Source organism: uncultured Pontibacter sp. (assembly GCF_947502515.1).
In the GTDB taxonomy this organism is placed as follows: domain Bacteria; phylum Bacteroidota; class Bacteroidia; order Cytophagales; family Hymenobacteraceae; genus Pontibacter.
The window spans coordinates 173,015-230,685 of sequence record NZ_CANNAI010000007.1 but is presented as its reverse complement, the minus strand read 5'-3'; the positions used below and the strand labels follow the sequence as shown (position 1 = coordinate 230,685).

50 protein-coding genes and 1 other RNA gene (2 of these 51 running past the window's edge) are annotated in these 57,671 nt (G+C 50.3%); 29 read left to right on the top strand and 22 right to left on the bottom strand.

Going from position 1 to position 57,671, the window contains the following annotated elements; genetic code table 11:
• From Q1A54_RS17370 to Q1A54_RS17350, 5 genes are all read left to right on the top strand, one after another.
• Positions 1 to 727 carry the 3' portion of an O-antigen ligase family protein gene (locus tag Q1A54_RS17370; protein ID WP_196119598.1) on the top strand. Its footprint begins 512 nt before the window's first position, so only the last 727 of its 1,239 coding nucleotides appear in the window; its start codon lies beyond the left edge, outside the window; it ends in the stop codon at positions 725 to 727.
• 5 nt (positions 728 to 732) lie between these two features.
• Positions 733 to 2,115, top strand: coding sequence for an undecaprenyl-phosphate glucose phosphotransferase (locus tag Q1A54_RS17365; RefSeq protein ID WP_196119608.1), 1,383 nt, complete (start codon positions 733 to 735; stop codon positions 2,113 to 2,115).
• Positions 2,116 to 2,171: 56 nt separating this feature from the next.
• Positions 2,172 to 3,578, top strand: coding sequence for a histidine--tRNA ligase (gene hisS, locus Q1A54_RS17360; RefSeq protein ID WP_299990660.1), 1,407 nt, complete (start codon positions 2,172 to 2,174; stop codon positions 3,576 to 3,578).
• A gap of 9 nt (positions 3,579 to 3,587) precedes the next feature.
• Positions 3,588 to 5,090, top strand: a complete 1,503-nt coding sequence (hutH, locus tag Q1A54_RS17355) for a histidine ammonia-lyase (RefSeq protein ID WP_299990658.1) — start codon at positions 3,588 to 3,590, stop codon at positions 5,088 to 5,090.
• A 150-nt stretch (positions 5,091 to 5,240) separates the two neighbouring features.
• A complete protein-coding gene (locus Q1A54_RS17350) occupies positions 5,241 to 7,229 on the top strand; it encodes a gliding motility-associated C-terminal domain-containing protein (RefSeq protein ID WP_299990656.1) in 1,989 nt (662 codons plus the stop codon).
• 25 nt (positions 7,230 to 7,254) lie between these two features.
• On the opposite strand, the gene Q1A54_RS17345 is transcribed toward Q1A54_RS17350, so the two are convergent.
• Positions 7,255 to 10,908: a PQQ-binding-like beta-propeller repeat protein gene (locus tag Q1A54_RS17345; protein WP_299990654.1), complete on the bottom strand. Its 3,654-nt coding sequence runs from the start codon at positions 10,906 to 10,908 to the stop codon at positions 7,255 to 7,257.
• 382 nt (positions 10,909 to 11,290) lie between these two features.
• On the opposite strand from Q1A54_RS17345, the gene Q1A54_RS17340 reads away from it, so the two are divergent.
• Both Q1A54_RS17340 and Q1A54_RS17335 read left to right on the top strand, forming a co-directional pair.
• Positions 11,291 to 11,626: a YbaB/EbfC family nucleoid-associated protein gene (locus Q1A54_RS17340; RefSeq protein ID WP_007654970.1), complete on the top strand. Its 336-nt coding sequence runs from the start codon at positions 11,291 to 11,293 to the stop codon at positions 11,624 to 11,626.
• The gene (locus Q1A54_RS17335) at positions 11,616 to 12,638 is read left to right on the top strand and encodes a glycosyltransferase family 2 protein (protein ID WP_299990652.1); all 1,023 of its coding nucleotides are present in this window, start codon (positions 11,616 to 11,618) and stop codon (positions 12,636 to 12,638) included. The genes Q1A54_RS17340 and Q1A54_RS17335 overlap by 11 nt, the downstream gene beginning before the upstream one ends.
• Here Q1A54_RS17335 and Q1A54_RS17330 read toward each other — a convergent pair.
• Entirely contained in the window at positions 12,633 to 12,851 is a 219-nt protein-coding gene (locus Q1A54_RS17330; RefSeq protein WP_007654962.1) for a PspC domain-containing protein, read from the bottom strand. The two genes, Q1A54_RS17335 and Q1A54_RS17330, sit on opposite strands and share 6 nt — an antisense overlap.
• Before the next feature lie 129 nt (positions 12,852 to 12,980).
• On the opposite strand from Q1A54_RS17330, the gene Q1A54_RS17325 reads away from it, so the two are divergent.
• Positions 12,981 to 14,768 (top strand): tetratricopeptide repeat protein, encoded by a 1,788-nt coding sequence (locus Q1A54_RS17325; RefSeq protein ID WP_299990648.1) that lies wholly within the window; start codon positions 12,981 to 12,983, stop codon positions 14,766 to 14,768.
• Positions 14,769 to 14,841: 73 nt separating this feature from the next.
• Positions 14,842 to 15,825, top strand: coding sequence for a pyruvate dehydrogenase complex E1 component subunit beta (locus tag Q1A54_RS17320; RefSeq protein WP_196119621.1), 984 nt, complete (start codon positions 14,842 to 14,844; stop codon positions 15,823 to 15,825).
• Positions 15,826 to 16,027: 202 nt separating this feature from the next.
• Here the strand turns inward: Q1A54_RS17320 and Q1A54_RS17315 are convergent, their stop codons facing one another.
• From Q1A54_RS17315 to Q1A54_RS17305, 3 genes are all read right to left on the bottom strand, one after another.
• The gene (locus Q1A54_RS17315; protein ID WP_299990645.1) at positions 16,028 to 16,429 is read right to left on the bottom strand and encodes a hypothetical protein; all 402 of its coding nucleotides are present in this window, start codon (positions 16,427 to 16,429) and stop codon (positions 16,028 to 16,030) included.
• Between the two features lie 107 nt (positions 16,430 to 16,536).
• The gene (locus Q1A54_RS17310; protein ID WP_299990643.1) at positions 16,537 to 17,487 is read right to left on the bottom strand and encodes a YihY/virulence factor BrkB family protein; all 951 of its coding nucleotides are present in this window, start codon (positions 17,485 to 17,487) and stop codon (positions 16,537 to 16,539) included.
• A 78-nt stretch (positions 17,488 to 17,565) separates the two neighbouring features.
• Positions 17,566 to 18,285, bottom strand: coding sequence for a class I SAM-dependent methyltransferase (locus tag Q1A54_RS17305; protein WP_299990641.1), 720 nt, complete (start codon positions 18,283 to 18,285; stop codon positions 17,566 to 17,568).
• Positions 18,286 to 18,491: 206 nt separating this feature from the next.
• Between Q1A54_RS17305 and Q1A54_RS17300 the strand changes: the two genes are divergently transcribed.
• Complete coding sequence (locus Q1A54_RS17300; RefSeq protein ID WP_299990639.1) at positions 18,492 to 19,055, top strand: DinB family protein; 564 nt, start codon at positions 18,492 to 18,494, stop codon at positions 19,053 to 19,055.
• 6 nt (positions 19,056 to 19,061) lie between these two features.
• On the opposite strand, the gene Q1A54_RS17295 is transcribed toward Q1A54_RS17300, so the two are convergent.
• A complete protein-coding gene (locus tag Q1A54_RS17295) occupies positions 19,062 to 19,955 on the bottom strand; it encodes a PhzF family phenazine biosynthesis protein (protein WP_299990637.1) in 894 nt (297 codons plus the stop codon).
• A gap of 24 nt (positions 19,956 to 19,979) precedes the next feature.
• Complete coding sequence (locus tag Q1A54_RS17290) at positions 19,980 to 20,603, bottom strand: hypothetical protein (protein WP_299990635.1); 624 nt, start codon at positions 20,601 to 20,603, stop codon at positions 19,980 to 19,982.
• A gap of 442 nt (positions 20,604 to 21,045) precedes the next feature.
• Here Q1A54_RS17290 and Q1A54_RS17285 point away from each other — a divergent pair, with 442 nt between their 5' ends.
• The gene (locus Q1A54_RS17285) at positions 21,046 to 21,522 is read left to right on the top strand and encodes a nucleoside deaminase (RefSeq protein WP_299990633.1); all 477 of its coding nucleotides are present in this window, start codon (positions 21,046 to 21,048) and stop codon (positions 21,520 to 21,522) included.
• Between the two features lie 80 nt (positions 21,523 to 21,602).
• Here Q1A54_RS17285 and ffh read toward each other — a convergent pair whose 3' ends face one another.
• A complete protein-coding gene (gene ffh / locus Q1A54_RS17280; protein WP_299990631.1) occupies positions 21,603 to 22,943 on the bottom strand; it encodes a signal recognition particle protein in 1,341 nt (446 codons plus the stop codon).
• A 348-nt stretch (positions 22,944 to 23,291) separates the two neighbouring features.
• Between ffh and Q1A54_RS17275 the strand changes: the two genes are divergently transcribed.
• Positions 23,292 to 24,629 (top strand): glycosyltransferase family 4 protein, encoded by a 1,338-nt coding sequence (locus Q1A54_RS17275; RefSeq protein ID WP_299990629.1) that lies wholly within the window; start codon positions 23,292 to 23,294, stop codon positions 24,627 to 24,629.
• A 5-nt stretch (positions 24,630 to 24,634) separates the two neighbouring features.
• On the opposite strand, the gene Q1A54_RS17270 is transcribed toward Q1A54_RS17275, so the two are convergent.
• Entirely contained in the window at positions 24,635 to 25,510 is an 876-nt protein-coding gene (locus tag Q1A54_RS17270; protein WP_299990627.1) for a hypothetical protein, read from the bottom strand.
• A gap of 228 nt (positions 25,511 to 25,738) precedes the next feature.
• Positions 25,739 to 26,194, bottom strand: a complete 456-nt coding sequence (locus tag Q1A54_RS17265) for a GNAT family N-acetyltransferase (protein ID WP_299990625.1) — start codon at positions 26,192 to 26,194, stop codon at positions 25,739 to 25,741.
• A gap of 262 nt (positions 26,195 to 26,456) precedes the next feature.
• On the opposite strand from Q1A54_RS17265, the gene Q1A54_RS17260 reads away from it, so the two are divergent.
• Positions 26,457 to 28,082 carry an AMP-binding protein gene (locus Q1A54_RS17260; protein ID WP_299990623.1) on the top strand — a complete coding sequence of 542 codons (1,626 nt, stop codon included), beginning with the start codon at positions 26,457 to 26,459 and terminating at the stop codon, positions 28,080 to 28,082.
• Positions 28,083 to 28,210: 128 nt separating this feature from the next.
• Here the strand turns inward: Q1A54_RS17260 and Q1A54_RS17255 are convergent, their stop codons facing one another.
• The gene (locus tag Q1A54_RS17255) at positions 28,211 to 29,314 is read right to left on the bottom strand and encodes a glycosyltransferase family 61 protein (protein WP_299990621.1); all 1,104 of its coding nucleotides are present in this window, start codon (positions 29,312 to 29,314) and stop codon (positions 28,211 to 28,213) included.
• Positions 29,315 to 29,706: 392 nt separating this feature from the next.
• Between Q1A54_RS17255 and pseB the strand changes: the two genes are divergently transcribed.
• The 10 genes from pseB (at position 29,707) to Q1A54_RS17205 (ending at position 40,587) form a co-directional block, all read left to right on the top strand.
• Positions 29,707 to 30,726, top strand: a complete 1,020-nt coding sequence (gene pseB, locus Q1A54_RS17250) for a UDP-N-acetylglucosamine 4,6-dehydratase (inverting) (protein WP_299990619.1) — start codon at positions 29,707 to 29,709, stop codon at positions 30,724 to 30,726.
• Between the two features lie 107 nt (positions 30,727 to 30,833).
• The gene (pseC, locus tag Q1A54_RS17245) at positions 30,834 to 32,012 is read left to right on the top strand and encodes a UDP-4-amino-4,6-dideoxy-N-acetyl-beta-L-altrosamine transaminase (protein WP_299990617.1); all 1,179 of its coding nucleotides are present in this window, start codon (positions 30,834 to 30,836) and stop codon (positions 32,010 to 32,012) included.
• Positions 32,009 to 32,899 carry an aldo/keto reductase gene (locus Q1A54_RS17240; protein WP_299990615.1) on the top strand — a complete coding sequence of 297 codons (891 nt, stop codon included), beginning with the start codon at positions 32,009 to 32,011 and terminating at the stop codon, positions 32,897 to 32,899. Before pseC ends, Q1A54_RS17240 begins: the two co-directional genes overlap by 4 nt.
• 17 nt (positions 32,900 to 32,916) lie before the next feature.
• Positions 32,917 to 33,684, top strand: a complete 768-nt coding sequence (locus tag Q1A54_RS17235) for an SDR family oxidoreductase (protein ID WP_299990613.1) — start codon at positions 32,917 to 32,919, stop codon at positions 33,682 to 33,684.
• The gene (locus tag Q1A54_RS17230) at positions 33,678 to 34,484 is read left to right on the top strand and encodes a glycosyltransferase family protein (RefSeq protein WP_299990611.1); all 807 of its coding nucleotides are present in this window, start codon (positions 33,678 to 33,680) and stop codon (positions 34,482 to 34,484) included. Before Q1A54_RS17235 ends, Q1A54_RS17230 begins: the two co-directional genes overlap by 7 nt.
• 24 nt (positions 34,485 to 34,508) lie before the next feature.
• Complete coding sequence (gene pseG, locus Q1A54_RS17225; protein WP_299990609.1) at positions 34,509 to 35,993, top strand: UDP-2,4-diacetamido-2,4,6-trideoxy-beta-L-altropyranose hydrolase; 1,485 nt, start codon at positions 34,509 to 34,511, stop codon at positions 35,991 to 35,993.
• Positions 35,994 to 36,009: 16 nt separating this feature from the next.
• Positions 36,010 to 37,053 carry a pseudaminic acid synthase gene (gene pseI, locus Q1A54_RS17220; protein ID WP_299990607.1) on the top strand — a complete coding sequence of 348 codons (1,044 nt, stop codon included), beginning with the start codon at positions 36,010 to 36,012 and terminating at the stop codon, positions 37,051 to 37,053.
• A gap of 3 nt (positions 37,054 to 37,056) precedes the next feature.
• Entirely contained in the window at positions 37,057 to 38,346 is a 1,290-nt protein-coding gene (locus Q1A54_RS17215) for a hypothetical protein (protein WP_299990605.1), read from the top strand.
• A 33-nt stretch (positions 38,347 to 38,379) separates the two neighbouring features.
• Complete coding sequence (locus tag Q1A54_RS17210) at positions 38,380 to 39,864, top strand: polysaccharide biosynthesis C-terminal domain-containing protein (RefSeq protein WP_299990603.1); 1,485 nt, start codon at positions 38,380 to 38,382, stop codon at positions 39,862 to 39,864.
• 96 nt (positions 39,865 to 39,960) lie between these two features.
• On the top strand, positions 39,961 to 40,587 hold the full coding sequence (locus Q1A54_RS17205) for a hypothetical protein (RefSeq protein WP_299990601.1): 627 nt from the start codon (positions 39,961 to 39,963) through the stop codon (positions 40,585 to 40,587).
• A 20-nt stretch (positions 40,588 to 40,607) separates the two neighbouring features.
• On the opposite strand, the gene Q1A54_RS17200 is transcribed toward Q1A54_RS17205, so the two are convergent.
• The 4 genes from Q1A54_RS17200 to ffs all read right to left on the bottom strand — a co-directional run bounded on the left by Q1A54_RS17200 (position 40,608) and on the right by ffs (position 42,635).
• Positions 40,608 to 41,321 (bottom strand): ATP-binding cassette domain-containing protein, encoded by a 714-nt coding sequence (locus Q1A54_RS17200; protein ID WP_007654511.1) that lies wholly within the window; start codon positions 41,319 to 41,321, stop codon positions 40,608 to 40,610.
• Between the two features lie 7 nt (positions 41,322 to 41,328).
• Entirely contained in the window at positions 41,329 to 41,532 is a 204-nt protein-coding gene (locus Q1A54_RS17195; protein WP_007654512.1) for a hypothetical protein, read from the bottom strand.
• Positions 41,533 to 41,671: 139 nt separating this feature from the next.
• Positions 41,672 to 42,328, bottom strand: a complete 657-nt coding sequence (gene fsa / locus Q1A54_RS17190) for a fructose-6-phosphate aldolase (protein ID WP_007654513.1) — start codon at positions 42,326 to 42,328, stop codon at positions 41,672 to 41,674.
• Between the two features lie 209 nt (positions 42,329 to 42,537).
• An RNA gene (gene ffs, locus Q1A54_RS17185) (signal recognition particle sRNA small type) lies at positions 42,538 to 42,635 on the bottom strand.
• A gap of 1,159 nt (positions 42,636 to 43,794) precedes the next feature.
• Here ffs and guaA point away from each other — a divergent pair.
• The 5 genes from guaA to Q1A54_RS17160 all read left to right on the top strand — a co-directional run bounded on the left by guaA (position 43,795) and on the right by Q1A54_RS17160 (position 49,986).
• On the top strand, positions 43,795 to 45,324 hold the full coding sequence (gene guaA, locus Q1A54_RS17180; protein WP_299990599.1) for a glutamine-hydrolyzing GMP synthase: 1,530 nt from the start codon (positions 43,795 to 43,797) through the stop codon (positions 45,322 to 45,324).
• 163 nt (positions 45,325 to 45,487) lie between these two features.
• The gene (locus Q1A54_RS17175; RefSeq protein WP_299990597.1) at positions 45,488 to 47,191 is read left to right on the top strand and encodes an ABC transporter substrate-binding protein; all 1,704 of its coding nucleotides are present in this window, start codon (positions 45,488 to 45,490) and stop codon (positions 47,189 to 47,191) included.
• A 74-nt stretch (positions 47,192 to 47,265) separates the two neighbouring features.
• Positions 47,266 to 48,564, top strand: a complete 1,299-nt coding sequence (gene hemL / locus Q1A54_RS17170; RefSeq protein WP_299990595.1) for a glutamate-1-semialdehyde 2,1-aminomutase — start codon at positions 47,266 to 47,268, stop codon at positions 48,562 to 48,564.
• Positions 48,565 to 48,789: 225 nt separating this feature from the next.
• Positions 48,790 to 49,326, top strand: a complete 537-nt coding sequence (gene dcd, locus Q1A54_RS17165) for a dCTP deaminase (RefSeq protein ID WP_007654526.1) — start codon at positions 48,790 to 48,792, stop codon at positions 49,324 to 49,326.
• Between the two features lie 213 nt (positions 49,327 to 49,539).
• The gene (locus tag Q1A54_RS17160; protein WP_299990593.1) at positions 49,540 to 49,986 is read left to right on the top strand and encodes a hypothetical protein; all 447 of its coding nucleotides are present in this window, start codon (positions 49,540 to 49,542) and stop codon (positions 49,984 to 49,986) included.
• A 73-nt stretch (positions 49,987 to 50,059) separates the two neighbouring features.
• On the opposite strand, the gene gldC is transcribed toward Q1A54_RS17160, so the two are convergent.
• Positions 50,060 to 50,401 (bottom strand): gliding motility protein GldC, encoded by a 342-nt coding sequence (gldC, locus tag Q1A54_RS17155; protein ID WP_299990591.1) that lies wholly within the window; start codon positions 50,399 to 50,401, stop codon positions 50,060 to 50,062.
• Between the two features lie 77 nt (positions 50,402 to 50,478).
• On the opposite strand from gldC, the gene Q1A54_RS17150 reads away from it, so the two are divergent.
• On the top strand, positions 50,479 to 51,513 hold the full coding sequence (locus Q1A54_RS17150; RefSeq protein WP_299990589.1) for an endonuclease/exonuclease/phosphatase family protein: 1,035 nt from the start codon (positions 50,479 to 50,481) through the stop codon (positions 51,511 to 51,513).
• Positions 51,514 to 51,599: 86 nt separating this feature from the next.
• Here the strand turns inward: Q1A54_RS17150 and dnaN are convergent, their stop codons facing one another.
• The 6 genes from dnaN to Q1A54_RS17120 all read right to left on the bottom strand — a co-directional run.
• Positions 51,600 to 52,724 (bottom strand): DNA polymerase III subunit beta, encoded by a 1,125-nt coding sequence (dnaN, locus tag Q1A54_RS17145; protein WP_007654541.1) that lies wholly within the window; start codon positions 52,722 to 52,724, stop codon positions 51,600 to 51,602.
• A gap of 107 nt (positions 52,725 to 52,831) precedes the next feature.
• Complete coding sequence (gene gldG, locus Q1A54_RS17140; protein WP_299990586.1) at positions 52,832 to 54,532, bottom strand: gliding motility-associated ABC transporter substrate-binding protein GldG; 1,701 nt, start codon at positions 54,530 to 54,532, stop codon at positions 52,832 to 52,834.
• Complete coding sequence (gene gldF / locus Q1A54_RS17135) at positions 54,526 to 55,254, bottom strand: gliding motility-associated ABC transporter permease subunit GldF (RefSeq protein ID WP_299990584.1); 729 nt, start codon at positions 55,252 to 55,254, stop codon at positions 54,526 to 54,528. Before gldF ends, gldG begins: the two co-directional genes overlap by 7 nt.
• Positions 55,255 to 55,488: 234 nt before the next feature.
• A complete protein-coding gene (gene gldA / locus Q1A54_RS17130; protein ID WP_299990582.1) occupies positions 55,489 to 56,400 on the bottom strand; it encodes a gliding motility-associated ABC transporter ATP-binding subunit GldA in 912 nt (303 codons plus the stop codon).
• Between the two features lie 124 nt (positions 56,401 to 56,524).
• Complete coding sequence (locus Q1A54_RS17125; protein WP_196119709.1) at positions 56,525 to 57,229, bottom strand: SDR family oxidoreductase; 705 nt, start codon at positions 57,227 to 57,229, stop codon at positions 56,525 to 56,527.
• Positions 57,230 to 57,285: 56 nt separating this feature from the next.
• A protein-coding gene (locus Q1A54_RS17120; RefSeq protein WP_299990580.1) for a hypothetical protein crosses the window boundary here: on the bottom strand, positions 57,286 to 57,671 show its 3' portion. 328 nt of this gene lie beyond the right edge of the window; the window shows 386 of its 714 coding nt (coding positions 329-714); the start codon falls outside the window, past its right edge — the gene reads right to left on this strand; its stop codon occupies positions 57,286 to 57,288.

The window sequence follows — 57,671 nt, the reverse complement described above, 5'->3', positions numbered from 1 at the left end:
TCATGCCCCCTATTTTGGCCTATATGTTGGTACCGCTTTTGTTGTAACCCTTCATACCGTGTATCAAAGTGAATTAGCACGACTGCGGTGGCCTCTTAAAGTATTAATGATAATTGGAATCATATATTTTCTGATTTTTCTGGCAGTACTTTCATCACGGACAGCATTATTTGCTACAATAGGTGTATCTTCTATAGTACTTACTGTTCACCTCATTCTCAAAAAAAAGATTTACCTAACTGTTGCTCTCGTTGTAATAGCTACACTCTTTTCTTTAACAGCATACAATACAATTCCTTATTTATTTGCCAAAATGAGTAGTTCTGCTGGCCATAGTGAAAGGCAGATTTTATGGACTACAGCACTCTCAGTGATAAAGGAAAACCCTGTATGGGGAGTGACAACAGGCGAAAGAACTAAAATACTGCAGAACAAATACGAAGAAATTAATTTTGAATCAGGTATAGAAAATAACCTGAATGCCCATAATCAGTATCTGGATATCGCAGTTTCATTGGGTATACCTGGCTTGGTCGTTCTTATTTTGTGCTATTCGGCTATCATACAATATGCTTCTTCACATCACAATGGGCTGCTACTGATGTTCATCTTAATCTTTTCGCTTTGCTCAGTTACAGAATCACTTCTTCATAGGCAATTCGGTGTAGTATTATTTTCGTTCTTCTGCGCTATATTTGTCTTTGCTGAAAAACCAAAGCCAAATTAATTTAAATGCCCGGCCTGTACTCCCGATATATCAAACCTATACATGCATTAGGCGATGCAGTAGCTATCTCTATTTCAGCTGCAGGTGCTTACTGGCTGGCGGAGGGGACTTTAGCTGGTTTTTTCACACAACCTTATGCTAATTTTCTGGCTTATGGTCTGATAGCCTGGTTTGTGTGTACGAGTTTACTCGGTATTTATAAGTTTTACCGGGTTACCCGTCTCCTCAAGATAGTGGTGAACGTACTGAAAGTGACGCTGCTCTATTTGATTCTGATAGAGGCAATCCTCAATATACTGGATACTTCAGAATTCTCCCGAAGCTTCTTACTACACCATTATTTAATGCTGGCCAGTCTGGTGATCCTTTGGCGTATTATCGTCATCACATCATTGAGAGTGTACAGAAAGAAGGGGTACAATTACCGAAAAGTAATCATTATCGGGTACACGGCACCAGGGAAAGAACTGCGTCGCTTCTTCAAAAACCACCCGGAGCATGGCTACCGTTTTATGGGCTTCTTTGATGACAAGCAAGTGCAGGAATCCGATGTGGTCGGTAAAATTGATGAAATCGAGGAGTTTGTGACGCAAAACGATGTCGATGAGATCTACTGTAGTCCCTTTGAGCTGCAGAAGCATCAAATCGTGCGACTGCTTAATTTTGTAGATAACAACCTGATCCGCCTGAAATTTCTGCCTGAGCCAGGCGGACTGCCCTACCAGAAGCTACAGGTAGATTTCTATGACATGCTGCCCGTGCTTATTTTCCGCTCGATTCCGCTTGACGATTCGATCAATAAGTTTCTGAAGCGTAGTTTCGATATCGTGTTCTCATCACTTGTCATTTTGTTCATCCTTTCGTGGCTGCTTCCTATTCTGGCTATCCTTATCAGGCTCGACTCTAAAGGTCCTATCTTTTTTAAGCAGGAGCGCTCCGGGTTGGACAACCAAAAGTTTAAGTGCTGGAAGCTCCGTACCATGTACGTGAACAACGAGGCCAACTCCAAACAGGCCCAGCGCGGGGATTCCCGCATCACACCGATCGGGGCCTTCCTTCGCAAAACCAGTTTGGATGAATTGCCGCAGTTCTTCAATGTACTGATGGGACAGATGTCGATTGTAGGTCCAAGACCGCACATGCTTAGCCATACCATGTACTACTCCACGCTGGTGGATAAGTTCATGGTGCGTCATTTCATCAAACCAGGTATTACGGGCTTGTCACAGGTGCGTGGCTTCCGAGGCGACACGAGTGAGATACACCAGATGCGCGGCCGTGTGAAACTTGATATTTTTTATCTCGAAAACTGGTCATTCATCCTCGATCTCAAAATTGTCTTCTACACGGTGTACAACATGCTGCGGGGCGAGGATAACGCATTTTAAAAATCAGCCCACGCATTTGCTCCTGTTTTAGTAACTTCGCCTGCAAAGTTGAAAACATGAGCAAGGAAAAACCATCTATACCGAAAGGAACACGTGACTTTGGCCCCGCTGTGGTGGTCAAGCGCAATTATATATTTGGCGTGATCAAACGCACCTTCGAGAAATTCGGCTACCTGCCGCTCGAAACCCCCGCCATGGAGCAGCTGTCTGTGCTGACTGGCAAGTACGGCGATGAAGGCGACCAGCTGATCTTCAAAATCCTCAATTCAGGTGATTTCCTATCCAAAACAACAGCCAATGATATTGAGCAGGGTTCGAAGCACCTGACCCGCAAGATTTCCGAGAAAGCACTTCGCTACGACCTGACGGTACCATTCGCCCGCTTCGTAGTAATGAACCGCAACGAGATTAGCTTCCCTTTTAAGCGCTACCAGATTCAACCGGTGTGGCGTGCCGATCGTCCGCAGCGTGGCCGCTATCGCGAGTTTTACCAGTGCGATGCTGATGTGGTGGGTACCAACTCCCTGCTTTGTGAAGCCGAGATCGTGCAGATGATCGACGAGGTGCTGGTTAGCTTGGGTATGACAGACTTCACGATCAAGATCAACCACCGGGGTATACTGGCAGGTATAGCAGAGGCCATCGGAGAGAAAGGTCGTGAGGGCGACATTTGCGTGGCCATTGACAAACTTGACAAGATCGGGGCGGAAGGCGTGCGCAAAGAGTTGCTGGAGCGAGGTATAGCCGAGGGTGCCGTGGATAGACTGGAGCCGCTTTACAACCTGAAAGGGTCTAACCAGGAAATATTAGACCAACTTCAAACACTGCTAGGTAATACAGAAGAAGGGCAGCGAGGCCTGAAAGACCTTCGGGAGGTATGGGAGTACCTGGAGAACCTGGGAAGTGATGCTCTTGTAACACAGAACCCATCCGGTCAGCCACGCCTGCAGCTGGATGTGACACTGGCCCGTGGCCTCTCCTACTACACCGGCTGCATCTTTGAAGTGAAGGTGAACAACGCCAATATGGGCAGCATCAGCGGCGGTGGCCGTTACGACAACCTGACAGGCATGTTTGGTATGCCAGGCGTTTCGGGTGTCGGCTTCTCATTTGGTGTAGACCGTATTTATGATGTGCTGGAAGAGCTGCAGCTGTTCCCGGCAAGCAGTGAGGTGGGTACTAAGGTGCTCCTCGTGCAGTTTGACAAGGAATCAGAGCGCTACGCCCTGCCCCTGCTGCAGAAACTGCGCAACGCAGGTATAGCTTCGGAGCTGTATCCAGAAAGTGCCAAGTTGAAAAAGCAGATGAGCTATGCTGACCAGAAGAAAATACCGTTTGTGCTGCTGGTAGGTTCCGAGGAAATGACATCCGGCAAGCTGAAGCTGCGTGACATGCAGTCCGGCGAGCAGGACGAGCTATACATCGACGACATCATCGCCCAGTTAAAATCTGAATCACTATAAACAAACAGCATGAGTGAAGTTCACCATATCTCCAGTCAGCACCTGAGCCTGGAGCGCATCGAGGAAATCATCAGCCGCAGGTATAGTCTGGCCCTATCGCAAGAGGCGGAAGAGCGTATTTTGCACTGCTACGACTACCTGCACCGCAAGATCGCCAGCTCCGACAAGAGCATTTACGGCATCAATACCGGCTTCGGGTCGCTTTATAAAAAGCAGATCTCGCACGACAACCTGGAGCAGCTGCAGCGCAACCTGATGATGTCGCATGCCTGCGGGATGGGCGACGAGGTGCCGGCTGAGGTAGTAAAACTGATGCTCCTGCTCAAGATTCAGTCGCTGGCCTATGGCAACAGCGGAGTGCAGTTGCAGACCGTGAAGCGCCTGATCGACTTTTATAACCGCGACATCTATCCAATCGTGTACCAGCAGGGTTCACTTGGGGCCAGTGGTGACCTGGCTCCGCTGGCGCACCTCTGCCTGCCGCTGATCGGATTGGGAGAGGTATACTACCAGGGCTACCGCTTGGAGAGCCGCCACGTGCTGGAGATGTTCAGCTGGGAACCGATTGCCCTACAGGCCAAAGAAGGACTTGCTTTGCTCAACGGTACCCAGTTTATGAGTGCCTATGGGGTGCATTGTTTGCTGCAGGGTCGCCGGTTGTCGCGCACGGCTGATGTGGTAGGAGCTCTGTCCCTGGATGCTTTCGACGGACGCATTGAGCCGTTTAACCACCTGATTCACCAGGCGCGTCCGCATAGGGGCCAGATTGAGACGGCTGCGAATTTCCGCCAGCTGCTACAGGGCAGTGATCTGATCAGCCAGTTCAAGCAACATGTGCAGGACCCCTACTCCTTCCGCTGCATTCCGCAGGTACACGGCGCATCGAAAGACGCCATACGCTATGCTGAGGGGGTGATCCTGACTGAGATCAATTCCGTAACCGACAATCCGAACATCTTCCCGGACGAAGACGAAATTATTTCGGGCGGTAACTTCCATGGGCAGCCGCTTGCCCTAGCACTGGATTTTCTGGCGATTGCATTGGCTGAGCTGGGCAGTATATCCGAGCGGCGTACGTACCAGCTGATCTCAGGCAGCCGCGGTTTACCTGATTTCCTGGTAGCGGAGCCCGGACTGAACTCTGGCTTTATGATCACGCAGTATACGGCGGCATCCATTGTAAGCCAAACCAAACAGCTTTGCACGCCTGCTTCCATTGACACGATCCCATCCTCCAACGGACAGGAAGACCATGTGAGCATGGGCTCTAATGCGGCCACGAAACTGTATAAAGTGGTGCAAAATGTGGAGCGGGTACTGGCTATTGAGCTGATGAATGCTGCGCAAGCGCTGGAATTCAGACGTCCGCTACGCAGCTCACCACTGCTGGAGCAGCTGTTTGCTGAATATCGTGAGCAGATCCCTTTTGTGAGTACCGACCGGGTGATGCATCCGGATATGGAACGAAGCGTAGACTTTATCAGGGCTTGCAGCTTACCTATTGTACAGTAGTAAGTGACGATACACAAAAAGAGAGATCCGCAACAGTTTTTGGTACTGTTGCGGATCTCTCTTTTTAATTGCCTGCGTTGATTTACACTTCCCAGTTAACAAAGACTTTTACTATACCTGAATTTTAGGTACAGGCTTTTCTCCTATCCCTTGCTTGACTATATTCGTAGCACACCCTATACCTATCGCTTGAGACTGCTGCTGTTCATATCGTTTCTTTTCGCTGCTATACCTGTTTTGGGACAGGAAGGCTGTTTTAGGGCTATACAAAATGAGCAGGAAGTGAAAGTGATCTGCGCAGGTATACCGGTATATTTTCAGGATTGCAGTTCCGACCAAAACCCATTGTATACCACATTCTATGATCCGGGACCAGAGGCATTTGATCCACAAAACTTCGATCAGAATGAACTGGTGAACCGCGGGGCCGACGGGCGGTTTCAATATACTTTCACGGAGCCCGGCAAATACATCATCACGCAGATCATCAATCGCGGAGGTGGCAACAGCACCACAATTGAGCCCCAGGAATTTGAAGTAGTCGCGACTCCTGCTCCCAGTTTCACGGTGCAGCCCTGCGCCAGCAGATCGGTTCAGGTCTCCATTGCGGACATCGGATACAACTCGTACGACATTGATTATGGGGACAACACCGTAGTACGAGGCGTGGCAGCCGGCGAACAACCGTTCTACACTTATCAGGGTACAGCTGCTTCTTTTACCATCGCGGTGCGTGGCAAGTACACGGGCAGCTCCTGTGAGAAAAGCGGTACCAACACTGTCACGCTACTGCCGACTCCTCCCACACCTCTGATCGCAAAGCTGGAAGTGCAGCGGGAGGCGGGAGATGGTGAGATCCTGTTCACGTTGGAGAATCTGCAACCGGGCTACCGCTATGTGCTGGAGCGACGCAGCACAGCAGCTGGCAATTTTGAACCAATCTTTACAAGTGCGCCAGCTACTCAAAACAGGTGGGTTGACTTCAGGATAGGCAATGTGGACACCCGGCAGCCCCTACAGTTCCGGATCCGACCTGCCGATAACTGCGGCAATCAGTTGCCTATCTTTTCAGCTCCCGTTAGCAGCCTGGTACTGGGTGTGCAGACGGGCAATGAACTGGCTAACCTCAGCTGGACAGGTATAGGAGACAATGTGCAGCGCTACCAGGTATACCGCGAGGGCAATCTGGTTGCAGAGCTGAACAGCAATACGCCCACTTATACCGACCTCAACCTGAGTTGCGGACAAAACTACTGCTACCAGGTAATCAGCACACTGAACAACGGACAAAGCCGCTCGATTTCAGCTTCCCGCTGCGTGCAGGCCACCTCAACAGCCACGCCGCCGGCCGGTTACCTGTACAGCACCTACGACTTTAACAATCAGGTACAAGTGGCACTCACGATTCCAGAAGGCCAGACAGCCCAGCAGATCCGTTTCCAGCGCAGCATCGACGGGGCTCCCTTTGCTGATCTGGCAACCGGCGCACAGACAGCGTACACAGACCCGCTGCAACCGCTGAGTCCGGCTTGCTACCGCGCCAGCTATACCAACCCCTGTGAGCGCAGCTCGGCTCTCAGCAATACCACCTGCCCGGTATACCTGATCGCGCTACCCCAGGAGAACGCCCCGGTTGTCTCGTTGGGCTGGACGGGCTATGTTGGTTTTCCGGATGGCGTGAGCCAGTATACGCTAGAGCTTCTGAATGCTGAAGGTCGGGTGGTCAGTAGTATGCCGGTTACGGGCAATACCTACACCGACCGCAACCTGAGTGAGGAACTGCAGGAACTGCGCTACCGTATCCGGGTGACTTCCGGTAACGGCACTGCCTCCTCTTATTCTAACACCGTGGTCATCCAGCAGCCTTTGCAGGTGCATATTCCCAATGCCTTTACGCCAAACGGTGATGGGCTCAATGATGTGCTCGAAGTGAAGGGGCGCTTCATCAGGTCCTTCAACATCAAGGTATACAACGGCATGGGGCAGGTCGTGTTTGCCTCTGACGACCGCAACAACAGCTGGGACGGCACCTACCAGGGCAAACCACAGCCAGCAGGAGCCTATGCCTACGAAATCAACATTGTGAGTAATAACGGGGAAGCAAAACGCCGCACCGGCACTGTCACGCTTCTGCGCTAGTCCAGGACCGGTACGGCGTAACTCACTATCTATCAACTACTATTTTCACAGTCTGCACCCCATCAGCACTGGTAATCCGAGCCAGATACATGCCTTTTTTCAAAGAGGAAACATCCAACTGCACTTCGGTGATTTCGCCTGCTTTCGCATGGCCTTGTCTTATCTGCTGCATCAGTGCCCCTTTCATATCAAACAGCTGCAGCTCGTAAGCACTTTCCACAGCCGGGGTAAAACGTATCGTCGTGCGTGCATCAGCTGGATTTGGATAGGCCAGCAGTTCGGCTGATGCCAGTCTCTGCATACCTTCCCCATTAGCAGCAAACAGGTCGCGGTTGTCTTTCCTTCCATTGATCACGATGTTGCCCCAACCGATGCGGGGACCGGTTTCAGATGACAGGTCGTAAATATCACCTCTGGACTCAAAGTTGTCGAACACAACTGCATTGCCACGGTTAAGGTCCCAGATGCGGATACGGAGCTGGTCGTTGGGGTCGTTCTTGCCTTTGCCACCCGCGTCGCGCACCGACACGATATACCCGAATCGACCTACGCCCTGCAGTTGTGCCGTCCCTTTCCAGATGGCCTGGTTGCCGGTGATCACCAGCCAGTCGAGTGCTCCGCTTTGGGAGAACTTCTGCTTGTTCACGGTCAGCTGCACTGTGCCTTGCGGTCTGGTGGCGTGCTTGTTCTGATACCGGACAGAGAACGAAAATTCAGCTTCGAGCTTTTGGCTACTACCACCCAACCCGAAATCGGCCAATGCGATACTGCCAGAGCCCTGCACATGGCCGGCTTCCGGATCATAAATGACATGCCACTGGTTATAGTCGCTGTTGGTCGCTTCGAGGCAGCTTTCGGAAAAGTCGAGCCCCACCTGGTAGATACCCGCCTGAGTATAGGTATGCTTGCCTGTTATGCGCGGAGTGCCAAAAGCGGTATAGGACATACTCGGCTCAGAGCCGTCTCCCCAGGTCCAGCGCAGACCGGTGTCTTCTGTGAGGATGTAGGGCGAAAAGTCAGCGGTAGTGCGTGCCTCCCAGCCTGCCCGAATAGCATAAGGCGCCAGGTATAGCTGCACATTTACAGGTATAGCACATGTTGGCTCTTCCGTGGTTTGACTGTATTTTACGATTAGGAGGTCAAAATTCATATCAGGCGAGTAGACTGTATTCACCAGAAATACATTTCTGTCTTTGTCCAGAGCCAAAAGTTGTTGCGTATGATTAGCCTGCCCTTCCTTGAACACATCCCATACCCTGGCCCCATCAGAGGTCTGGTATTTCACGATTTGCACACCATCAGTAGCCCTGTACGCTACATAGATACCTCCTGCCTCGTCGAGTTCAACAGCTGAAATGGCCCCCTGGAAGGGAGAGGTCCATATAACACCGGGCTCCTCTGTGCTCAACTTGATTAGCCTGTTGTTAAAACTTGTTACGTAGGCTCCGCCAGCATTGTCAAGTATCAGGTTTGACAAGCTGCCTGAATTTGTTACCTCATCAATGGTAGGCTGCCGCCATACAAATGCCCCACTAGCTGCCTCAAACTTAAGCAGGTAGGCCACTTGCTCACCAGTGTCCAGAATGTCGAGGGCAGCCAGGTATACGCCTGACGTGGTATCAACGGCTATACCCGTCACCTGGTGTTCAGTCTGTCGGTTGCTGCTGTTGTAAATTTCGTTCCACAGCACACTACCGTCGCCGCCCGCATACTTTGCCAGAGCCAGGTTGTTTACTACAGCGGGGGCACGTTCGGTGCCAGTCACATACACATCACCTACTTCGTCCAGGGTGAAGGCAACCAACTCATTCAGGTCACTGCCTGGGTCTTGACGCCCGTAACGCTTCGTCCAGAGCTCCTGACCTGTTTCAGTGTCAACTTTGATCAGAAAATCCTCTTGAGGAAGATCAAACTGAGGACCAACCGTGCCCATGATGTAGAGATTTCCCTGCTGGTCGAGTTGTATTTCCCTGCCCAGGTTGGCATCCGTAGGACCATGCTCTTGTTTCCAGGTAGTCTCGCCCGTAGCGCCGCTCAGTTTAAGCTGCCTGATTTGCGGACGCCCATCGCTTCCGTACACGCTTAGCATCATATACACAGCGCCATCTGCGTCTACTGCCAGATGTTTGGTCTGCCTGATATCACTGTTATAGAACTGCCTCTTCCAAAGCAACTCCCCGTCAGGCGAGTACTTGAGCAAAAAAGCATGCTGGTACGGACGTGAAGCATCCGGGTTCCCGCTGGTGGCCGTAACATACACATTACCATCAGCATCCGTCACCAAGTTGGCTGGCTGGTCTATACCTGGTAAAGTGTGGATGAAGGTAGTATTGAAAACAAGCGCACCTGTAGCTGTCTGGAGGCTCGCCGCAAAAAGGTGAGAATCAACACCACCGGAGGTTCCGGTCAGGTGCAAAGTGCCTGCTTCGGATACTTTCACCCCATTCAGTACATAGGAGCTGTCTTCCTGAGAAGTATATTCCCATACCTGCTCCCCATTGGTAGCGCTATACCTGCCAACCGCATAAGCAGCATCTGAGAGTATGACGCTCAGGTAAGCATGTCCCGCCTCGTCAGTATCAAAGGCGGCAAAAGTGCCCTGGTGCAGACTTGACCAGCGTAAACTGCCATCAGCAGCGCTATACCTTGCCAGTTGAGTGCCTCCCTGCACGGTGCTGACCAGGTAGAGCCCTCCTGCCTCATCAGCCACCATCTGCTCGGGTACACCTGCACTCTGTAGCGGCTCGTGCCACACCTGATTGCCATTGGCGGCGTCATACCTGATCAGGAAGCTTCCTTCGGGTTGATCAGGATCCGTTGTATACTGTAGCCCCCAGGTATAAATACCCCCAGTTTCGTCCAGGGTAAGTTGCATGGCACGGTTCTGCAGATTGGTATCGTGCTGCACTTGCCAAAGCAGAGAGCCATCAACCCCGCTGTACTTTGTCGTCAGCATTTGGCTGGCGTTATCTAAAATACCCGTGCTGCCTGCCAGGTAGATGTCTCCCTGACTGTCCAGGGCTATACCTGCCACATGCTGGTACACATTAGGGGGCACGGTTCCAGATACAGTTTGTACCCACATCTTTTCCCCATTAGCGGCATCATACTTAAACAATTGCGTAAAGTCACCAGGCATACTAAAATGGCCAGAGCCAACCATGACCACCCCTCCCCGATTATCTGCCAATAGCTCTATGCCTGTCATCGTACTGGAAGGCGACTCCGTATTTCTCCAAACCACCTGACCATCCGCTATAGCAAATTTCACCACGTAGACCATTGTTCTGGAGCCCATGTCAACCGTGGAGGCGGCTACGTAGAAGCCCGTTTCGTCCAGTGCGACATCGTTCACTTCATGAGGATATTGGAACAGAGGGAAATGGTGCTGCCAGAGCACTTCGCCCGTGGGACTAAACTTAGTCACCACAAAGGCATCATAATTGGTAGGAGAACCCAGGGTGTTGCTTCTGCTGTTGCCCACCACATAGGTGTTGCCAACTGCATCAACGGCGCTAATAGCACCTGACTGAAACGTGGGAAAATCGCTGCCATAGCGCTGCTCCCAGGCTTCTGTAACCTGCTGTGCCAAAACAGGCTGCATTAGAAGTGAAAGGAACAAAGAAACGACTAACAGGAATCCATAGCCCCGATTAGGAAAGCGTATAAAATCTGACATAGAAATGAAGTAAATTTATTGTACCATATATAGTTATAATCACACAGAGGCAGTATTACCCTGGTATAAGAAAGCACAAAAAGGGTGTAATTTGTGGAACAGGAGCAGGTAGACTACAACTGACAAAATAGTCAATCAAGCAAACAATTTATTATATGTATAATTATAATACGAAAGTTATGACTCTCTGGATAAATAAATTTCAAAGCATTAGTGCAAATAAATTGACTGATACAATTGGATCATTTTTTCAAAGAGGTATTGCCCACGCATCTCGCCGGCACCATTTCTCCCTTAATTCAAGATATGCTTGTATATTTGTATACCCCTGAGCATTGGGGCACGTTTATACCTGTACAGTACACCATAAAGAAGATAGACTATGTTTGATATGATGGGCATGATGGGCAAGATGAAAGAAGTCCAGGCCAAAATGAAAGAAGCGCAGGACAACCTGCAGCACATTACCGTTACCGCCGAGTCGGGCGCGGGCCTCGTGAAAGCGACCGTGAATGGCCAGCGCAAGCTCCTCAAGATTGAGATTGACGATTCCATCCTGAACACGAACGACCGTGACATGGTGAACGACCTGGTGGTAGCTGCCGTGAACAACGCTATGCTGACTGCGGGCGAACGCGCAGCTGAAGAAATGAAAAAGAGCACAGAAGGCCTTTTACCTAACATCCCCGGTTTAGATCTAGGAAACTTTGGACTCTAATCCCTGCCTCACGGCGATTGTAATACTTAACTGGAATGGACTCCGCTATCTGCAGGAGTTTTTGCCCTCGGTAGTGGCCAACAGCTCTGGCTGCGAGGTTGTCGTGGCCGACAATGCCTCTACCGATGGCTCTATTTCTTTCTTACAGGAGCACTTCCCGCAGGTGCGCATCATCCACAACGACGACAACTACGGTTTTTGCGAGGGGTATAACATCGCCCTGCGCCAGATCGATGCCAAGTACTATGTGCTGCTGAACTCTGACGTGGATGTGCCGCCGGGCTGGACAGAACCGATCATCCAATTAATGGAAGCCGACGAGAATATCGCCGTCTGCCAGCCCAAGATCGTTTCGCAGCAACACCCTGATTTTTTTGAGTACGCAGGTGCTGGCGGCGGTATGCTGGATACCCTGGGCTATCCTTTTTGCCGTGGGCGCCTGTTTGAAACGTTGGAAGAAGACCGCGGGCAGTACAATGATGTAGCGGAGGTATTCTGGGCAACAGGCGCCTGTATGTTCGTGCGAGCCAATGTATACCACGGTCTGGGGGGATTAGAGCCTGCTTTTTTTGCGCACATGGAGGAGATAGATTTCTGCTGGCGTGCCAAGAACGTGGGTTATAAGGTCATGTATAACGGCAACAGCCAGGTATACCACGTGGGAGGCGGTACGCTGCACAAGTCTAATCCGCGCAAAACTTACCTGAACTTTCGCAATGGCATGGCCTTGCTGTACAAGAACCTGCCGGCCGGGGAGCTGTTTTCAATAGTTGTTATCCGCATCCTGCTGGACTGGGTAGCTGCCCTTCGCATGCTGCTGGCAGGCCAGTCAGCCGACGCCAAAGCAGTGCTCCAGGCACACGCCGACCTGTTGCGCAAAAGCAGTTATTGGCGCCAGCGCAGAAAAGAACAGCAGCTGAAAGGTACTTTTCCGGCTATGACAGGCGTTTACAGAGGAAGTATTGTGTGGCAGTACTTTGTGCGCCAGCGACGCACGGTGCGGGACTTATAGATCCCAAACAGTGCTGCGTTCGCGGCGCAGGTGCTTGCTTACGTTCATCCAGAAGGCCATAATGAAATAGAGAATGATTGGCGAGCCCAGTGTGAAAAACGAAATGTAGATAAAGGACAGGCGAATGCTGCTAGAGGCTATGCCAAGCTTCTCACCCAACATGGCGCAGACACCAAAAGCCTGAGATTCGATAAAATATTGTAGCCTTTTCACTTTCGTTTGATTTAATTTTAAAAGTAGGAATTATACAGGTCACTGTCAAAAAAAATCGACAAACCCCATAAATACAACGCTATAACGCAGGTCGCTACCTATATCTTACGTTGTATACCTGATTCGGATATGAAACACAACAAAAAAAACGCTGCTTTGTTCCTGCCCCTGGCTGTTGTTATGCTCACGGCCAACACAGGCTGCACCCTGCAGCGCATGGTAAAACAAGCCCAAAAGCAGGAAATTGAAGTCACCCCGAATCCACTCGTCGCCAACGGCGAAGAAGTGGTGTTTGAGCTAAAGGCTACCCTTCCTGAGAAGATGCTGAAGAACAACCAGGACTACCGCTACAAGATCGATGTGGTATACGAAGCCGCCGGCCAGCAGCGGGAACACCTGGGTGCACTTAACTTTGATATCGGCAACTATCTCTACGAAAACCGTCGCCCTACCATCACGCAGGAGTTTGCCTTCCCCTACGCTCCACACAAAAACAAAGGCCGATTACTGGTGCAAGGCACAGCTATCGACAAGCGCAAGCGTGACCGGGTGGCCTATACCCAGGAAGAGCAAGTAGCAACTGGCCTCAACACCACGGCCCTGCTGATGGTGCGAAGCAATGACTATACCTACGTGCCGGATAATTACAAGACCATGGCCGAAGGTCCTGCCAGCATCATGTTTTACTTCGACGAAAACCAATTCGCCACCAAAAACTACTTGGGTGAAAACCTCCCCCTACTAGACCAGTACGCGATGGACACGGTGAAGCAGCAGACCATCAAGGTGATCGGAAGCCAGGCGCCAAACGAAAAAGGCACTGACCTGGCGCAGAAACGCGCCAAAGCACTTGCCGATTACTACCGCAGTAAGGTAAGTCTGCTCGACTACTCGGGCAAGAAGGTTGAGATCAGCACAGAAATAGAGCCGACCGACTGGGCAACCTTGTTGGAGCGGGTAAACAAGTCGGCTTTGCCGAAAGCCCAGAAGCAGGAGATAACTACAATACTGCAAGGCACTGGCTCCGACAAGCAGAAAGCAGATGCCCTGCAGCAGAGTGCAGCCTTCGACTACATACGCAAGTATGTCTACCCGACCATGCGCTTTGCCCGTGTGGAGGTGGACTACAACCGCGCCCGCAAATCTGACTACGAGCTATACCTGCTGGCCCGCCGCATCGCCGACGAGTCTGCCAGCGCTGATGTACTCACGGGCGACGAGTTGCAGTATGCCGCTACCCTGACTCCCCTGCTGGCTGAGCGCCGCAAGCTGTACGAAGCAGCCGTGAAGACCACCGATAAATGGCCTGCCTATTACAACCTGGGCGTGGTGTATACCGAGATGGCCCGCAAAGAGTACCGTACAAAGGCCAGAGAAGCGCTACTTGATAAGGCCATCCACAACCTGAACTTTGCCGGATTCCGCAATCCAACGGCCGAAGTAAACTACGCGCTGGCCAGCGCCTATCACCTGCGCGGCGAACGTGAGAAGGCCCTGCAGATCTACGATTACGCCATCCGGCTCGGGGGTGAACAGGAACTCCTGCACCGTATCTTTACCGACAAAGCCGCCCTCGAAATGGAAATGGGCCTTTACGACGAGGCCATCCGCAGCCTGACCTATTCCGGTGATGACTACCAGACCAACATGAACCTGGGGCTGAGTTACCTGCTGAAAGAAAACTACGAGGGAGCGCGAGACTATTATGAAAAAGCCCTGGAACTAAAGCAGGATGATCCGCTGGCGCATTACTCACTGGCCATCGTGGGTGCTCGCCAGCAGAACGAGGGCATGGTGCGCATCCATTTACGCCGGGCTATACAGAAGGACCGCAGCTACATGGAACGCGCATTCGACGATCCAGAATTTGCTGCCTATCACGGAAAACAGGCATTCCGGGAAGCGATGATACGATAAGTTACGCGCTATACATTGCAAATTGACAGACTTATCTTAATTTTACCAACTGAACCGAGATTTTAACATTAATATGCGAAGTATACAGTTTAGAGAAGCCCTTCGTGAAGCCATGTCAGAGGAAATGCGCCGTGACAAGAGCGTGTTCCTGATGGGTGAGGAAGTAGCCGAATACAATGGTGCTTACAAAGTGAGCCAGGGCATGTTGGACGAATTTGGTCCTGAGCGTGTGATTGACACTCCTATCGCCGAACTTGGCTTTGCCGGTATTGGCGTAGGTGCCTCTATGAACGGCCTGCGCCCTATCGTAGAGTTCATGACATTCAACTTCTCACTGGTAGCCATTGACCAGGTGATCAACTCTGCCGCCAAAATGATGTCTATGTCAGGTGGTCAGTACTCCTGCCCGATGGTGTTCCGCGGCCCGACTGGTAGCGCAGGTATGTTGTCTTCCCAGCACTCCCAGAACTTTGAAAACTGGTACGCTAACACCCCTGGCTTGAAAGTAGTGGTTCCTTCTAACCCTTACGATGCGAAGGGATTGTTGAAGTCTTCTATCCGCGACAACGATCCGGTGATCTTCATGGAATCAGAGCAGATGTACGGCGACAAAGGCGAGGTGCCTGAAGAAGAATACCTGATCCCGATCGGTGTAGCTGACATCAAGCGTGAAGGCTCTGATGTGACCATCGTGTCGTTTGGCAAGATGATGAAAGTAGTTCTGGCTGCTGCCGAGGAACTTGCAAAGGACGGCATCAATGCGGAAGTAATTGACCTGCGCACGGTGCGTCCAATCGATTACAAAACGCTGATCGAGTCTGTTAAGAAAACCAACCGTATGGTGGTGGTAGAAGAAGCATGGCCACTGGCCTCTATTTCTGCTGAGCTGGCTTACCATATCCAGAGCAACGCATTCGATTACATGGATGCGCCAGTGAAGCGTGTGACATGCCGCGACGTGCCACTTCCTTATGCCCCTACTCTGATCGAAGCCTCCCTTCCAAACGTGGAGCGTACGATTGAAGCAGTAAAGCAAGTAATGTATAAGAAAGCTTAACTAGCTTCCTGACATAAATTATAAAACGCCCCCTGGCTTCTGAGTCAGGGGGCGTTTTTATTTGACAGAAACTTTATTCCTAGGAGTAGTTGCTTTCAATGTGAAATCACAAGCATGGGAAGCAAAGTAAGCCCTCTAAAAGTCTTCAGGAATTTGGTTAAAAGTGATTGTCTGCTTCGAATGAGCAGATTGGCCCTCTTTTTTAATCTAGTATTCTCACAGCAATCGGGTTTAGGTGTTCGCCTTCATTCTCGACTTGTACCTCGACTCTACTGCCTTCTTTCAGTTGGTCGAATGTGACTGTTTCACCGTTTCTGGTCAGTCTAGTAGTTTCTCTGAAATAAAGCTCGAGTGTTTGATTATCGTCAGTTTCCACATAGATCTCCGTTCTTTCAGGTTCTACTTTTTTCACACTGCCTTGGTATGTGCCAGATGCTACGGAACTGGATTCGCCATGCTGTGATTCCATTTCATTTGAGCCATCATTGGGTGATTCCATGGTGGTTGTGGTGTTATCTGTGGTATCGGAACCACCATCCTGACAACCGTATAGAAACAGGGAGAGTAGCGCAAAGGCTGCGAATACTGATTTGAAGTTTTTCATAGGTTAGATTTTTGAATTTGTGCTATAGTTTCTCTTATTCCGTTTACAACTGCCTGTTTTATACGCTTCAGTCAAAAATTGTTTGTCTCCTGCCAGCTGTGTTCGCTTTAGTTTAACCCCGACTTCCGTTTTACCTCCACTTTGCCGGTTTCTTCATCTTCCTCCACTTCCTGCTTTTCTACTTTTACGGCGGTGTCAGAGGGTTTTATCCCCTGGTCATGTTCTTCGGAATATACCTGCGTGAATTCCGCGCCCAAAAGAAAGATGATCGAGGTATAGTATACCCAAACCAGAATCAGCACGAGTGAGCCGGCAGCCCCGTAGGTATCGGCCAGCGGGTCATGTTGAAAGTAAATGTTGAGGACGTACTTGCCCAGTGTAAACAGTATGGCTGTGACCGCAGCGCCTACCCATACATTCGGCCAGCGGATTTTGGCGTCGGGCAGTACTTTGAAGATAGCCGCAAAAATAACGGTGGCAATGGCAATGGATACCAGTATGTTACCAATCGTGACCAGGTATACCGCTATACCTGACAGCTCCTGCCGCAGGTAATCGTAGACCAGGCCCAGCACCACATCAATCGAGAGCGAGACGAGCAGCAGAAACCCGAAACTGACTACCAGCGCCAGCGACAGGATGCGCCCGAGTACCAGTTTCATAAGGCCTTTCTCTGTCTTTGCTTTCACCTTCCACATGGCATTGAGTGAGTCCTGCAGCGCTACAAACACAGTAGTCGCACTAAAGGCCATGACCAGCACGCCCACAATGGTCCCAATAGTACTTGACTCCGACTGGCTGGCATTTTCGATAATGCTCTGGATCTGGGATGCGCTGTTGCGCCCCATAATACCGCCGACCTGGTTCACGACCTCCCCACGCACTGCATCCTGCCCAAAAGCGGCGCCCGCAATCCGGATGGTGATGATCAGGACGGCTGGCAACGAGAAGATGGTATAAAAGCCGATGATCGCGGCGTAATCCAGCGGATTGTCGTCAAAGAACTTCTTAAAAGTCTGCTTGGTGAGTTCCCAGGTTGTTTTAAGCTTTTTCTGCATACCTGCTTTCTGTTTCCCTTAAGTAATCCCATACGGCAAAGCGTACTCCAGGATTTGGGAAAGGCAGGTAGAGCATGGTTAGGAAGGCTGAAGCACGAGTCGGGCCAGGTAGTTGCCATGCTCGCCCTCATAAAGCTGCCCGAAGGTATAGCCATGGTCAGTAGCGTAGTCTTCCAGGATAGCAGGATCGATGAAAAGCCACCTGAACTCTCCGGTCTGATGCTCCTTGTAGCGCATATTATAAAGCACCTCCCCATAGTAGCCCGCATTCAGATCAAGCAGCACAGAGCCATCCTCTTCTTCAAACATGTAGAGTATGTCAGACGACTCGAGCAGAATCTGCCCACCCGGATTAAGAAGCGTTTTGGCATGCTCCAGGAAGCGCTCCAGCCCCTCCAGATCACCGGCTATACCTATTCCGTTCATCAGCAGCAGCAGCGTGTCGTAGCGCTCGCCACTCAGTTTAAAAATATCCTGCTGCACTACCCGCTGTACACCTTGGGCCTGCATGGCCTGCACCGCTCCGGCTGACAAATCGAGCGCTGTTACATCAACCCCACGTTCCTGTAGTGCCAGGCTGTGGCAACCGGCCCCAGCGCCTACATCCAGTACACGTCCGTGGCAAGCCTCCAGCGCCAGCAGTTCGAGCTCCGGCATCCCATCGGGTGTGCGAAACAGGTAAGCTGCTTTTATCTCGTCATCTTCGGTCAGGTTGCTTTCCACCACAATGCTTGCTTCAAGGTTTCCGGCCATAAAGTCCTGTATAGCAGCCCCCACCGGGTCATTTTTCATCTCCATGCTGTCTGATTATTTTTTGCAAAGAAAAGAAATCTCTTTCTTTCTTTTCCTAAAGTTGAACTTATCCAATTATATATTTTACTCCATATTGAACCACCTGCCTAATTATCAGCCATTTAGAGATAAAAAAATAGCATACACCGTTGCATTAATCAGAAATTTATGTAGATTGGCAATCAATAATCGACCTAGACCTGCGTTTACCTATGAACACGACACTATTTAGCCACATTCAATTGATGAATCCCGTGCTTGAAAGCCGATACTTAAAACTGGAAGAGTCGCGCAACCGACTGATCGGTGAGCTCGAGGGCCTGGATGAAGAGCTCTTAAACCGGCCCGCCGCCACTGGTAAGTGGTCCATCAACCAGATTGTAGCTCACCTGATACAGGTAGAGCAACTGACCAATAGCTACATTCAGCGCAAAGTGCAAGAAGAAGAACTGGAGTCTGCCTCACTGGCGCATACACTCCGCTCACTCTTGCTTCGTGTTGCACTTCATTCGGGCATGAAATTCAAGGCACCTGCCGCCGTCGCGAAAGTACCAGCACACGCAAGCCTGAACTCACTGCGCATCCAGTGGGATGCTGCCCGCTATCAGCTCGAAGACACCCTGACGGAGCTTCCGCGTCCATTGTTGGATAAATGTGTTTTCCGTCACCCGTATGCAGGTATGCTCACGATCACCCAAACACTGGCTTTTCTGCAGGACCACTTCGATCACCATGCCCGCCAAATCTCCCGCCTGCGGCAGCAGTGGCTAAAGTAACCAGACCTAAAAGTCTCCTAACTCCATCTGCCTGATCACAAGTCCGTGCCCACCGGCACGCAAGCCTGTGATATGTCCCTCTCCGTCAAGCTGCAGCATCACCTCGATCTGGCTGGGTGACGGATGGCGCATGTGATAACCTTGGTGTATCAGAAAATTTGGTTTTTGTATCTGCAGATAATCGTGCAGGTAGCAGGCAAGCGGTCCTGCTGCCATACCGGTGGCAGACTCTTCAGGTATACCATAGCTTGGGGCAAACATACGGGTATTTGCGTCAGCAAGCGATGTAGCCGTAGTGAATGTGTAGAAGCCTACCAAACCCGCCTTGTCCGAGACTGAGCGAACAAGCTCCTGATCCGGTTGCAGATGATGCAGGGTGCCCTCGTCAGGTATAGGCACCAGCAAAAAAGGAACTCCTGTGCTTGCAATGACGGGTACTGACGGAAAAGCGAAACCCTCCGGAAGCCCAAGCGCTGCGGCAATCAGTTGGGGATTGATAGCCGCAGTTTCAATGGGCGTATACTGCGGCGGCAGTTGCGCCTGGTATACCTTGCCTCCTTCAAAACTGATCTGACGTGGGCCTTCTATAGATTCTTTCACTGCGCTGCCGTTGAGCAGCAGCCCTTTCTTCCATAGCAAACTGAAGGCAGCTACAGTCGCATGACCGCAATGCGGAATCTGCTTTATGGGCGTATAAAACTCGATTTTCACATCCCCTACATTGGAGGCTGATACAAAAGCTGTTTCTGAAAGCCCCAGCATGGCGGCTATCTTCTGGCGTCTTTCATGTGAAAGCTTGTCAGCAAAAAGTACGACACCAGCCGTGTTGCCTCCATTCGGCTGTTCTGTAAAAGCTTTGACAAGGTATAGCTCTGGTGTTAAGTTCTCTAGGTTGGCCATAGGGTGTTTGGAGTTATTAGCGTGTTACTCGTTGGCTGTTTCGCTTTCTTTCAAAGCGACAAATTCCATTTGAAGGGCTTTGATGCGCACTTCTGTTTCATCGGGCAATTCGTCGAAAGCCTCTTTGCGCTGGTTCAGTTCGTCCAGCACGGAGGCCGCCATGTTCCAGTCCTGCTGGTCCCAGGTTTTGTGTCGGGCCCGCACATTGCTCATAAAGTTTTTATAGGCTTCTTCTACATTATCGGCACTCAGGGAGGTGCCGTTGGCATACTGTCCCAGCAGGTCGCGCTCCCACTTTGTTAGCTGGGCCTGATCAACTGCCAGCTTGTCGCGCTCCCTTTCACGGGCTTTGAAGTCGGCTTTGATCTGCTGATAGTCGGCCTTTAACTTCTCCGAGAAGCTTTCCTGCTTACGATCAAGCTCTTCCGTGCGGCGCTTAAAGTCTTCTTTTGTTCTTTTCCAGTCTTCTTCCGTTCGCTCTTCCAGTTTATTTGTCTGGGTATTCACCCAGGACCGAAACTCGTTCACGTCTCCTTCTATCTCCTGTTCGCGTGTGGCGGTGCAGGCACCGAACATGGCAACAAAAAGTACAAAAGCACCCCACTTCAGCAGAGGGGTCTTAAATGAAGAAAACTGTAAAAAAGGCAAGCAAATATTTTTCATCATCCATTTGTTAATCATTTGATATCAGGTAGTTCCAATTGTCAGTATTTATCTCGAAAATATACTTACGTATTTAGACTGTTCAAAACTAATACCAAATATGGTTCGTATTTAGCAGTAGAAGATATTTATAATACAATTAAAAAACAATATACTAACATAAACAGATACTTAACAATTAAAATACCGGCTGCTTACTTATAAGTGAAGCAGCAACAGCTAGAATAGCTTGCACTACGAGTATGCGTTAAAAGGCACAAGTGTAGTGTAAGCTATTGCTTTTATATATACTTATCTGATAGAAATTCGGATAAGCTTCTCACAAACAATTCTGGCCACTTCCCCTCAGAAAATCAGGTATTAAAATACGCAGCTTTTTAACCAGACGCTAGTCTGATTACGTATGTTGCAGCGTGAAGCTAATCATATGACACAAGAACAGAAAAACTTTATGCGGGAAGCGATCAGGCTTTCTTTGGAGAAAATGGAAGCGGGTTTTGGCGGTCCTTTCGGGGCTGTCGTCGTGCGTGATGGGGAGATCATTGCCCGTGGGTACAACAATGTGCTGGCCACCAATGACCCGACTGCCCATGCCGAGGTAGATGCCATACGCAAAGCCTGCCAGGCACTTGGCAACTTTCAGTTAACTGATTGTGAGCTGTACACCAGTTGTGAGCCCTGTCCTATGTGCCTGGGCGCCATTTACTGGGCCCGCCCTCGTAAGGTATACTATGCAAACTCCAAAGCCGATGCGGCTGCAGTGGGCTTTGATGATCAGTTCATTTACGACGAAATAGACAAAGATGCGCCAGACCGTTCTATCCCGATGGAGCAGATGCTCCGGGAAGAAGCACAGGAGGCATTCAGACGCTGGGCCGTCAAAGAAAATAAGCAGGTATACTGAAAATGCACACAGATTGCTCCAAAAATAAAAAGGGCTGAGCTATTGAAAGCTCAGCCCTTTTACTGTATCTCCAGAATTGCTTAGCGACGTCCGCCCATCATCTTGGCAAGGTTAGCCATACCGCCTTTGGTACCGGCCATCTTGTTCATGGAGCGCATCATCTTACGCATGTCGTTGAACTGCTTCATCAGGTTGTTCACCTGTGTGATATCCGTTCCGGAGCCTTTCGCGATACGGGCACGGCGGCTGCCGCTGATCATGTCCGGGTTCTCACGCTCCTGCGGCGTCATTGATTTGATGATCGCTTCGATCGGCTTGAAAGCACCTTCGTCGATCTCTACATCTTTCAAGGCTTTGCCAACACCCGGGATCATGCCCACGAGGTCCTTGATATCACCCATCTTCTTGATTTGCTCGAGCTGGGTCAGGAAGTCATCGAAGTTGAACTGGTTCTTGCGGATCTTCTTGTTGATGCGCTTCGCTTCGTCCTCGTCGAAGGCCTGCTGCGCACGCTCTACGAGGGAGATTACGTCACCCATGCCGAGGATACGCTGGGCCATACGATCCGGGTAGAACAGGTCAAGCGCCTCCATCTTTTCACCCGTTGAGATGAACTTGATCGGCTTCTCTACTACCGCACGAATCGAAAGGGCAGCACCACCACGTGAGTCACCGTCGAGCTTGGTGAGCACTACGCCGTCGAAGTTGATACGCTCATTGAAGGTCTTGGCAGTGCTCACCGCATCCTGACCCGTCATGGAGTCTACCACGAACAGGGTTTCAGTTGGCTTCACGGCCGCCTTGATCTCAGCTATTTCTTTCATCATCGCCTCGTCCACGGCCAAACGACCGGCGGTGTCAATGATGACTACTTTCTTGTTTGTCTTCTTGGCGTGGGCAACGGCGTTGAGAGCAATCTGAACCGGATTCTTGTTTTCCAGTTCGGTATAGGCCTCTACTCCTACCTGCTCGGCCAATACCTGCAGCTGGTTGATCGCAGCCGGACGGTATACGTCACAGGCAGCCACCATCACACTACGGCCCTGCTTTTTGAGGTAGTTGGCCAGCTTGCCAGTAAAGGTAGTTTTACCAGAACCCTGCAGACCCGCGATCAGGATGATGGCTGGCTCGCCTTTCAGGTTGATGTCCTGCTTCTGGCCACCCATCAGTTCCGTCAGCTCCTCGTACACGATCTTCACCATCAACTGGCCCGGAGACACAGCGATGAGCACGTCGCGGCCCATAGCCTCGTCCTTGATCTTGTCGGTTACTGTTTTGGCTACTTTATAGTTCACGTCGGCGTCCACCAGGGCACGGCGTACCTCTTTGATGGTGGCAGCTACGTTGATTTCTGTGATGCTTCCCTGGCCTTTGAGGGTTTTAAAGGCGCGGTCTAGTTTGTTACTTAAATTATCAAACATCTCTCTAATTCTGGATTTACCTACAAAACTAAGGAATATCAGGAATAGTTGCTATAGTAATGATGAATGGGTAATGATTAATGGTGAATGAATAATGATTAATGAGTAATGACGAATAGATAGATAAAAGGAAAGATGGGTGCCGAATGGGATGACGAGCTGAGGACCGTTGTTTTTTTGCTTAGGCTGTAATCTGTAAGCGAACCTATTTCGTTGATTAGCCGAATACAGCCATATTGAATTACGTTGCATTAATGTTTACACATGGCCACAACTCATTATTCATTCGTCATTAATCATTAAGCATCATTCGTTATCTTTGGGAAAGAAGTTATTCTACTGATCGCTTTGGAAAAAACAGACCAGATCAATTTACTATACATCTCCTACTACTGGCCCCCTTCAGGCGGGCCGGGCGTGCAGCGTGGACTTAAGTTTTGCAAATACCTGCCACAGGCGGGTGTGCGGCCAAGTGTGTTAACCGTGGATGAGCGGCAGGCCTCTTACCCGGTGCTGGATCACACGTTTGCAAGAGAAGTGCCCGAAGGTACAGCCGTATATCGCACTGCTACCTCAGAGCCTTTTGAGTATTACAAAAAACTCTCGGGCAAGAAAGAAATACCTTATAGTGGCTTTGCCAACGAAGAAGCTAAAACTGGCTTCCTTGATAAGGTTTTCAAATTTGTGCGCGGCAACCTGTTTATACCGGATGCTCGTGTGGGTTGGAACAAGCATGCCCTCAAAAAGGCCGGAGAGCTGCTGCAGAACGACCAGTTTCAGGCGATCCTGACAACCAGCCCTCCTCACTCCACCCAGTTGATCGGATTGAAGCTGAAAGAAAAATATGGCCTGCCCTGGGTAGCGGACTTACGCGACCCCTGGACAAACATTCACTACTACGACCAGCTTTACCACACCCCGATCGCCAAGCGCATCGATAAGAAATACGAGTTGCAGGTGCTCGAGAAGGCCGATGCTGTGGTCGTGACCAGTGAGGACACGAAACGGCTTTTTCTGAATAAGCCGGTAAATATAAATCCGGACAAGATCCATGTAATCCCGAACGGGTACGACGAGGATGACTTTATATACCCTTCTACGCCGCCGCAGGACGAGTTTCTGATCACCTATACCGGCACGATCACAGAGAACTATAACATTGATGTGTTTCTAAAGGCGATTGCGCACCTGAGGTCCGTTAACACCGATATTAACTATAAACTGCGTTTTGTGGGTAAAGCGTCGGAGGGTGTGAAGCAGCGTATCCGGAAGGCCGGACTGGAAGGTATAACGGAGTTTGTGCCGCATGTGCCCCACAACGAAGCCATTAAGTACCTGATGGAAAGCACAATGTTGCTGATGGCTATAGCTGATGTGCCTGCTGTGTATTCCAATGTGCCGGGCAAGTTGTTTGAGTACCTGGCGTCGAACAAACCGATCGTTTGCCTCGGTCCTGTGCACTCCGACACCGACCGCATCATTGACGAATGCGGTGCCGGCCGCCTGTTCCATTATACGGCCTACGAGCTGATGCTTGACCACATGATGCTGATGAGCAAAGCCTGGTCCATCAACCCTAACCTTGACCTGCCCTACATCAACCATTCTCAGTTTTCGAGAAGGGCCCTGACGGAGAAGCTGGCCAAGGTGGTGAAACGGTTGGTAGTAAAGGCTGCTAAGGTTTAGTCAACTTACCAGTCTACCGTAACGGGTTTGAATTCATCTACTACATAAGAAATTAATACTTCTCTGTTATCAATAACCTTGATGACGTGGCGGGTCGTTCTTAAATTAAGAAAAACGGAGTCAGCAGCTGTGGGCATACCTAAAGCTGATTGTGAGAGGCTTGCAATCCTTTCTTTCGTTACAGTGAAAGATGTTTCGCCAGGTTTTACTAAATAGCCGATTTGTCGAGTCCGATTAATAGAGGGTGATGAAAGGACTTTACCTATGCCTTCTTTAGGGACAATTAACAGACCGACTATAATGCTGTCTTTTACAGAATTTCTTTCAAAATGAAATTTAATTTCGTCATCAAATGAAATACGCGAAGGCACTGCATGCCATTTAGCAGCTTTCGGAACATCAGTCATCTCCACCCTGTACCCCTTACTCTTATCACTATTTAAGTACTCCCATTTCAAATTTCTCACCTCATGCTGGTTCCCATATAAGTTCCAGGATGTAGAGGGTTTCGAAGAGTCACAGATACTATTAATATAGGTCTCGGTACACATGGGCTGCCCGTTTATTTTGCTGTTTCGAAGCTGGACATGGGGCCCATTGGTATCCTTCCCGAGATACGAGGCCATGAAGTACCCTTTATCGATCGTAAATTGAGAAGGTGGGCCAGATGTAAAGAAATGATTTTCCACGTATCTGAAAATCCCATCAACTTCATCATAGTTAGTAGATTTAACAGGCTTATCAGTGGTGTTGGCATCTATTACAACATAATCTACTTCTTCCTGAATAGGTATAGCTATATCGTCTTTGTCGGAATTGCAGCTAAAGAACATGAACGTAAAGCCAGCCAGGATCAGGGAGGATCTGTAAAGTTGCTTCATGATTTAAGTTTTTTAAAGATGGGACGTTAAATACAAGGTATTCATTATATTCTATACCAGCAATTACTATTCCATTAATCATTGGCAAAGTATAATTATTGAATAAACTTGTTCGTCACATCACGACTTACTAATCCAGGAAAAGCCTACCGCTATGTAGAAATAATTTATATGCTGCTCTCAAATGGATGTGCTAAATAGTGACACGATAATCCATCATATAGATATTTAACCTACAGGACAGGTATAGATCTTAATGGCTTCCCCCATTACATTATACCCATCGGCCAGGTATAGCCAGCCTTTGCGTTCATAGAAGTTCTCCAGGTCTGTGCTCAGGTATAGCGCCGGGTGACCAAGACGCTTGGCTTCGCTTAGGCCATGCTGTAGTAGTTGGCTGGCCATACCTTGGCCACGGTGCTCTTCATTTACATAGAGACAAGCCAGCCAAGGCATCAGGTCCTGACGGCTGATGATGTCGTTGGTGAGTAAGGCGTAGGAGCCGACGATATTCCCTTCGTGCCACAACACGTAAAACATCGGCAGCCGGGACTTGTCCTGAACAGCATGCAGGATGCAGTCTTCATAGAACTTAAAGTTAGACGAACTGCCCCAGCATGTCCAGAAATAATGGACAGCAGGTTGCATCAGGTCCGGACGGTCTGCGAGCGATAAGATTTCCATAGAACGATCTGTTTTATTTTAAAAATAGCTGGTGGCTTTTGCTCCCCCCTCCATAACCTACCACACCTGCCATCAATATACTATACCTGCTGCTGACAGTTCTGGAAAAAACGATTTTAGGTATGGCCACCTATGCTCATCCAGCTATATCAAATTAGCAACATTTCACGTGCTTTTCTCAGAGACGATCTTTAACTTAAATGTTCAAACATGAATAACGCAACCAGCTGTAAATACACAGCAATATTTGAGGAACGACTCCATGAACAGTACCCCTTCCTATAGCCATGGCGTAAGCACTACGCCCCTTCGCGGCGAAACCATTGGACAAAGCCTACGCAACACTGTTGAAAGATTTGGCGACCGCGAAGCGCTTGTGATGGTGACGCAGCATTACCGCGCTACTTACAGGCAGCTGTGGGAACAGGTGGAGCAGGTGGCTAAAAGTCTGATGGCTTATGGTATACAGAAAGGGGACCGGGTGGGCATTTGGTCACCAAATCGGGTGGAATGGGTGCTGGTGCAGTTTGCCACGGCCCGTGTAGGTGCGGTGCTTGTTAACATCAACCCGGCCTACAAAACCAATGACCTGAAGTATGCCCTGAAGCAAAGCCAGATTAGTCTGCTGATTGCTTCGCACTACTTCCGGCAAACAGACTATGTCGAGATGCTTAACCACATCCGTCCCGACTGCGATTACCCGACCCGTACCGTGATCATGGAGCGCGACTGGGAACGCTTTATCGCAGCAGGCCAGGCAGTGACTGAGCAGGAACTGGCTGAGCGGGAAGCGACCTTGCAGTTCGACGACCCGATCAACATACAGTATACCTCGGGCACCACGGGCTTGCCCAAAGGGGCTACCCTCTCCCATCACAATATACTAAACAATGGCTTCTTTATCGGGGAGACGCTGAAGTATACCGAGTATGATCGGGTGTGCATACCAGTGCCTTTTTACCATTGCTTCGGGATGGTGATCGGCAACCTGGCCTGTATCACACATGGGGCATGTATGGTCATTCCGGCCGAAACTTTTGACCCGGAACAGGTGATGCAGACCGTGCAGGCCGAAAAATGCACCTCACTGTATGGCGTGCCCACCATGTTCATTGCTGAGCTGGAGCACCCGAACTTCGCTCAATACGACTTCTCGACGCTGCGCACCGGCGTGATGGCCGGCTCCAATTGTCCCATTGAAACGATGAAACAGGTGCAGTCGCGGATGAACATGCGGGAAGTGACGGTATGCTACGGCATGACCGAAACCTCACCTGTCTCAACACAGAGTCAGCTGGACGATCCGCTGGAGAAACGTGTATCGACTGTTGGCAAGGTGCATCCGCACCTGGAAGTGAAGATTGTTGATCCGGATACAGGTCTGATCGTGCCGCGTGGCCAGAAAGGTGAGCTCTGCACCCGTGGCTATTCGGTGATGCTGGGCTACTGGGATATGCCGGAGGTAACAGAGCGGGTGCTACAAAACGGCTGGATGCATACCGGTGATCTGGCCGTAATGGACGAGGAAGGCTACGTGCAGGTGGTCGGCCGCATCAAAGACCTGATCATACGGGGTGGCGAAAACATTGCGCCACGTGAAATAGAAGAGTTTCTGCTCACCCACGAAGCTATATCGGACGTGCACGTGATCGGCGTACCCGACCATAAATACGGTGAAGAAGTCATGGCCTGGGTGAAGCTCCGAAAGGGTTTCTACGCTACTTCCGAGGACATAGCGGCCTACTGTAAAGGGCAGATCGCGACCTTTAAGATACCGAAGTACTGGAAGTTTGTAGAGGAATTTCCGATGACGGTAACAGGCAAGATCCGGAAAGTGGAAATGCGCGAAATCTCCGCCCAGGAACTGGGGTTGGTGGAAGAAGCTTAAATGCTAAAGCCAGTAGGTTATTGGTCACTTAATTTTTCACTCTGCTGCTGATCCTTGCTCCTTTTACCTATACTTTGGGTTGACTTAATTTATACCTGAATTACCTCACCAGATTGTAATTTACCCAACTATATCTGAACTTCCATACCTTCCAACCACTCCTCCACCTCCTGTACCAGCACTGTGTAGTTCTCCTTTGTATCCCCTGTTGTGCCCACCAAAGCGCTATACCTGAAGTCGAGGGCTTTGCAGAGCAGGAAGTAATGCGTCTTGATCTGGTTGGATGGGTGAAACTCCAGCACCTGGCATTGCTCCGAGAAAAGCAGATTGGTCAGGCCGGCGCCGTGCGGGGCAATGACGATCTCTGCTTCATAAAAGAGTTGCACCTGCTGCTGGTAGGTCATTTCCTCTGCCCGCACCACCTCGAAACCATACTTGTCGAGCAGCGGCAGGAGCTCCTGCTCGTTCAGCACGCGGCGGGTTTTGGCTTTCGCGCGACTGATGTAGATGCGCCTTTTACGGCTGTTCTGTTGCACGCCATACCCTTGCCATACCTTGTGGCGCAACCAGTCGGCCACCTCAAGGGGCAGGTAACCGCTTTGCGCATTGGCTACGAAAGAGGCTAATACAAATTCATCAACCTGCCATTTTTCATGCTTCCCAATGTAGACTACTTGGGCATGGGGATAGTTTCTCAGGACAAAGGCCAGCGTTTCGAACTGGTAAGGGGCCATGTCGCGGCGCATGATCACCTTGATCGGTTCCTTTGTAGACTCAAGCACCAGGTATAGGCGTGGCAGGCAGTCGAAGAACCAGTGGTAGTTATTATTGTCAGCCCAGGGCAGGTGCAGTACCGAGGTATAACGACCGCTCTGCTTTTTAGGCAACAGCAGCGATACTTCTTTAAAAGCGTCTGACTTGGCCAGCCGACTCACCTCTCCCACCGACTCCACCACGACTTTTCCGTCCAGCACCACAGCCCCGGAGTTACCCAACACTTCTACATCCTGCAACCGAATCAGGTACTGCTCTTTCTGCCGGTAGCCCAGGCTATAGTCGATGGCGTAGTTGAAGCTGCGGGCTGAATCTTCCAGGAATGCTCTCTCCGCTTCATTAAAATCGAGGACATAGCTGGGAGTAAGAACCTGTTTGCTTGGATGGTGCAACACCGAGGTATAGCGCGAATAATAGCCCAGCGTATGCAGCAACCCGAAAAAAGCTTTTTTCAACATGAAACAGTAGAGTTTGGGAATTCAGGAGTTTGAGAGTACAAGAAGACAGAAAGATTAAGAGTTTAGAAGTTAAAAGTTGAAATGTAGCGATGATACCTAGTCATAAGGTGGTGAACAACTATAAAACTAACATAACCTTGTAGGATCAGGACGTGACATGTCCAATCGTGGGCCGACAGTAATTTATTGATAGTCGTGCACGAAAAGCGATTAACCACTCCACCTTTCAACCATATAACCATCCAACAATAAGCAATTAACAATTTCCCAGTTCAACAACCAACAATTAAGAATCAACTATCAACAATTTAAGCAATCAACAATTAAATATTTAACTTGCAGCTTGGCGTGGGTTACAGTTTCTGAGCCCCGGTATAAAGTAAAAAATAAGCATGGCATTAGACCTAAATAATAAAGCTATACTCGTAACGGGCGGCACGGGCTCGTTTGGAAAGAAGTTCGTGGAGATGGTATACGCCCGTTTTCCGGATGTGAAGCGTGTGGTGATCTATTCCCGTGACGAGCTGAAGCAGTTCGAAATGTCGCAGGTTTTCCCGCACAGCAAGTACAATTCCGTTCGTTATTTTATCGGCGACGTGCGTGACGGCGATCGTTTCAAAAGAGCCTGCGAGGGTATTGATATTATTGTGCACGCCGCTGCCATGAAGCAGGTGCCTGCCGCTGAGTACAACCCGATGGAGTGCATCAAGACGAATGTACTGGGTGCCGAAAACATCATCAATGCCGCCCTCGACACCGGGGTGAAGCACGTAGTGGCACTCTCGACGGACAAAGCCGCTGCTCCGATCAACCTGTATGGCGCTACCAAACTTTGCTCTGACAAGCTTTTTGTAGCCGCCAACAACATGAAGGGCAAGCGCGACATCAAGTTCTCAGTGGTACGTTATGGCAACGTGATCGGCTCCCGCGGCTCTGTGGTACCTTTCTTCTTGAAAAAGCGTGAAGAAGGCGTACTGCCTATTACCCACCCGGATATGACCCGTTTCAACATTTCGCTGGAAGAAGGCGTGGAACTGGTTTTCCATGCGCTGGAGCATCATTGGGGAGGCGAGATCTTCGTGCCGAAGATTCCTTCTTATGTGATCACCGATCTGGCTGAGGCCATTGGTCCGAACTGCAAACAAGAGGTGGTAGGTATACGACCAGGCGAAAAGCTACACGAAGAGATGATCACAGAGACCGACTCTCTGAACACGGTGGAGCTGGATAAGTACTATGTAATTGTGCCTTCAACGCCGCTCTGGACGGTGGAGGATTTTATGAAAGCGCACAATGGCAAAATGGTGGAACTGGGCTTTAAGTACAACTCCGGCACCAACACCGACTGGCTTAGCGTAGAGCAGCTCCGCGAGCAAATCCGCCAGCATGTGGACCCTAGCTTTAGTGTATAATTAATAATGAGTAATGAATAATGATTTGCTCTTTGATGTAGCAGCCCACATTAATCATTACTCACTATTCATTCGTCATTACTCACTATTCATTATTAATTAAAAACATGAAGCCTATCCCTTACGGCCGCCAGCACATCACCGAGGCAGATATTGCCGCGGTTGTAGAGACACTGCAGTCAGACTTCCTGACGCAGGGGCCGAAAGTGGCGGAGTTTGAGCAGGCCTTCGCCAGTTATGTGGGGGCCAAGTACGCTGTAGCCGTAAGCAACGGCACGGCCGCGCTGCACCTCTGCGCGATGGCGCTGAACGTGAACGAGAACTCTCGTGTGATCACCACGCCCATCACCTTTGTGGCCTCGGCCAACTGCGTGCGTTACTGCGGTGGCACCGTCGAGTTTGCCGACATTGACCCGGCAACGGCCCTGATTGACATTGCGCAGGTACGCCAGATGGTGGAAGGCAAGCCCCAAGGCTACTACAGCGGCATCATTCCGGTGGACTTTGCCGGCAACCCGGTGAACCTGGAGGAGCTGCGCCAGCTGGCAGACAAGCACGGGCTGTGGATTATCGAGGATGCGGCCCACTCCCCGGGGGGCTTCTTTGTCGACAGCAAAGGCGAGCGGCAGTTCTGCGGCAACGGTAAATTTGCCGAGCTGGCCATCTTCTCCTTCCACCCCGTTAAGCACATCGCCACAAGCGAGGGCGGCATGGTGACCACCAACGACGAGAATCTGTACAAGAAACTGCTGCTTTACCGCACCCACGGCATCACCCGCGATGCGGACCTTTTGGAGGAAAACCACGGCGGCTGGTATATGGAGATGCAGGCGCTGGGCTACAACTATAGAATCCCCGACATGCTCTGCGCCCTGGGCATCTCTCAGCTGGCCAGAGCAGACGAGGGCATGGTCCGCAGAAGAGAGATTGCACAGGTATACGACGAGGCTTTCGCCGATGCGGCAGGTATAACGGTGCTCGGTACCAACCCGGCGGCGCTGACCAAGGCGGGTGAGACGGGCCACGCCTACCACCTGTACGTCATCCAGGTGGCTGACCGCAAGAGTCTCTATGACTACCTGCGGGAGCACAACATATTTGCGCAGGTGCACTACATCCCGGCCCACACCATGCCCTACTACCGCAGTCTGGGCTACAATAAAGGTGACTTCCCGAAGGCCGAGCGTTACTACGAAGCCTGCCTCAGTCTGCCGATGTACCCAAGCCTGACGGTCGAGGAGCAGCAATTCGTGATCGAGAAAGTAAAAGAATTTTGCAAGGATTGAGTTTGGATACCCCATCACCGGCACAGCGGCTGATCCTGGGTACGGCGCAGTTTGGTCTCCCCTACGGCATCAGCAACCAGCGCGGACAGGTGCCCGAAGCTGAGGTAGCCTTCATATTAGCCGAAGCGGCGAAAGCAGGTATAGACACACTGGATACGGCGGCGGCCTATGGCAACAGCGAGCAGTGTCTGGGCAGTGTCCTGCACAACTTGCCGGCACCTTACCGTATCATCAGCAAGTATCCGCCAAACCAGCCAGATAAAACCATCAGGCAGGCATTCCAGGAATCAATTGAGCGTCTGCGAGCAGACAAGCTTTACGGCTACCTGCTGCATAGCTATGCGAGTTACAGCGTTAAACCAAGTGTGCTGGACGAGCTGCAGGAGCTGAAATCATCTGGTCAGGTGGAGAAGGTGGGGCTCTCACTCTATCATCCGGCTGAGGCGGAGGAACTGCTGCGGCGGGAGGCGCCAATTGATCTCGTGCAGTTCCCCTATAGCATTTTCGACAGGCGATTTGAGGAGCTACTGCCAGAGCTGAGAAACCGGGGCATTGAAACGCATGTCCGCTCGGTATACCTACAAGGGCTCTACTTTATGCAGCCGGCCCAATTGGCGCCATACCTGCAGGAGACTGCCCCCAAACTAAAGCGGCTGCAGCAACTGGCCAACGCTTACCAGCTCCCGATCGGGGCGGTTTGTCTGGCTTTTGCGCTGGCAAATCCCTATATTTCCAGAGTGGTGATCGGTGTGGAGAGCCTAAAAACCCTGCAGGAGAACATCAGCTTCTGCAACACGACCTTACCTGAGGCACTGCACAATGAACTATTAGAATTGAAAGAAGAAAACGAAAATATACTCTTACCCTACATGTGGCCCGCACGATGAGCAGAAGTCTGACTAATATGTTTTCTTTAACGGGCAAAGTGGCCCTCGTGACGGGTGGCTACGGCCATTTGGGCACCGCCATCAGCCTGGCATTGGCCGAGGCTGGCGCTTCCGTTTATGTGTTGGGCCGAAGCGAGGCAAAATTCAAAGAGGCTTTCAGCGAACATACTGACCTTCACCTATCTTTTGTCTGCTGCGACATCTCCGATACCAAAACTGTTGCTGCCGCCTTTGAGCAGGTGCAGCAGGCAGAGGGCCGGATCGACGTACTGGTAAACAATGCCTTTTACTCCAAAGGCCAACAGCCCGAGCAGCTTACCGATGAGGAATGGGCCTACGGCATCGACGGCAACCTCAACAGCGTTTACCGCTGCATCCGGGAAGTGATTCCCTACCTGAAGCAGAACGGAGGCCGGATCATCAATGTGTCTTCCATGTACGGCATGGTCTCCCCCGATTTCAGCATCTACGACGAGAGTCCGGCTTTCCTGAATCCGCCGCATTACGGAGCTGCCAAGGCGGGCGTGCTACAACTCACGCGCTACTTTGCCTGCTACCTGGGTAAGTCTAACATTACGGTTAATGCAGTAACGCCGGGGCCTTTCCCGAGTGAGCAGGTGCAGCAGAACGAAAAGTTTGTGGAGCAGCTGAAAAAGAAGAACCCACTGGGCCGCATCGGTAAGCCCGACGACCTGAAAGGTGCTTTCGTATACCTGGCCTCAGACGCATCGGCCTATATGACAGGACAGAACATGGTGCTGGACGGAGGCTGGACGGCATGGTAAAGGTAGGCGCCATCATACAGGTGCGCCTGGGTTCGGAGCGACTTCCCGGCAAAGCATTGCTGCCGCTCCCCTTCGGCAGCAATACCAGCCTGCTGGAACATGTGGTGAACAATGCCCAGTCTGCAAGTTCTTTACAGCAAACGATTGTGGCTACCACCACCCGAAACGCTGATGACGCCATTGAAGCGTTTTGCCAGACAAAAGCCATACCCTACCTGCGTGGCTCAGCCGACGATGTGTTGGATCGCTTCCTACAGGCCGCACATACCTATGAACTGGATGTGATTGTGCGCCTGACGGGGGACAATCCTTTTGTGCTGCCAGTCACGATCGCCCAGGCAGTGAAAAAGCTGCTACAGACAGAATCAGACTATATCACCACCACCGGTCTGCCCCTAGGCACTAACGTGGAGGTGTTTACCCGTCAGGCCTTGGAAACGGCAGCCACCGAAGCATCCGAAGCCGCTGACCGTGAGCATGTAACGCCCTACATCAGGAGAAAGGCCAATCTCAATAGACAGACTTTGCCTTATACCTCCCCCATCGAAGCACTGCGCCTTACCGTAGACTACCCTACAGATTACGCATTGGCCTCCATGATCATGGACCGGCTATGGAAGCAGGGTCAGCCGGTGACGCACGAGCAGATCTGGGAGTTGCTGCAGAAACACCCTTGGCTGCAGGAGGTCAACGCCGCTAATTCGCAGCGGCAGGTCTTTGAGTCAGAGGAAGAGGAAATAGCTGCTGCCAAAAAAATGCTGCAGGCCGGAGGTTTTACAAAAGCATTGCGTAAGCTGTGAGAGCGCTCCTAAAACTTAAATAACATGATTCAGAAAACACGCATCATTTTCAGAGCAGACGGAAACAGCCGCATCGGGTTGGGCCACGTCACGCGCTCGCTGGCACTGGTGCATATGCTGCGCCGGGAGTTTGAGTGTGTTTTCGCCATTCAATCGCCTGACCAAGCCTTGCAGGAGCGCATCCGCGAAGTCTGCGATGGCATCATCGTGCTTCCTCCTGCCGATCCGGCTGCGGACCGCTTTATACACGAACTGGATGCTTATATCTCAGAAGAAGAGATCGTGGTGCTGGACGGCTATACCTTTGGTACAGCTTACCAGCAGAATATAAAATCACGCGGCGCAGCAGTGGTCTGCATCGACGATATCCATACCTATACCTTTGTGGCTGATGCGGTGATCAACCAGGCAGGTGGCGTTTCACCCGATAATTACCAAGCAGCACCCTATACCCGACTACTGCTCGGTCCGCACTATGCGCTGCTCCGTCCAGCCTTCCTGAGAGCCGCCAAAGCTACCCGTTCTATACCTGAAGGCGAGTTGCGTGTGCTGGTTTGCATGGGAGGTGCCGACCCGGACAATCAAACCTTACAAGCGCTGGAAGCACTTAAAGCTATACCTGCCGTCAAGCAAGTCGAAGTAGTGGTAGGCAGCGCCTATACCCGCTTACACGAGCTGAAACAATACCTAAAAGAACAGCCTCAAACCAAACTGCACCGCGATCTTTCCGCTGAGAGTCTTCGCCGCCTGATGTCCAAATGCCAGGCCGCCATTACCTCTGCCAGTGGCATCTCTTATGAATACGCCGCCGTGGGTGGAGTATTATTTGTGAAGCAAACCGCCGATAATCAGGCAGGTATGCACCAGTTCCTGACCTCAGCAGGTATAGCCCTGGACTACAGCAATCTTTCTAGTTTACTGAAGCAAGGTATAAGCGAAGAGCAATTTGCAGCCCAACTCACAATTCAACGACAGTTTTTCGATGGGAAGAGTCCGGAGCGGTTGCAGCAGCTTTTTAAAAGCCTCAGCCTGGCGACAAGCTTAAAACTCAGGAAAGTTAAAGCAGAGGATTTGCAGCTGCTCTTCAACTGGGCCAACGACCCGGAGGTGCGCCGGCACTCCTTCAACCAGGAGCCCATTCCGCTGGAGGATCATACCCGCTGGTTTAAGGGCAAACTTGACAACCCCAATGCCATGCTCTATCTTGCCGAAGCAGACGGAACCCCAGCCGCCCACATCCGCTTCGACATCAAAGGCAGCACAGCTACGATCAGCTACCTGATTGCGGCTGACTACCGGGGCAAAGGCCTGGGACACACTGTGCTGCTGAAAGGCACACAGCATCTGCTTCAGGAACGACCTGAGTTACAGTTGGTGGAGGGATTGGTGCAGCAGGATCACAAAGCCTCTGTGCGATCTTTTGAGAAAGCCGGTTTCACTTACGGTGAAGCTGACCCGGCTCACCCGAAAGCATTCCGTTTTGTTTGGCAGCCAAAGGCTAGCGCATAGTTTAGAAACAGAAATCATGATCAACGATATTAGTATTGCCGGCCGTCTGATCGGTCCTCCCCATAAGCCCTTTATCATTGCGGAGATGTCGGGTAACCACAACCAGTCGTTGGAGCGGGCACTGGCCATCGTGGACGCCGCCGCCGATGCGGGTGCGGATGCCATCAAACTGCAGACCTACACCGCCGACACCATGACCCTGCCGGGTGCCCTGACCATCGAAGACGAGGGTTCTCTGTGGAAAGGCCGTGAGCTGTACGACCTCTACAAAGAAGCCTACACCCCATGGGAGTGGCACCAGCCTATTTTCGAGCGGGCACGGGAGCGCGGCATTATCGCCTTCTCCTCTCCTTTCGACGAATCCGCAGTGGACTTTCTGGAGAGCCTGGACGCTCCCGCTTACAAGATTGCTTCATTTGAAAACACGGACCACCCGCTACTGCGCAAAGTAGCGGCCACCGGTAAGCCTGTGATCATGAGCACCGGCGCTGCCACCGTGCAGGAAGTGGCCGAAGCCGTGCAGGTACTGCGCGAGGAGGGCTGTCTGGAGCTGATCCTGCTCAAGTGCACCTCCACCTACCCGGCCACACCGGAGAACACGAACCTGCGCACCATCCCGCACCTGAGTGCACTCTACGACGTGCAGGTCGGCCTCTCGGACCATACCATGGGCGTGGGCGCGTCAGTAGCTGCTGTAGCCTTGGGTGCAACAGTTATCGAGAAGCACTTTACCCTCAGCCGCGCCGACGGTGGTGTGGATTCCGCCTTCTCGCTGGAGCCAGCCGAGCTGCATTTGCTGGTGGTAGAGTCAGAAAGAGCCTGGCTGGCGCTGGGGCAGGTGCAGTACGGCGTGCAACGGGCTGAGGAGAAAAGTCGCCTGTTTAAGCGCTCCATCTACGCTGCTCATGATATAAAAGCAGGTGAGGCATTTACCAAAGAAAACATCCGGGTGATCCGCCCGGGTCTGGGGCTTCCGCCGAAACACTATGAAAACCTACTGGGCAAAAGCGCTGCACAGGGCATCAAAGCAGGCACGCCGCTTAGCTGGGACATGGTATAACACATGAAAGACTGGTATAACCTGTACAGCAACATTCTATACCTGCACTTTTCCGAAGGTTTTTACAAGCTCCCCGAAAGTGCCAAGAACGCAGCATCGCCTGGCAATCCGGCGATGCGACTGCTGCGCATGGCCGGCTATACCCTGGTGCGGTTGATTGGCAATCTGTTTCGGACTGTGGAGCAGCCGGAACAACTGCAGGGCAAGGTATGGCTGTATGTGGTGAGTCAGAATAATTATGACAGCCTGAACTTCTTAGAGGCAGCTATACCTGAGGCGGTAATGGTAGCAGGCCAGAGGAAAGCGATTGGCAGGTATAACCAAAAGGTGGCGCGGCTCTCACTGCGCAAAAAATTACTCTCCTACTATAAGTTTCCATACCTGTTTTTTCAGTTTCTGCAGCATCGCAAGCACAACACCCTCCGCTTCGTAGATCTGCTCTACGATGCCATTGGTTTTTATGAAGTATACCTGCAGAAACTGAAACAGTACCGCCCGCAAGCCATCGTCTTTGCCAACGACCACAACGCCGATGCCCGTGCCATGCTGCTGGCGGCTAAGAAATTAGGTATACCTACCGTTTACGTGCAGCATTCCAGCGTTAGCAACTTATTTCCGCCGCTGTCATTTGATTTAAATTTACTCGAAGGCCAGGATTCGCTGGACAAGTACAGGCAGTGCGGACCGGTGCAGGGCCGAGTTGAGTTTATAGGCATGCCCAAAGCCGATAGGTTTGTGCCGCTCCGTAACGAGAGTCGTCAAGTGCAAACACTAGGTATAGCTTGCAACCTGATGGACCGGGTGGAGGAAGTGGAGCAGCTGATTCGCCAGATTAGCCGTGATTTCCCGCAGCTCAGGATTCTGCTGCGCCCTCACCCACGCGACAAACGCAGCTATACCTTTGTCACCGGCATCAGCCCGAACGTCAGCCTGACTAACGCCCGACAACAGTCCGTGTTTGAATACCTGCAAGGTATAGACATGCTGATCAGCGGCAACTCCGGCATCCACTTGGAAGCGGTGCTGCTCAATGTATGGTCGGTTTACTATAACTTCAACCCGACAGAGGAGCTGCATGATTATTATGGCTTTGTGAAACACAGTCTGGTGGAAGAAGCCACTTCCTACGATTCACTCAAGCCAATGCTCGCACAAGGGATAGCACACAAACCGCAGGTTTACCAGCGAGCCAGCTATTACCACGCGACTGTTGGAACAGCGTATGACGGCAGGAGCGGCGAACTGGCAGCTGACTTTATAAAAGCAATGTTGGCTACCACCAATCAATTATAAGAATCGGCTACCTTTGTGGCCTGAAAAAGAAACATGAGTAAACATCTCCAGCGAGAGGGTATTTGGAACACCGTGATCTCATATGCCGGCATCGCCATCGGCTATGTGAACACTATCCTGCTTTTCCCTAACTTTTTGGAGGAGGAGGAAGTGGGCCTAACGCGCCTGCTGATCCAGATTTCGGTGATGTTTGCGCAGTTCTCCGCCCTCGGCTTCGTGAACATGAGCGTGCGCTATTTCCCCTATTTCAGGGATAAGAGCAAAGAGCACCACGGCTTCCTGTTTCTGATGCTGGCTATACCTGTGCTGGGCTTTGGCGCCATTACTGGATTATTCCTGCTGTTCAAGCCAGTTGTGATCGACTATTATATCGAGAATTCTCCTCTCCTGCTCGATTACTATTACTTTGTAATTCCGCTGGCCTTTTTCACGCTGCTTTTCAATCTGCTAACAGCCTACCTGCGCTCCCTGTTCAAGACCATCATTTCGTCATTCGCCCAGGATTTCCTGCTGCGCATCCTCACGACGGCGCTGATTGGGCTCTATGCCTTTGACTGGATCGAATTCAGGCAATTCGTGCTGCTTTACATTGTCATCAATGCGGTGATCACACTCTCACTGGTGGTGTATGCGCTCTGGTTAAAGCAACTTTTTCTGAAGCCGCGCCTGGCTGCGCTCAGTATCGTACCCTTGCGTGAAATGCTTTATTTCGGCTTTTTTACCTTCCTGGGCAACATCTCGGTGACCATCATCACCACTGTCGATCAGATCATGATCAGCTCTTACAGCCTTGGCGACAACGGTATTTACACCACAGCCTTTTTTATCACCAGCGCAATCATGGTACCGGCACGATCCATTTTCAAGATCGCTTTTCCGCAGGTAGCCGAGTACTGGAAAGACAAGGACATGGCAGGTATGGAGCGGCTTTACAAGCAAATCACATTGATCAACCTGATTGTGGGTTTACTGTTATTCATAGGCATCTGGGCCAACATTGACAACCTCTTCTCTTTTATGCCGGAAACCTACCGGGCTGGTAAGTATGTAGTATTGTTCCTGTCCATGGCACGCATCATCGACCTGGCCACAGGTATAAACGGTATCATTCTGGCTACTTCTGAGAAGTACCGCTGGGACCTGCTTTTCAACGTGGTGCTGGCAGGACTTACGATTTGGACTAACTATGTGTTCATTCCGCTGTACGGGATAAACGGTGCGGCCCTTGCTTCCATGATTTCGTATGTCACTATCAACCTGCTGCGCCTTTTCTTTGTGCAGTACCTCTATAAAATGCAGCCCTTTGCATGGAATTCGCTGGGTGTGACAGCCATTGCCGCGGTGGCGCTGGGGGCTTCCTACCTACTCCCTTTCCTGGAGAATAAATATTTAGACATCTTGGGAAGATCACTTCTGATCACCACTATATACATGGGCCTGATGCTGGGCTTGCGGGTATACCCGGATATGAACCAATGGCTGGCTAACTCACTGAATAGGTTTAGAAACAATAAGTAAGCATACACTTGCCTGTTTCCGGCAGAAAGCGTGCTCCTGTAACTAACAGGTAGGCAGGTCGTTGTAAATATTAATAGTACTAAATAAGCAACAGACATGCAACGAACCATCTTATCTTTATTGTTAACGATCTTTCTATCTGGTGTCTCATGCGCAGATAAAGAGCAAAACCAATCTGATACAGGCAAGGAAAGCGCTTACCAGGAATACAGAGAGTTTGTATTAGCTACTGAGCAGCAAGCTAATTCGAATGACCAGTCAAGCCTGCAGGAATGGGATGGAGAGGTCAGAGAGCTTAAAGAATCATACCTCACCCATGAAAGTAGAATAATGCAATATTCCGATGCGTACGAACCAGAACGTAGGGAGGAAATTGAGGAACTGCGAAGAAGGTATGATGCAGCAATACAAAAATTACAGGAGCGGCACGAAGATGTAAGCAGACGTTACCAGCTCCGGCAGGAGATGCTGGGTATTGATGTGGAGTCGGATGATCTGAGTGAGATCACAACAGCTAATCTGGCAGCAACTTATCAGCATTTTGTCAACACCCTGGATCAAAATAAAGCGCAATACTCAGGACGCGACTGGGAAATGATAGAAGGTTGGTGGAACGCCCTTCAGAACAGAACGAAAGAACTGGCACAAAGTCTAAGCCCTGCTGACAGATCCGCCATTGCAGAGTCAGAGAAGCGCTATCTACAGATCAGACAATCAGTTTAGCCTGAGCTAACGCTTATACCTTAATAACCCGTCGTCAGGTTGAATGACTCTACCTTGGAGTCGAGCACTTTACCGTTTTCACACTTCAATACACGGTGTGGATATCTATTGATGATCTCGTAGTTGTGTGTGGCCATCAGGATGGCTGTACCACTATTATTGATCTCGTTGAAGAGCTGCATGATACCATCCGCCACGATTGGGTCAAGGTTACCGGTTGGTTCGTCAGCCAGCAAAATAACGGGCTCGTTGAGAAGAGCACGGGCTACCACAATGCGCTGCTGCTCACCCCCAGATAGTTGGTGCGGCAGTTTGTTCGCGGCCGCATCTAGCCCGACACGCATCAACACTTCTGTAATGCGCTGCTTGCGCTTCGACTTGTCTTTCCAGCCTGTAGCTTTCAGCACAAAAGCCAGGTTTTCAGCTACCGTACGATCAAAGAGTAACTGAAAGTCCTGAAACACGATACCAATCTTGCGGCGCAAAAAAGGTACTTGCTTACGCGGGAGCTTCGTGAGTTTAAAATCAGCGATAGTGCCAACTCCGGTTTGAAGCGGCAAATCACCGTAAAGGGTTTTGAGCAAAGAGCTTTTTCCGCTACCAGTGCGCCCCACCAGGTATACAAACTCCCCTTTGTCAATGTCGAAGTTGACACTGCTCAATACGGTGTTTACGTCCTGATAAATGGCCACGTCGCGTAGCGATACCACGGGTGTAGATGAAGAAAAGCTCATAAGAAAATTAAATGTCTAGTTGCTGCAGTTTACCGAACTCAAGGGACTCAATCAGCGCAGCCAAAGCCTCCTCTTTTCCTTCCAGGCCATAGCGGTCCAGGTTCTTGAGCGGCCGGTCTGCCCTAAAATAAGCGATCAGCACGAAATTATCGTCGCGCAGCTGAATATAATCCGGAATTTTGGCCTTGCCCTTTACTTTGATGATATACATCTTTTTTTAATGAATAATGAGTAGTGACTAATGAAGAATTGCCAGGTATAGAATGGATAATGATCAATGAAGTAAAATGTTTAAGATTTGCACCTTAGTCACTCTACCCCATTAATCATTACTCATTATTCATTAGTTATTACTTATTTCCTTTGGCGTGGTCAGCCAGGAATTTCTGCAGACCGATGTCAGTCAGTGGGTGGTTCAGAAGGCCTGTGATCACTGAAAGCGGACAAGTTACCACATCGGCACCCAACTCAGCGCACTGCACCAGGTGCATTACGTGACGTACCGAAGCAGCCAGTACCTGTGTCTGGTAACCGTAGTTGCCATAAATGTGCACGATCTGCTCGATCAGCTGCAAACCATCCGTTGATACGTCGTCCAGACGGCCTACGAAAGGAGACACATACGTAGCACCTGCCTTGGCAGCCAGAATCGCCTGACCAGCAGAGAATACCAGTGTACAGTTCGTTTTGATGCCACGCTCGCTGAAGTGACGGATTGCCTTCACGCCTTCACGTGTCATTGGCACTTTCACTACAATGTTCGGGTGCAGTTCGGCCAGCAGTTCGCCTTCGCGTACCATGCCGTCGAAGTCCGTTGCGATCACTTCGGCGCTGATGTCACCATCCACGATTTCGCAAATCTGCTTGTAGTGCGCCATCACATTGTCGTGTCCGAAGATACCTTCTTTGGCCATCAGCGATGGGTTGGTGGTAACACCGTCGAGCACACCGAGGTCGTGCGCTTCCTGAATTTCCTGCAGGTTTGCAGTATCAACAAAGAATTTCATAATGCTGGGGATGTAGATTTTCCTACAAATCTAACGCAATATGCCCTAAGTCAAAAGACATTGTATAAAAGATGCGGGACAATTGAGGTATAAGCCCTCAAAGGCAGGTTAACCTATTGTATGGCAGGGTATAGGGAGCAGCAGCAGAAGCAACTGAGCTTAAAACAAGAAGACCGGCAACGGGCCGGTCAGAAAAGTATGGGCAAAAAAAAGTGGCAAACCAACATCGCGCCGCTTCAACCATCTACCCTTGCTGCCTTCCGGCCCTGGGGGAGTTCGACGGGAGCTGGCCGTGCCGATTTGCCGTTACAAAAGTACGAAGATTATCCTGAAGTGCAAATTTATTCAGCAGAATAATGCAGTAATAGCGGCAATAAGGAGGTAGCACATTAAGCCTCAGTGTGATTACAAGAAAAATTATTTCGAGAAGCTTCAGAGCAAAGTTGATAGACTTTTTTTGTCTGAGTCTTAATGTAGGATCCCTTCCTACTACTGTACTAAACATGCTAAAAGGGTCTTAAAGCTTTAAAGCTAGATTCTGCCAATTAAAACTGTCCCCTTGAGGAAAAACGAGAACGAGAGTTCGAAGATTGTGACCGTAGGTAAAAGGGGTGTTTTATAGGCCAAAGACCATTCAGAGCAGAAATGAAATAGTAAAACAGCCGTCTTTTACACCCCTATGGTCCCCTCAAGGGGACAGTTTCGCTTCCTGTATTCAGCCTCAATAGCCAGAAAACAATTCTTTCACAGGTTTAAAACAGCGGTGTCCCCCACCCCAAAATACGTGGGGCAGTATGCACGATTAACCTGCCCCTCCCGTGAAGTAGGGCCTTTAAGTTCTAGCAAATTCTCCCCTTGAGGACAAGTGAGACGCGAGTCGAAACTTTCGAGCGAAGCTCACGGAGGGGCATTGAGGCTGCGGATGAATCGTGAATAATTACGCTACTGGCAATTTAGCACCGACTTTACACCCCTATAATCCCCTCAAGGGGATAATTACGGACAGAGCTGCCCTATCTCCCAAGAGGGGAATCTCTGCTACTGCCTTTTCACAGGTATAAGCATCGTAGTTTATGTTACACGCCACTGGCAGGTATAGCAAGACAAACTCGCACGCTCACAATGAAACAAGCAGCAGTGCCAAGTGCACTTAAATGACTACCCACTGTTTGAGCGTTCAGCGAGTTTGGGGAGTCTTGATTTTTTTGCTTACTTTTTTCATCAAGGAAAAAAGTAGGTGCCCGCCGCACAGGCGAAGCAATGAAACAACTCAGGTAGCTATACCTACAACAGCAGCAGCTAAATCCTATACTCAGGTCAGAGACCCCACCATAGTAAACACGAGCGAGGACGCTCGCGCCATAACAGCCCCCGCTGGAGAAGCAAAAAAACCTACTGACTAGTACTCCTCAAAACATATATCCCCTATTTTTGGCAAAAAAGCCTAATACACCTTACCTTTGCGCATGCCAGAAAAAATACTGATTCTCGACTTCGGCTCCCAGTACACCCAATTGATTGCAAGACGGGTGCGCGAGCTAAATGTGTATTGTGAGATTTACCCTTACAATAATGTTCCGGAACTCACGGAAGATGTCAAAGGCGTTATTCTATCGGGCAGCCCCTGCTCGGTGCGCGACCACGAACACCCTACCATCGATCTAAGCCAGTATATGGGCAAGCTACCCTTACTGGGCGTGTGCTACGGCGCACAACTGATCGCTTACGAGCACCAGGGCGAAGTAACCCCATCCACCATTCGCGAATACGGTCGTGCCAGACTTACAGAGCTGCACACCGCTAACCGTCTGATGAAAGAACTCACCCCGGGTTCGGTGGTATGGATGTCACATGGTGATACGATCAAAGAAATTCCAGACAATTTTGAAGTAATAGCCAGTACGGAAACGGTGCGTGTAGCTGCTTACAAGCTGCGTGACCAGGAGACCTACGGCATTCAGTTTCACCCGGAAGTAACCCACTCTGACGAAGGCAAGACTTTGCTCCGCAACTTCGTGGTGCATATCTGCGATTGCCAGCAGGACTGGACATCGGAGCAGTTTGTGGACGCCACAGTAGCTGAGTTGAAAGAGCAGCTGGGCAATGACAAGGTTGTACTTGGCCTGTCTGGCGGTGTTGATTCCAGTGTGGCTGCCATGCTGATCCACCAGGCAATCGGCAAAAATCTGTATTGTATCTTCGTAGACAACGGCCTGCTGCGCAAAGACGAGTTCGAGACTGTGCTTGATTCATATAAGCACATGGGCCTGAATGTGAAAGGCGTTGACGCCAAAGACCGCTTCTATGCAGCACTGGCTGGCATCTCTGACCCCGAAGGCAAGCGCAAGGCGATCGGCCGTGTGTTTATCGAGGTGTTCGACGACGAAGCGCATCAGATTGAAGACGTAAAATGGCTGGCACAAGGCACTATTTACCCGGACGTGATTGAATCGCTAAGCGTAAAAGGTCCTTCAGCTACGATCAAGTCGCACCACAACGTGGGCGGTCTGCCTGACTTCATGAACCTGAAAGTGGTTGAGCCACTCAAAACACTTTTCAAAGACGAGGTGCGTTTGGTAGGTAAGACACTTAAGATAGATGATGCTATCCTGGGTCGCCATCCTTTCCCTGGTCCTGGTTTGGCAATCCGTATTTTGGGTGACATCACACCGGAGAAGGTACATGTGCTGCAGCAGGTAGATCATATCTTCATCAGCAACCTGAAAAAATCAGGACTGTATGACGAGGTATGGCAGGCAGGCGCTATCCTGACACCTTTGCAATCAGTTGGTGTAATGGGCGACGAGCGTACTTACGAAAATGTGGTGGCCCTTCGTGCTGTGACATCCATTGACGGCATGACAGCAGACTGGAGCCGTTTGCCGTATGAGTTCCTGGCCGATGTATCAAATGAGATCATCAACAAGGTAAAAGGTGTAAACCGCGTCGTATACGATATCAGCTCGAAGCCACCAGCAACCATCGAGTGGGAATAGTATTAGTGAGTGAATTTTGAATGAGTGATTGCGTGAATAGTAATGAATCGAGTTGTTCTCTAAACAGTAAATGAGTTATTCAAATACTGTTCTTATCAGTTCGTTTATTCGCTAAATCACTCATTCACTCATTTAAAACCTCGCTCAATCAAAAATAAACAAGATGAAGAGAAGCTTATTGAAGCATGCAGCGGGTGTGCTGCTAATGGCTGCGCTTGCGCTACCGGCACAGGCCCAGCAGGATTATAGCACGACCTATAGCAATGGCAAGGTACTGATAGAGCAAGAGCGCTACGATAAGGTCATGGCCGAGCTGCTACCGATCACGCAGGCTGGTCCCAAAAATCAATATGCTCCCGAAGCTTCTTACCTGTATGCCGTAGCGGCACTCAAGGCAAACAAACTGCCGGAAGCCCGACGTATGCTACAGCAGCTACAGGGCCAGCATTCCAATTGGCCTAATCAACCTGAAGCAAGTTACCTACTGGCCAATGTGCTGTTTGAGCAGGGTGAGCACGAGCAGGCGCTGGCAGAGTTGAATAGCTTGCGTTCCGCTAAACTGCAAGCTGATGCCGAAAACCTGAAGCGTCACTACCTGATGCGCATTACCGACCGCGAAACTTTCGAGCAACTACTGCAGCGCTATCCGGATGATAAAGCTGTCGCACAGACCTATGCTGACAAGTTACTGGCTGGTTGGTATCGTCCTGAGGACAGAACTACGCTGGAAAGCATTGTTTCGAAGCACCGCCTGGACCGCAACCGCTACCTGAGTGCCAATGCCATGCGCAAGCAGGCTTATAATGTAGCAGCTCTGATGCCTTTTCAGCTGGACCAGGACCTGGGACAGGCAGCACGTAAGAATCAATTTGCCACCGACCTCTTTGCGGGCATGAAGATGGCGCAGGACTCCCTAAAGCGCCAGGGCATCAACATCAACCTGTATGCTTACGATGCAGGCACCGACACAACTGCTGTAAAGCGAATCCTGGAAACTTCGGAGCTCAAAAGCATGGATCTGGTTATCGGCCCAGTTTACAGGTCATCAGCCAAGATTGCGGCTCGTTTTGCTTCACAGAATAATGTGAATGTAGTCAACCCGCTTACCCAGGACCTGGAAGTAGCTGCCGATAATGCCAACATTTTTTTGTTTGAGTCTTCTGTAGCGACGCAGGCACGACAGGCTGCTACCTATGCTTACCATACTTTTGAGCCTAAAACGGCTGTCATCCTGTATGAAGACAACAAAGATGATGTCGCGTTTAGCCAGCATTACCGCGAGCAATTCCTGAAATTAGGAGGCAAAGTAGCAGCTTATAAAAAAATAAACTCTGCACAGAGCTCTGCCACCGCCACTGTTTTCAAAGACCTGAAACTGGAGAATGTTGGTCACCTGGCTGTTTTCTCAGATCAGATGACGGCTGCAGCAAACACAGTTAGCACCTTGCAGTCCAGAGCAGCCACGCTGCCTCTCGTAACATTTGAAAAGTGGCTGGGTATTGGGCAGCTGACTCTGCGCCAGTTAGATGATCTGGAGATCTATTTTGTAAATCCGAAATACATCGACCAGATGAGTTCCGCAGCTCGTCACTTCCGTAAGAGGTATGCGGCCAGGTATAACATGCCACCCTCACAGTATGCTTATGCCGGTTTTGAAATGATGTATTATTTCGGAACACTGCTCCAAAATTACGGCCCTCGTTTTAACCTGGCGCTTGGCTCAGAGGGACTCCGCCCGGGTGTTTTTTACAAAGGTATAGGCTATACCGATCGTGCAGCTCTTAATGAAGTGCGCCGCGACAACCAGTATATCCCAATTACCAAATTGGAAAACCTGCAACTAACTGTCGTAAATCCGATCTTTTAATGCTTTAGGCATTACCTATTAGGGTATAGCACCTTGCCCATATCATTGCTTTTAAATTCAAAGAAACCAGAATTATGAAAATAGCACCAATCAGCGAAGAACTTTTCCAGCGTGCACAGCACTCCATACCAGGTGGGGTAAACTCTCCTGTACGAGCCTTTAGAGCTGTGGGCGGAAATCCACGTTTTATGGTATCGGCCAAAGGTCCTTATATGTTCGACGAGGACGGCAACCGCTACATCGAGCTCATCAACTCCTGGGGGCCTATGATTTTGGGGCATGCTGCTGAAATTGTGCAGGAAGCTGTGCAGCAGGCTATACCTAATTCGCTTTCTTTTGGAGCGCCAACCCGCAAAGAAATTGAAATCGCGGAGCTGATCGTGGACATGGTACCTTCAATCGAGAAAGTACGCATGGTAAACTCCGGCACCGAAGCTACCATGTCGGCAGTGCGTGTGGCCAGAGGCTATACCGGCCGCAACAAAATGATCAAATTCGAAGGCTGCTACCATGGCCACGGCGACTCTTTCTTGATCGCTGCTGGTAGTGGCGCCATCACCCTTGGCGTACCAGATAGCCCAGGTGTCACGAAGGGAGTGGCGGCTGATACGCTTACGGCTCCTTTCAATGACCTGGAGGCTGTGAAGACACTGGTAGAGGCTAACAAAGATCAGGTAGCAGCTATCATATTAGAGCCAGTAGCTGGTAACATGGGCTTAGTGCTACCTCAGGCAGGTTTCCTGCAAGGCCTGCGTGACCTCTGCACCAAAGAAGGCATCGTGTTGATATTTGATGAAGTAATGACTGGTTTCCGTCTGTCACCAGGTGGAGCGCAGCAGTTGTTTGGCGTTACGCCAGATATGACTACGTTGGGCAAGATCATCGGTGGCGGCATGCCAGTGGGTGCATACGGTGGTAAGAAAGAGATCATGAACTTTGTAGCGCCAGCCGGCCCGGTGTACCAAGCGGGTACGCTCTCCGGTAACCCAATTGCGATGTCGGCAGGTATGGCCATGCTACAGTACCTGCAGAGCCACCCGGAGGTATATACGACATTGGAGCGCACTACCTCCAACATGGTAAGTGGCATGAAGCAGAACATGCAGGAACTGGGAATGAACTTCACCATCAACCATGTAGGCTCTATGTTCAGCATCTTCTTCACAGAGCAGCCTGTTACCGATTTTGAAAGTGCTAAGTCATCCGATACAGCCATGTTTGGTCGCTATTTCAATAGCATGCTGCAGCGCGGCGTATACCTGGCTCCATCCCAATATGAGTCGTTGTTCGTATCCACTGCCATCACTGATGAGTTGGTACAAGAGTACCTGCAGGCAAACCGGGAAGCGCTTCAGGAAGCGGTACAACAGTAACCTATACCTTAGAATAAAGAAAGAAACGGCAGCCCATACCAGGGCTGCCGTTATTATTGAAGGTATAGCCAGACCACTTTATGCAGGCAGGCATGGCTCCTAACGTCAGCACTTCTATCCCCCTCCCGTTAGCCTTTAAATTAATCAGCCATTTAACTATTCAGCTAATACACAATCAACAATTCGCCCATTTTGCTTACTTTTACGGTCATAACATTGCACCCCATGATTCTTACAGATAAGCAGATTTTAGAAGAGGTTGAGAAAGGCACTATTTTAATTGAGCCGTTCAGACGCTCCAGCCTTGGTACCAACTCTTACGACGTACACCTGGGCCGCTACCTGGCCACTTACCGCGACGAAGTACTCGACGCCCGTCAGCACAACCAGATTGATGTCTTTGAAATCCCGGAGGAGGGATTTGTCCTGCAGCCTAATACGCTATACCTGGGCGTAACTCTGGAGTATACCGAAACACATGCACACGTTCCTTTTCTGGAAGGCAAGTCAAGCGTAGGTCGCCTTGGCATCGACATCCATGCGACGGCAGGTAAAGGCGATGTAGGCTTCTGCAATACATGGACTCTGGAAATTTCGGTGACGCAGCAGGTGCGTGTGTATCACGGCATGCCGATCGGTCAATTGATTTACTTTGAAGTAAAAGGCGGCATTGAAAACTATTATAATAGTAAAGACAATGCCAAGTATAACAACCGCACTACCAAGCCTGTCGAATCGATGATGTGGCGCAACGAATGGTAATTTGCCTCTAAAAAAATATTAAAAAAAGGTCAAATATTAGCTTATTTGACCTTTTTTGGCATAATTCCTGCACTATATTACACGTATTCGACACTGAAAGGCAAGCAGGAAAATTTTTAAATGCCGGAATCATTTCACGGTAGCCTGCGTTTTAAAACTACAATGCCTCAGGAGAGAATGAAAAGCATTGAAAACACCAAAAACACTAAGATTATGAAAAAGCTACTGGTAATAACATTGATGGTATTCGGAACCGTATACGGCGCATTTGCTACAGGTAATAATGTAACAGTGATTGCTGAGAAGCGTGCCAACCACCTCACTGACCAGATGATTCGTGAGCTTCGTTTGAATAACTACCAGGCCAATAAGATTAGAGAGATTAACCTGGACGTAGCTGCCCAGATCACTGAGATCGAGCAGAAGCACGAAGGTAACGAGCAACTGATCACAGAGAAGTGCAAAGCAGTACTGGCCTCCCGTGACCTGGAGTTTGAAGACATCCTGAGCACTGTGCAGTATAACGATTACTTCGGTGACCGTAAAGTATACTCTAAAGTAGACCGTGAGTTTATGGCAAACCTGAACGAGCAAGGTTCTCAGAACCTGGCTACGAATGAAAAGGCTACTGAAAACACGACTGCCTCAAACGTAAACTAATTCGACATATTAAATAAAAGCATAAAAGCCACCTTTAAGGGTGGCTTTCATTGTTTATAGGACAAGGGCTAGTCTAGTTACTTTCCTTCTTACGTTCCTCATCTACGTGCTTCATCAAGTCCTCGCAAAGAGCACGCATTTTGTCGGCCATTACTTTGTCGCTGGTAGCCGTAGCGATGCTCTGGGCCATAGCACCAATGGTATCGATGTAGAAATACTTCATTTCATCAATAGGCATGTCCTTTGTCCACAAATCAATTTTCATGGTGCCAGCTTCATCACGGTCCCACAGGGAAATGTTGATAGCCTTCGCAAAATGGATTTTCTCACCTGCGTCGGTGGCTCTCCAGCTGATGGCTTCTGGTACACGCTGCTCGTCCAGCGCGATGCTAAAGTATATTTCTGACTTCTTCATTTTCGTTTCTGTTAAACTTTGTGCTATATATATCTCGTACTATGCTTGAATACTCAAACCAAGTACAAAGTTACGCGATGCGCTACGGAATAAAAACCTTCTTCTTTCTTTTTAGCCTGACCATCCTTTCAGGGTGTGCCAGCTTAACCTCCTCTACCAAAAAAACGAAACTCTATACTGTCGCTTTTTATAACACGGAGAAACTCTACGATACTAAGAATGACCCCAAAACTGATGATGACGGCTTCACGCCTGACGGCATCATGCAATGGGATGAGGACAGGTATAAGACCAAAATTCGCAATATTGCGAAAGTCATTGAGTCCATTGGGGGCAAAAACGGTGCTGACCTGCTAGGTGTCAGCGAAGTAGAAAACCGTCAGGTGTTAGAGGACCTGGTTGGCTCCTCTCCTCTTCGCAAACGCCGCTACAATATCATTCATTACGACTCCCCCGACCCAGAGGGACTGGATGTGGCCCTGCTCTACAATCCCAGAGTTTTCAAGCCAACGGCGCATACAAACCTACCTATTCAGTTTTCCGAAAAGGGCTTCAGCTCGCGGGGCATACTGCAGGTAAAAGGTACGCTGGCAGGAGAGCCTGTAACGGTTTATGTAACACACTGGCCGGAAGACCGTGGCAGTTCGACACTCGGCACCGCCCGCAGAAGAGACGCAGCAGCAGAGCTCAGACGGCAGTTGGATGCACAACAGAAAACGGACAGGGATGCCAAAATAATCGTGCTGGGTGATTTTACGGATGAACCGAAGTCTGCTAACATGGAAAAGGTGCTTAGAGCGACAGGACGCCCTGATCCGTCCTACAACGAAGAGCTGTTCAACACCTTTTATTTGTGGTACGTGCAGGGCCGCGGCAGTTTCCACACCCGCAACGACAACAAAATGCGTGATCAGATCCTGGTTTCCAAGTCGCTTCTGAATACCAGAGGTGGTCTGCACTACGCTCACGGCTCTGCCTTCATCCATGATCCGGAGTTTGCCAAGTTCACCTTCGGCAGGTATAAGGATACGCCCCGCCAGACTTGGTCAGGCACATTATACATCGGCGGGTATAGCGACCACTTCCCGGTATACATCAAGCTGCAAAAGTAGGCTATACACTTAAATAGGCGATGCTCTAAAAACAAGAAAGGCGAACCATAACGGTCCGCCTTTCTGCATTAGGAGAAATTATCTTCTTATACGTAATTGTTCAGCATTACAGGCATCACCAGCATCAGAACATTTTCATTATCTTCATTTGCAAGCGGCATCAACAGACCGGCACGGTTCGGTGTAGACAGTTCAAACGAGATTTCGTCGGCGTCGATGTTGTTGAGCATTTCGATCAAAAACTTCGCGTTGAAGCCAATTTCCATGTCCTCACCGTCATACTGGCAAGTCAGACGCTCGTTTGCTTCGTTTGAGAAATCCAGGTCTTCGGCAGAAACCTGCAGCTCAGAACCAGACAGTTTCAGACGAATCTGGTGCGTTGTTTTATTTGAGTAAATGGAGATACGACGCACAGAGCTCAACAAAGCAGAACGGTCGATCACCAGTTTATTCGGGTTCTGTACAGGTATAACGTTCTCGTAATCCGGGTAACGCTCGTCAATCAGACGGCAGATCATGCGGATATTGTCGAAGCTGAAGAAAGCGTTGGACTGGTTGAACTCCATACGCACGGCAGTCGCCTCAGATGGCAATGTAGACTTCAGCAGCGTGAAAGCCTTGCGTGGGATGATCAGGGAAGCTTCCTGGCTGGTAGCGATGTCGGTACGACGGAAACGCAGCAGGCGGTGACCGTCTGTTGCTACGAACGTTACATTATCAGGACGCAGCTGCACGTAGATGCCCGTCATGGCTGGACGAAGTTCGTCGTTACTAACCGCAAAGATGGTCTTGTTAATGGCACGGGCCAGCACGTTTGAAGGGATTTCGATGGCACTGCCACCTTTCACCACTGGTACACGCGGGAAGTCGGTTGCGTTCTCCCCGGAAAGCTTGTAGCGTCCGTTTGCAGAGCTGATCTCGATGGTATAGGTCTCTTCGTCGATCGTGAAAGTCACCGGCTGGTCTGGCAGGTTCTTCAGCGTCTCGATCAGGATCTTGGCAGGGGCAGCAATGCGGCCACTCTCCTTCGCCTCTACCTGCAGTTCGGTGATCATGGAAGTTTCCAGGTCACTGGCTGTGATGGTGAGGGTGCTGTCGTTGATCTCGAACAGGAAGTTCTCGAGGATAGGAACCACCGGGTTGTTGGTTACCACACCGTTTATGCTGGCTAACTGCTTCAAAAGAGCAGAGGAAGAGACGATAAATTTCATTATGTATAGCTATAATGTTATTTGGACAAAGTTAAAAATTTTTCGCATTTATGCTACCTGCCATGGCCCCGCTTTTTCACAATTTCTTTACATACAGGGCAAAAAAATCAGAAGCGCTCGTAGCGACGCTTGCGCAGGTAGTAGCGCAGCACCCCAAACAGGGCCAGCAGCACGATCGGTGCCACGATGTTGAGTAGTTGCCAGTAGGTACGCTCTTCCTTCACGCGCACCCTGTCCAGCGGCCTTAACTGTATTTCCTTACTTCGTACGTTGATCAGCCCTTCAGAGTCGAGCAGGTAGTGGATCGTATTCATGGCCAACTCACGGTTCGCGAATGTCACATTGTTATACCGGTCAAAACCCAGCTCGTAAGCCTGCCCCGTACGTGGATTCACATCGTTGCGCACCAGGTCACCATCCGAGAAAACTGCTATTTTGGTCGGTACGCCCGTCTCTTTCACCTGTTGATCAGCAGCCCCCTCCGGCGCTCTCCTGTTACGGAAGAGCGATGTAAAGGCACCTTCCAGCAAATACCCTACAGGCTGAGGTCCCGCCTGGTACTGCTCCGGTTTTACATCCATACGGGCTTCTTCCAGTGTAAGTGGCACCGGCGCCTGCATCACGCGGGAATAAACAGAGGTAAAGGCCAGTGGTGTTTTGCGTATACCATCAGCCCGTACCGTGTCCATCGTGCCGATGAACTTGGAATAGACCGCGTCGATGTTGCGGGTAATCGGGTGCTTGGCAAAGGTGTTGATCAGCGGATAGAAACGCCAGTTGATCATCTCCGTCTGTGGTCGCTCTCCGGTATAGCCTGTCACGATAGGTATAAAACCGGAATTCAGATCCATGATCATGGTCGGGTTCAGGCGCACACCGTAACGGAAGAACAGGTCATCGAGGTTGAGGTTATAAGGCATGGCGAACATACCGCCTGCCCCTACGCTATCCATGTTGGCATTGAGGGCATCTACAAAGAACACCGCCTTCCCCCCGTTCATGATGAACTGGTCGATCTTATACTTATCGGCTTCGCTGAAAGGCTCGGTTGGTTTGGCGATGATGATCAGGTCCAGGCCTTGCAGTGTAGGTATGTCGCGCAGTTCGCCGCGGGCTACGCGGTAGAACTCCTGCAGAGAGCCCAGCAAATCGGTTACATTTTGTGTTTCCAACTGCCCCTGTCCGCTGATGTAACCGATGGTTTTGCCGCCCTGGAAGGCCATTTTACGAATCGCCGTAGCCAGTTCGTACTCCACTCCCTCCACTGATTGGTTCAGGCGTTCGTCCGGGGAAGCGGCCAGGTTACCCTTCAGGAGCATTATGCCAGTTTCTTTGCCTTTGTACATTACACGCGCTCCCGGAAATACCAGGCGCTCTACCTGTTTGCCGCCTTCGTTGGCGCGAAGATTAGTCGGCTGTATACCTGCCTGCGCCAGTTTCTGAAAGAACTCCACCCGCTGCTTCTCGTCAGAAATATCATTTGGGTCAATGAACTCATACCGCACGTTGCCGCCTGAGTAGATGCGGAACTCGTCCAGCGTCTCCCGCACTGACTGCTGCAGCCGTTTGAATCCGGCCGGGAATTCCCCCTCCAGGTATACCTCTACAAACACCTGCTCCGGTAACTCTGCCAACATCTGCTTGGTGACAGGTGAGATAGTGTAACGCTTATCTTCCGTCAGGTCGAGCCTGAAAAAGAAGTTGGCCGCTAATATGTTGAGCAGCACAATAGCTGCTAAAGCGATCAGAAAGCGGGTCAGGTCGCGGCTGCGCTTGCTCTTATGTGTCGTTGCCTGCTCAGTTACCATTTTCTGCTGCTCAATACAAGTTTGGTGGAAAGAATCATGATGGCAATCACACTCAGGAAGTACAGCACGTCACGCGAGTCGATCAGCCCTTTGCTGATGGCCGTGTAGTGATATTCTATACCCAACTGGCTAATAAAGTAGCCGTATCCGCCCCAGACAGGTATAGAGGCGATCAGTTCAAAGCCAGCATAAATGATGTAGCACAGGAAAATTGCGATCACGAAAGAGATGATCTGGTTGTCCGAGACAGAAGAAGCAAATACGCCGATCGCTGCAAATACACCCGCCAGAAACACGAGACCCAGGTATGAGCCCACCACTGCAGCGGAATCTACGTTACCCTGCGGGTTGCCGAGTTCATACACGGTGTAGTAGTAGATCAAAGTAGGGATAAGTGCAAACAGCGCCAGCAGCAGCGCCGCAAAGTATTTGCCCAGGATCAATTGCAGATCTGAGATGGGTTTTGTCAGCAGCAGTTCAATCGTGCCTTCCCGCTTTTCCTCGGCAAAAGTACGCATGGTGATAGCCGGGATCAGGAACAGGAACAGCCAAGGCGCCATGTTGAACAGCGTCTGCATATCGGCAAAACCATAGTCGAGCACGTTGCTCTCGGGGAACACCCACATGAACATGCCGATGGCCACCAGGAATACCGTGATCACGATATAGGCGATCAGGGTGTTCAGGAAGCCGTTAAATTCTTTTTTAAGTATAGCGAGCATTAATATTAATGACTAATGACGAATTATTAATGATTAGTGGTGTATGAATTAAGGTGAAAGTGTAATCGCTAAAGCTGCATGGATAAGAATTATTAAGCAATCTGGTATCGAAGGTCTGATGTTTAATGAATCATAATATGCAAAACTAGTTATGAACAACTCATGCCTTGTGCCTGATTATAGATCTCCTAAATTGAATTAATTCTCTAACCATTATTCACTATTCATTAATCATTATTTCGTTAGTTGTTGGAAAATCTTTTCAAGGGAGTTCTCCTCGTGGCGCAGCCCTACCAGCGGCCAGTTGCGCTCGGCAGCCACCCGGAAAAGGGTAGCGCGGATATCGGTATCCTTGCGTGAAACTATGCGGTAGGTTGTACCCTCAGCCAATGTCACGCTCAGTACACCTGGCACCTGCTCCAAGGCCTCCACAGGTATAGGTTGCTCAAACTCCACCAGGGTTGTTTTTTCATTGCGGGAACCAGCCTGCAGACTAGCCACATCACTGTCCGCTACCAGTTTACCCCTGTTGATGATTATAACGCGGTCGCAAATAGCGGTTACTTCCTGCATAATGTGGGTCGAGAAGATTACGGTTTTGTCCTGCCCGATGCGTTTGATAAGTGACCGTATCTCCACAATCTGGTTCGGATCAAGGCCGGTAGTGGGTTCGTCCAGAATAAGTACCTGCGGATCGTGCACCAGCGCCTGCGCCAAACCAACTCGCTGTCGGTAGCCTTTAGAGAGAGCTCCGATCTTCTTGCCCTGCTCCAGGGTGAGCCCACATAGTTCCACCATCTCCTGCACCCGCTCCTTCGACCTGCGGCCCATCAGGCCATATACCGAAGCTACGAACTGCAGGTACTCGTGCACATACATGTCCAGGTATAGGGGGTTGTGCTCCGGCAGATAACCTACATGGCGGCGCACTGCAATGGGGTCCTGCAACACGTCATAGCCGGCCACCAGCACGGTACCCGCACTTGGTGGCAGGTAGCAGGTAGCAATCTTCATGGTAGTGGACTTACCGGCACCGTTTGGCCCCAGAAAGCCCAGTATCTGGCCCTGTGAGACCGAAAATGAAATATCATCGACAGCCCGCTGCGACCCGAATAGCTTGGTAAGATTTTTTACTTCAACTGACATGTTTGTAATGATTAATGAATAATGAATAATGACGCATCAGCATTGCCTTTCATTATTCATTCACCATTATTAATTATTCATTAATTAGGGTTTGCAAAGCTACAAAAGCTGTTCCACATTATGGCTATACCTGTTTCCGGCCTTTCGGCATCAGCGGACGCACCTCAATATCTACGTGGTGGTAGTTGGCGTGCGACTCCAGGCAATGTATGATGGTAGAGGCGATATCCTCCGGGCGCATCATGTTATCATTCACCGTCACGCTATCGATGTTGTCGAAGAAATTGGTTTGCACCGAACCAGGGTAGATGCAGGTAACCTTTACGCCATAGTCCCGCACCTCTTTGTAAAGCGAATGCGATATGCCACGCACCGCATGCTTGGTGGCGCAGTAAGCTGACATCTGCTCTATACCTGTCGTGCCTGCAATGGATGAGATATTGATGATGTGCCCCTCTCCCATTTCTTTCATACCCGGCACCACCAGACGGGAGCAATAGAAGAGACCGTGCACGTTCGTGTCGAACATCAGGTGCCATTCGTCCAGGTCCTGGTCTTCCAGCGTAGACGAGCGACCCAGGCCGGCGTTGTTCACCAGCACACTGATCTGGCCTCCAAAATGCTCTACGGTATGCTTATAGGCCATTTGCACCGAGTCGGCGCGGCGTACATCGCATTCTACAAACTCAAAGCGCTCGTGCTGCACCTCCGGGTTTGTTCTGCCCCAGCCTGCAACCTTCGCACCCTGCTCCAGCAGCGCATGCACGGCTGCCAGTCCTATACCTCTGCTCACGCCGGTTACCACGGCTATCTTATTTTCCAGTTTCATAGTGTTATTTTTTCGATGTAGTATCAATTATTTGTTCTATCCCTGCCTTACTCCTGCTAGAGCCGATACAGTAGTCCCAAACGGAATGTACGGGTATATAGCTTCATGTTGGCGCCATCCATATTAGCCTTGTAATTTTTGATGCCATGCGCATAGCTCAAAGAGAGGCCAAAGTGCCCATGATAACCAGTTACACCCAATCGCGGTCTGAAGTCCGTGATCGACTCGCTACGGTCTCTTCTTATTTTGAATTCGGTTCCGTCCTCCAATGTCGCTTCCGATCGCTCTTTCATTTGCTGATTAAATGCGATGTCAGTACCCAGGGTCAGGTCCAGATCAACCGGGCTTTGCTTTACCCGCCAGCCTATGTAGGGCTGCAGATTGATATAATCGGCTATGATGACAGCTTCTCCGTCTGCCGGATGGTTCATAGAAGAGCTGT

Excerpts from the sequence above, each read along its gene's own strand:
- Q1A54_RS17235 (WP_299990613.1), top strand. The coding sequence starts at position 32,917 with ATGTTTTCTTTAACGGGCAAAGTGGCCCTCGTGACGGGTGGCTACGGC.
- Q1A54_RS17255 (WP_299990621.1), bottom strand. The coding sequence starts at position 29,314 with ATGTTGAAAAAAGCTTTTTTCGGGTTGCTGCATACGCTGGGCTATTAT.
- Q1A54_RS17125 (WP_196119709.1), bottom strand. The coding sequence starts at position 57,229 with ATGAAACTGGAAAATAAGATAGCCGTGGTAACCGGCGTGAGCAGAGGT.
- gldG (WP_299990586.1), bottom strand. The coding sequence starts at position 54,532 with ATGGTAACTGAGCAGGCAACGACACATAAGAGCAAGCGCAGCCGCGAC.
- Q1A54_RS17200 (WP_007654511.1), bottom strand. The coding sequence starts at position 41,321 with ATGAGCTTTTCTTCATCTACACCCGTGGTATCGCTACGCGACGTGGCC.
- Q1A54_RS17205 (WP_299990601.1), top strand. The coding sequence starts at position 39,961 with ATGCAACGAACCATCTTATCTTTATTGTTAACGATCTTTCTATCTGGT.
- Q1A54_RS17215 (WP_299990605.1), top strand. The coding sequence starts at position 37,057 with ATGAAAGACTGGTATAACCTGTACAGCAACATTCTATACCTGCACTTT.
- pseB (WP_299990619.1), top strand. The coding sequence starts at position 29,707 with ATGGCATTAGACCTAAATAATAAAGCTATACTCGTAACGGGCGGCACG.
- hemL (WP_299990595.1), top strand. The coding sequence starts at position 47,266 with ATGAAAATAGCACCAATCAGCGAAGAACTTTTCCAGCGTGCACAGCAC.
- pseG (WP_299990609.1), top strand. The coding sequence starts at position 34,509 with ATGATTCAGAAAACACGCATCATTTTCAGAGCAGACGGAAACAGCCGC.
- hutH (WP_299990658.1), top strand. The coding sequence starts at position 3,588 with ATGAGTGAAGTTCACCATATCTCCAGTCAGCACCTGAGCCTGGAGCGC.
- Q1A54_RS17175 (WP_299990597.1), top strand. The coding sequence starts at position 45,488 with ATGAAGAGAAGCTTATTGAAGCATGCAGCGGGTGTGCTGCTAATGGCT.
- hisS (WP_299990660.1), top strand. The coding sequence starts at position 2,172 with ATGAGCAAGGAAAAACCATCTATACCGAAAGGAACACGTGACTTTGGC.
- dnaN (WP_007654541.1), bottom strand. The coding sequence starts at position 52,724 with ATGAAATTTATCGTCTCTTCCTCTGCTCTTTTGAAGCAGTTAGCCAGC.
- Q1A54_RS17270 (WP_299990627.1), bottom strand. The coding sequence starts at position 25,510 with ATGAAGCAACTTTACAGATCCTCCCTGATCCTGGCTGGCTTTACGTTC.
- pseC (WP_299990617.1), top strand. The coding sequence starts at position 30,834 with ATGAAGCCTATCCCTTACGGCCGCCAGCACATCACCGAGGCAGATATT.
- ffh (WP_299990631.1), bottom strand. The coding sequence starts at position 22,943 with ATGTTTGATAATTTAAGTAACAAACTAGACCGCGCCTTTAAAACCCTC.
- Q1A54_RS17285 (WP_299990633.1), top strand. The coding sequence starts at position 21,046 with ATGACACAAGAACAGAAAAACTTTATGCGGGAAGCGATCAGGCTTTCT.
- gldA (WP_299990582.1), bottom strand. The coding sequence starts at position 56,400 with ATGTCAGTTGAAGTAAAAAATCTTACCAAGCTATTCGGGTCGCAGCGG.
- dcd (WP_007654526.1), top strand. The coding sequence starts at position 48,790 with ATGATTCTTACAGATAAGCAGATTTTAGAAGAGGTTGAGAAAGGCACT.
- Q1A54_RS17310 (WP_299990643.1), bottom strand. The coding sequence starts at position 17,487 with ATGCAGAAAAAGCTTAAAACAACCTGGGAACTCACCAAGCAGACTTTT.
- Q1A54_RS17305 (WP_299990641.1), bottom strand. The coding sequence starts at position 18,285 with ATGGAGATGAAAAATGACCCGGTGGGGGCTGCTATACAGGACTTTATG.
- Q1A54_RS17340 (WP_007654970.1), top strand. The coding sequence starts at position 11,291 with ATGTTTGATATGATGGGCATGATGGGCAAGATGAAAGAAGTCCAGGCC.
- guaA (WP_299990599.1), top strand. The coding sequence starts at position 43,795 with ATGCCAGAAAAAATACTGATTCTCGACTTCGGCTCCCAGTACACCCAA.
- pseI (WP_299990607.1), top strand. The coding sequence starts at position 36,010 with ATGATCAACGATATTAGTATTGCCGGCCGTCTGATCGGTCCTCCCCAT.
- Q1A54_RS17150 (WP_299990589.1), top strand. The coding sequence starts at position 50,479 with ATGCGCTACGGAATAAAAACCTTCTTCTTTCTTTTTAGCCTGACCATC.
- fsa (WP_007654513.1), bottom strand. The coding sequence starts at position 42,328 with ATGAAATTCTTTGTTGATACTGCAAACCTGCAGGAAATTCAGGAAGCG.
- Q1A54_RS17265 (WP_299990625.1), bottom strand. The coding sequence starts at position 26,194 with ATGGAAATCTTATCGCTCGCAGACCGTCCGGACCTGATGCAACCTGCT.
- Q1A54_RS17315 (WP_299990645.1), bottom strand. The coding sequence starts at position 16,429 with ATGAAAAACTTCAAATCAGTATTCGCAGCCTTTGCGCTACTCTCCCTG.
- Q1A54_RS17260 (WP_299990623.1), top strand. The coding sequence starts at position 26,457 with ATGAACAGTACCCCTTCCTATAGCCATGGCGTAAGCACTACGCCCCTT.
- Q1A54_RS17195 (WP_007654512.1), bottom strand. The coding sequence starts at position 41,532 with ATGTATATCATCAAAGTAAAGGGCAAGGCCAAAATTCCGGATTATATT.
- gldF (WP_299990584.1), bottom strand. The coding sequence starts at position 55,254 with ATGCTCGCTATACTTAAAAAAGAATTTAACGGCTTCCTGAACACCCTG.
- Q1A54_RS17230 (WP_299990611.1), top strand. The coding sequence starts at position 33,678 with ATGGTAAAGGTAGGCGCCATCATACAGGTGCGCCTGGGTTCGGAGCGA.
- Q1A54_RS17320 (WP_196119621.1), top strand. The coding sequence starts at position 14,842 with ATGCGAAGTATACAGTTTAGAGAAGCCCTTCGTGAAGCCATGTCAGAG.
- gldC (WP_299990591.1), bottom strand. The coding sequence starts at position 50,401 with ATGAAGAAGTCAGAAATATACTTTAGCATCGCGCTGGACGAGCAGCGT.
- Q1A54_RS17160 (WP_299990593.1), top strand. The coding sequence starts at position 49,540 with ATGAAAAAGCTACTGGTAATAACATTGATGGTATTCGGAACCGTATAC.
- Q1A54_RS17295 (WP_299990637.1), bottom strand. The coding sequence starts at position 19,955 with ATGGCCAACCTAGAGAACTTAACACCAGAGCTATACCTTGTCAAAGCT.
- Q1A54_RS17365 (WP_196119608.1), top strand. The coding sequence starts at position 733 with ATGCCCGGCCTGTACTCCCGATATATCAAACCTATACATGCATTAGGC.
- Q1A54_RS17325 (WP_299990648.1), top strand. The coding sequence starts at position 12,981 with ATGAAACACAACAAAAAAAACGCTGCTTTGTTCCTGCCCCTGGCTGTT.
- Q1A54_RS17345 (WP_299990654.1), bottom strand. The coding sequence starts at position 10,908 with ATGTCAGATTTTATACGCTTTCCTAATCGGGGCTATGGATTCCTGTTA.
- Q1A54_RS17210 (WP_299990603.1), top strand. The coding sequence starts at position 38,380 with ATGAGTAAACATCTCCAGCGAGAGGGTATTTGGAACACCGTGATCTCA.
- Q1A54_RS17300 (WP_299990639.1), top strand. The coding sequence starts at position 18,492 with ATGAACACGACACTATTTAGCCACATTCAATTGATGAATCCCGTGCTT.